A 56,420-nucleotide genomic window follows, 5' to 3' on the forward strand; every position below is an offset into this window, starting at 1 on the left:
TGATATAAACCACCCCCCCCCCCCCCCCCCCCTCCCCTCCCCCCCCCCCCCCCCCCCCCCCCCTCCCTTCCCCCCTCCCCCCCCCCCCCCTCCCCCCCCCCCCCCCCCCTCCCCCCCCCCCCCCCCCCCCTCCCCCCCCCCCTTCTTTTTTTGGTGTTTGGTTGCCTTTCCCCGGCCCGGGAGCGGTCAGCTCCGGTCGTGGTCCCCCGTCCCGCCGTCGATCAGCTCCCGCAGGATGTCCATGTGCCCGGCGTGCCGCGCCGTCTCGGTGGTCATGTGGATCAGCACCCAGCGCAGCGAGACCTCGTTGCCCGACCAGGAGGTGCCGCGGGCGTCCAGCGCCAGCTCCCGGATCGTCTCGTCGGCGGCCGCCCGGGCCCGTGCGTAGAACGCCAGGACGTCCGCCGTCGACTCGTGCGGCTCGACCCTCATGTCGGAGGATTCGTCGGCGTCGATGTCGAACGGCAACGGACCCATCTCATGACCGAACGTCTGCCGGAACCAGCCGAGTTCGGCACCGCCGAGGTGCTTCACCAGCCCCAGCAGGTTGGTCCCGGAGGGCGTCATCGGGCGCCGCAGCTGCTCGTCGTCCAGGCCTTCCAGCTTCCACAGCACCGCGTCGCGGTGCCGGTCCAGCGCGACCTGAAGGCTTTCCTTCTCCTCGCCCGTGTAGGGCACCGTTCTGCTCATGCGCGCGACCGTACCAGCCGGTGCCGACAGCCGGCCGGGGCCGCCGCCCCGGCCGGCCCGGGATCACGGGTGCGCGCCGCCCCGGTACACGCCGCCCGCCCGGTCGGTCAGGCCCTCCATGAACTCCGCGTGCGCCAGGTTCATGAACGGCAGCGGGCGCCACCGGGTCCAGTAGTCGGGGTGGTCGCTGAACTCCTCGGCCGTCCGGCACAGCCGCTCCCACCACAGCACGCAGTCCTGGCGCATCCGCTGGGTCCAGCCGGGCTCGTCGGCCCGGCCCTCCAGGATCGCGTCCTCCCAGGCCCCCAGGATGTCGGAGAGGAAGATGCAGTCCCGGGCGGTGATGGCCGCCAGCCGCTCGGCGGCGAACCGGGCACCGGTGCCCTCGGGTTGGGCCTCGGCCAGCTCCCGGAGACGGGCGGCGAGGAAGGCCGCGAGCGGGGTGACGTCCTCCAGGTGGAGGTCGTCGGAGTACTCCAGCAGTTCCACCGGCCTGCGTCGGCGTGCCATCGTGCGGTGTCCCCTCGGCTCGAAGGTGCGGACCGACATGTCCGTCCCGACCGACCCTAACGGTCGCTGCCGGACATCACGCCCGATTCCGAACTTTCCGTACCGGCCTACCCTGTGACCGTGCGGTCGTCATACCGTCATATGGACCCTCCCGCCCCAACACGCCTGCCGGACCTTGCCTTCACACCGGTGTGAAGGTCGATGATGCCCCCATGACCACCACACCATTCGACCCGTACGCGCTGCTCGCGAAGAGCCGCCTCGGCGTCCTCGCCACCATCAAGGCGGACGGCCGGCCCCAGCTCTCCCCCGTCCTCCCGTTCTACGACCGGGAGGCGAACACCATCCTGATCTCCACCCGGGACGGGCTGGCCAAGACCGCCAACCTCCGCCGGGACCCCAGGGTCAGCCTGGAGGTGACCGGACCGGACGGCCGCTCCTGGGCCACCGCCGAGGGCGTGGCCTCCCTCACCGGGCCGGGCACCGACCCGGAGGGGCCGGAGGTCGAGGCGCTGGTGGCCTACTACCGCCGCGCGGCCGGCGAACACCCCGACTGGGCGGACTACCGCCGGGTGATGGTCTCCGACCGCCGGGTGCTGCTCACCATCCCGGTGGACCACGTGTACGGCGCCCACCTCTGAGCGGACGCGGCCCGGACGCCGCCGGCCCGGCCACCGTCGCGGGGGAACGGTGGCCGGGCCGGCGGACTCGCGACTCGCCAATTCACCTTCGCAGCAAGGACGTTCAGCGCAGCGTCGCCGTGACCACGGTGGCGTCCAGGTCCTCCTCCCGGGTCACCACCGCCGTCAGCCCGGCCGCTCTGGTCACCGCGAGGGCCGTCGGCGCCTGCCGCTCACTGGTCTCGAACAGCAACGCCCCGCCCGGCGCCAGCCACCCCGGCGCCTCGGCCACCACCCGCCGCAGCACGTCCAGCCCGTCCGCACCCCCGTCCAGCGCCGGCCTGGCCTCGTGCAGCCGCGCCTCGGGCGGCAGCAGGCCGAGATCACCGGTCGGGACGTACGGGACGTTGGCGATCAGCACCTCGACGCGGCCGCGCAGCGAGGTGGGCACGGCCGTGAACAGGTCCCCCTCGAAGACCCGAGCCCCGGCCCCGCCCCCGACCTCGACCCCGGCCCCGTTCCCGGCCCCGACCCCCGCACCGGCCCCCGCCAGGTTGCGGCGGGCGCAGCGGACCGCGCCCGGATCGATGTCGGCCGCGTACAGCTCGACCGGGTGCGCCGCCGTGGCCGCGACCGCCGCGCCCAGTGCGCCGCTGCCGCAGCACAGGTCGAGCACCACCGCGCCCGGGGTCGTCAGCGCGGTCGCGGTGGCGGCCAGGAACTCGCTGCGCCGGCGCGGGACGAACACGCCCGGGTCGACGGCGATCCGCAGTCCGGCGAACTCGGCCCAGCCGACGACGTGTTCGAGCGGCCGCCCGTCGGCGCGGGAGCGGACCATGGCGGCCAGGTCGGCGGGCGAGGCGGCGGCGGAGAGCAGGATCCGCGCCTCCTCCTCGGCGAACACGCAACCGGCGGCGCGCAGCCGGGAGGCCACCGAGGAACGGAGGGAGACGGAGGAGAAGACCGGCAAGAGAACCCCTTGGGGAAGAACACGGAAGGAGGGCGAACCACTCCGTCAGGGCTCCCGCCGGTGCCGACACCGCGTCGGCGCACCTCCCGCGCCGTGCGCGGCTAGGCGCCCGCGCGGCCGCGCTCCGGGAGCACCCGCTCGGACAGTCCGGTAATGGGTCTCACCTCCCTGAGTCGCAGTCATGCTCGGCGTCGGTCACCCTACCGCATCGCCGAACAGGGGTGATTGGAATGATTCCGCCAGGCCATGCCACCCCTGCGTCGGGCCGCCCCTCATTGCCCAGGCACCACGGTCCCGACACTCGTTCATCCGGGCTATTCCATAGGCCCACTGACAGTACATGGCGATAACGGTCCGTAGTGTCCGCGCATATTAACCGACATGACGAGACACTCCCGCGGACCGTCACGCCTCCGATCCCGTACGGCCCGCTTCATCAGCGCCGCGGCCACCCTGGGCCTGCTCGGCGCCGGACTCACCGCCTCACTGGCCAACGCCGTGGAACCGCCCGCCCCTCACGTCGCCACGGCGCCGCCGGAGCGGGTCCGGGCGACCGGCACCCCGCTGCTCCAGGAGACCTTCACCGGCGCGACCGCCGACCCCCGGTTCATCGCCGTCGGCGCCGCCTGCCTCACCGGCGCCCCGGCCTCCGCGCTCGGGCCGGACGGCCGCCCACTGGGCGGCTGCCCGCTGCCCGAGACCGGCCCGGTGCCCCCGCTGGACTCCGCGCCCTACGGCTACCTGCGGATCACCGACTCCAGCAACGACCAGAGCGGCGCGGTCCTCTTCGACCAGGCCCTGCCGGCCGGCAACGGCCTGGACGTGACCTTCGACCAGTGGCAGTACGGCAGCACCACACCCGCCACCCCGGCCGACGGGATCTCCTTCTTCCTCGTCAACGGAGACGTCTCGCTCACCCACCCCGGCGCCTACGGCGGCAGCCTCGGCTACGCCCAGAAGCTGCCCGACGACGACCCGAACCTCACCTTCCTTCCCGGTGTCGACAGCGGGTACCTGGGCGTCGGGCTCGACGTCCTCGGCAACTACTTCGGCGACTGGGAGCACCGCGGCGACGGCTGCGCCCAGCGGTCCCCCGCCGGCACGGCCTTCCACGTCCCCGCGCCCGGCGCCAACATGGTCACGGTCCGCGGCCCCGGCAACGGCACCGTCGGCTACTGCTTCCTGACCGCGACGACCAGCAACTTCACCACCAACGGCCCGTGGCCCTCCACCCTGCCCGGGAGCCTCCAGGGCCCGCTCACCTTCCTGCCGCCCGGCGTGACGCCGCAGGAGGCGCAGGCCCTGCTGGAGCCCTCGCGCCGCCGGGTGCACGTGCACCTGACGCCCGCGCCCTCACCGGTGCTGACGGTCTCCATCGACTTCAACGACGGCGCCGGTTCCCAGCAGGTGCTCCAGACGCCCGCGCCCACGCCGGTGCCCTCGACGTACAAGTTCGGCTTCGCCGGGTCCACCGGCCTGTTCACCGACGTGCACCTGATCCGCAACCTGGTGATCTACACCGACCAGCCGCTGCCCGAGCTGAACCTGGTCAAGCAGGCGCACCAGCCGCTGCCCGGGCTGATCACGGTGGGCACCCCGATCCCGTACGACTTCGTCGTCACCAACTCCGGGAACGTGCCGATCACCGACCTGGCCGTCAACGACCCGAAGGTCGGGCCGGTCAGCTGCCCGGTGAGCACCCTGGCCCCCGGGGAGACGGTGACGTGTACGGCGACCTACCTGGTCACCGCCGCGGACGCCGCCGCGGGCCACGTCGCCAACACGGCCCAGGCCACCGGGACCACGGACCAAGGCCCGGTCACCTCGCCGCCGTCCTCGGAGGACGTGCCGGTGGTGGCACCTCCGGGGCTGGAGGTGATCAAGCATGTCGACGCCCCTGAGCCCTTCCAGGTCGGCGACGCCGTCCCGTACACCTACGTGGTCACCAACACCGGCGGGACCGAGATCACCGACCTCATGCTGACGGACGACAGGGTCACCGGGATCACCTGCGACACCACCGTCCTGGCCCCGAGGGGCAGCCCCGGCGACATGACCAAGTGTCACGGCACGTACCTCGTGACGCCGGAAGACGCCCTGAACGGGAAGGTCGTCAACCGCGTCTTCGCCTCCGGGACCTCCAACGGCGAGCCGGTCACCTCACCGGAGACCGAGGCCACGGTCACCGTGGTCGGCCCGTCGTCGATCAGCCTGGCCAAGCAGGCGGACACCGCGGGACCGGTCCACGTCGGGGACACCGTCCACTACACCTACACCGTCACCAACACCGGTTCGACGGTGCTCCACAACGTCTTCGTCACCGACGACCACGTCACTCCGGTGACCTGTGACGCGACCACCCTCAACCCGGGCGCGAGCACCCTCTGCCACTCCTCCTACGTGGTGACGGACGCCGACCTGGCGCTCGGCCACATCACCAACACGGCCGAGGCGGTCGGCACCAACCCGCAGGGGGAGACGGTGGTGAGCCCGCCCGCGGAGGTGACGCTGCCGGTGGCGGGCGTGGGCAGGCTGAGCCTGGCGAAGACCCCGGACAGCGTCGGGCCGTTCCACCTCGGCGACACCGTCACGTATACCTACACCGTCACCAACACCGGCACGGCGGTGGTGAACAACCTGGCTGTGACCGACGACCGCGTCACCGCGATCACCTGCGGCGCCACCACCCTCAACCCCGGCCAGAGCACCACCTGCCACGGCAGCTACGTCATCACGGCGGCCGACGTCACGGCCGGCCAGGTCACCAACACCGCCCACGCCACCGGCACCGGCCCGGAGGGCGAGACCGTCCAGAGCCCGCCGGCCGAAGCCACCGTCCCCGTCGCGGGCGTCGTGCAGCTGACCCTCGCCAAGACCCCGGACAGCATCGGGCCGTTCCACCTCGGCCAGACCGTCACCTACACCTACACGGTGACCAACACCGGCACCGCGCCCGTCACCAACCTGGCCGTGACCGACGACCACGTCTCCCCGGTCACCTGCGCCGCCACGACCCTCGCCCCGGGGCAGAGCACCACCTGCCACGGCAGCTACGTCATCACGGCGGCCGACGTCACGGCCGGCCAGGTCACCAACACCGCCCACGCCACCGGGACCAACCCCGAGGGCCAGACCGAGCAGAGCCCGCCCGCCGAGGCCACCGTCCCCGTCGTGGGGGAGGCCGAGCTGATCCTGTCGAAGAAGGCGGACAGCGCCGGCCCGTTCCACCTCGGCGACACCGTCCACTACACCTACACGGTGACCAACACCGGCACCGCGCCGGTCACCGGCCTCACCGTGACCGATGACCACGTCACCTCGGTGACCTGCGACGCCACCACCCTCAACCCCGGCCAGAGCACCACCTGCCACGGCACCTACACCGTCACCGTGGCCGATGTCGCGGCCGGGCACGTCACCAACACCGCCCACGCCAGTGGCACCGGCCCCGAGGGCCAACCGGTCCAGAGCCCGCCGGCCGAGGCCACCGTCCCCGTCGTCGGGGTCGCGCAGCTCAGCCTGGCGAAGACCCCGGACAGCGTCGGGCCGTTCCACCTCGGCGACACCGTCACGTACACCTACACCGTCACCAACACCGGCACGGGGGTGGTGAACAACCTGGCCGTGACCGACGACCGCGTCACCTCGATCACCTGCGGCGCCACGACCCTCAACCCCGGCCAGAGCACCACCTGCCACGGCACCTACGTGATCACGGCGGCCGACGTCACGGCCGGCCAGGTGACCAACACCGCCCACGCCACCGGCACCGGCCCGGGAGGCGAGACCGTCCAGAGCCCGCCGGCCGAGGCCACCGTCCCCGTCGCGGGCGTCGTGCAGCTGACCCTCGCCAAGACCCCGGACAGCATCGGGCCGTTCCACCTCGGCCAGACCGTCACCTACACCTACACCGTGACCAACACGGGCACGGCCCCGGTCACCAACCTGACCGTCACGGACGACCACGTCACCGCGGTCACCTGCGCCGCCACGACCCTCGCCCCGGGGCAGAGCACCACCTGCCACGGCAGCTACGTCATCACGGCGGCCGACGTCACGGCCGGCCAGGTCACCAACACCGCCCACGCCACCGGGACCAATCCCGAGGGCCAGACCGAGCAGAGCCCGCCCGCCGAAGCCACCGTCCCCGTCGTCGGCGTGGCCCAGCTGAGCATGACGAAGAAGGCGGACGGCACCGGCCCGTTCCACCTCGGCGAGACCGTCCACTACACCTACACCGTGACCAACACGGGCACGGCCCCGATCACCAACCTGACCGTCACGGACGACCACGTCACCTCGGTGACCTGCGACACCACCACCCTCGCCCCCGGCCAGAGCACCACCTGCCACGGCACGTACGTGATCACCGCCGCCGACGTCACAGCCGGGCACGTCACCAACACCGCCGTCGCCACCGGGACCAACCCCGAAGGCCAGACCGAGCAGAGCCCGCCGGTCGACGAGACGGTCACCGTCGTCGGTGCCGGACAGCTCAGCCTGGCGAAGAAGGCGGACAGCGCCGGCCCGTTCCACGTCGGTGACACCGTGCACTACACCTACACGGTGACCAACACCGGCACCGCGCCGGTCACCGGCCTCACCGTGACCGATGACCACGTCACCTCGGTGACCTGCGACACCACCACCCTCAACCCCGGCCAGAGCACCACCTGCCACGGCACCTACACCGTCACCGAGGCGGACGCCAAGGCCGGACACGTCACCAACACCGCCCACGCCAACGGCACCGGCCCCGACGGGCAACCGGTCCAGAGCCCGCCGGCCGAGGCGACGGTCGACGTCGTCTCGCCGGTGTCCGCGCTGACCATCACCAAGCGGGCCGATGTCACCGGGAACGCGCGGCCCGGCGACACCATCACCTACACCTACACCGTCACCAACACCGGCTCCACCACGGTGACCGAGCTGGCCGTCAACGACGACCACGTCCGGCAGGTGACCTGCGACGTGACGACCCTCGACCCGGGCCAGAGCACTACCTGCCACGGCACGTACACCGTGACCGAGGCGGACGCCAAGGCCGGACACGTCACCAACACCGCCACGGCCTCGGCCCGTGACCCTCAGGGTCAGCTGGTGCAGAGCCCGCCGGTCGACCTCTGCATCACCGTCGAGGCCTGCCCGCCGAAGGGAGGTGACCACAAGGGAGGCAAGGGCTGCCCCACGCACCCGGGCCACCCCGGTAAGCCCGGCCACCCCGGTAAGCCCGGCCACCCCGGTGAGCCCGGCCACCCCGGTGAGCCCGGCCAGCCGGGTCAGCCCGGTCACCCCGGCGAGTACCCGGCTCCGCCGCACGGCGGCTGGGGCCAGCTGCCGGAGGCCGGCTCGCCGGCCGGGGTCGCGGCCCTGGCCGGGGGCGGTCTGATGACCGTCGGCGGACTGCTGCTCTACCGGGCCAAGCGCCGCGCGAGCGCCAAGGAGCCCGTGGCGTAACACCTTCGATCCCGCCGTCCTCCAGCGGTCGGACCGCCTCCGGTGCCTTCGGGTACCGGGGGCGGTCCGCTGTCCGGCCGCTCCGCCGTCAGGCGGGCTGCGGGGCCAGAGGCCTGGTGCGGTAGTCCCCGGCCGCGCCCGGGGGCACCAGGCAGGGCAGCAGCCAGTCCCAGAGCGCGCCGACCCGGCGGACGCGTTCCTCGGCGGGGCAGCCGTCGGCGAAGACGACCTCCAGGCCGCAGGCGGCGGTCACCACCAGGGTCTCCGGGCCGAGGCCTCCCGACCGGTCCCGCAGCTCTCCCGCACGGCGGGCGCCCGCCAGCAGGTCCCGCACCGCCCCGGCCCAGACGCTGTGGAAGCCGCGCATGCCGGCGAAGGGCGGCTGCCCGGGCCCCGCCAGACCGGACCCGGCCTGCCAGCCGGTGTCCTCGCGGCCGAGGCGGAAGGCCGCCCGGATCACCGGGTCCGCGCCGAGCGCGTCGACCAGCCAGTACCCCGCGTCGATCAGCCCCTGGAGCGGTGAGGAGGAGGCGCGCAGGTCCGCGCAGACCAGCCGCAGCAAGCGCTCGGCCTGCACGCACACCGCTCTGGCCAGCTCCTCCTTGGAGGCGAAGTGGAAGTACAGCGCCCCCTTCGTCACCCCGGCGGCTGCGGCGATCTCACCGAGGGTGGCCCCGGCGTAGCCGCGGCGGTCGAACAGTGCCGCCCCCGCTTCCACCAGCCGCCCGCGCGTCCGCTCCGACCTCTCCTGGACCACCTGTCCCACAACCCCTCACGACGCCAAGCACGTTCCGACCAGACCCCGGCCGCCCCAGGACGGGTGCCGCGGCCTCCGACCGCCGTCCGCGGCCGGGTTCATCCGACCCGGCTGAACCGGGCCGCCCCGGCCCCCGTGCCCGCACCCGACCCGGCGGCCGCGGCGGCGGGCTCGCGCTCCGCGCGATCCGGTCCGGCGAGCAGGATGGAGCGCTGGAGCCGCCGCAGTCCGATCGACGGCTCCATGCCCAACTCCCGCACCAGGGTGTTCCGCAGGCGCTGATAGGCCTCCAGCGCCTCGCCCCGGCGGCCGGAGCGGTGCAGGGCGATCATGTACTGGCCGTGCAGGCTCTCGTGGGTGCGGTAGCGGTCGACCAGCACGGTGAGTTCGGCGAGCAGCACCCGGTGCCGGCCGAGCCGCAGATCGGCCTCGATCCGCTGGTCCAGCGCACAGAGCCGGGTCTCCTCCAACCGCCTGGCCTCGACGGCGAGTTGGCCGCCGACCGGGACGTCCGCGAAGGCCTGGCCACGCCACAGCGCGAGCGCCTCGCCCAGCAGCCGGGCCGCCGCCGGGTGGTCCTCGGCGTCCATCGCCCGGTACCCGGTGCCGGCCAGCCGTTCGAACTCCCGCAGGTCCGTCAGGCCGCCGCCGCTGTTGAGCATGTAGCCGCCGGGGGAGGTCACCAGGATGTCCTTGGCACAGGACATCCCGCCCGCCGCGCCGACGGTGGCGAGCGCCCGGTCGATGAGGTCGCGCAGCTGGAGCACGTACGTCTGCACGGTGGTGCGGGCGCTGCGCGGCGGACGGCCGGACCACAGCTCGTCGGCCAGCACTCCGGCCGCCACCACCTGGTCGGCCCGCAGCGCCAGCAGCCCCAGCACCTGCCGCGGCTTCGGCGCCGACGGCACCACCGACACTCCGCACACCCGGACGTCCAACGTCCCGAGCACCCGGATCTCCACGATGACCACCCCTCATCACACACGGAACGCCGCAGGCCCCTCCGCCGACGGCCGGCACCCGGGTCGACACCCCTGGGTCAACTGCCAACAGTCAAAAACAGGACGTGCGGTTTGTCAATACAAAACCGAACGTGCTGTTTGTTTTTGGCAGGGCGTCATCCCTCGCCGCACCGCCGGGGACGGCGGCCACCGACACTCCCGACCTCTCGTCCCTCCCGCCCTCCGCGGGGCCGGACCGGGGCACGCAAAAGGCGGCGCCGGACCCCCGTGGTCCCGCCGCCGCCAGTTCGTCTCTTCGGTTCGCCCGCCCGCCGCGTCCGGCGCCGTCCGATTGCCGACCGGTGCCGCCCGATCCGTCGGATTCCGATAGACGGAGAGGCCGGTGAACGGCCGTCAGCCGACGCCGGCCGCCGCCTTCACTTCGGCCCGCACGGCTTTGCTCTCCTCCGCCTCACCGGCCTCCTCGGCCGCGCGGGCCGCCGCCGCCTCCGCGACCACCTGGGCACCGCGGTTCGGCCCCATCTGCAACGAACCGAGCACCCCCGGCACCGCGACGCTCGGCATCAGGTGCTGGTACAGCGCGGACACCCGCAGCTCCAGGTCCGCCCGGCCGCAGAGCTTCTGCGACTGGATCTGCACTCCCGTCCACGCGGCGACGAGCAGCCACGCGGTGTCCGCCGGCACGACGTGCGGGAGCAGCTCGCCGCGCTCGCCGGCCGCGACCAGCAGCGCCTCGAACCGGTTGATCCAGCCGGGGATGGCCCCGCCGCCGAGATCCTCGAAGACGTCCTGCCCGAGCGAGAGCCGGGCACCCGCGCTGAGCAGCGGGTCACGCGGCATCAGGTGCGCCACCACCATTCCGGTGTCCACGAACTCCTGGAGCTTGCAGCTCCGTTCGGGAACTCCGTCCTGGACGAACTGCTCCTCCACCACGCCCTGCGCCAGATCCCGCTTGGAGGCGAAATGGAAATACACCGCGCCGCGCGTCACCCCGGCGCGGGAGACCACCTCGCCGATGGTCGCTCCCTCGTACCCGAACTCGTCGAAGACCGAGGCCGCCGCCTCCAGGATCAGCCGACGTGTCCGGAGCGCCCGTTCCTGTCGTACCACCGAAACCACCCCGCCATGAGCTCCCCGAAAACCAAACCAAACACCCCGTATCTTAGCTTCGCCTCACCCGCGACCGACAAGACGAACGCGGTGAATCCCCCCAACCCGCCTTCGCCACCGGCCCCGTGGTGATATCACGCCCCGGGGCCCTCAGGACCCCTTCCTGGGCGTCGGTCGGTTCGTCGGCACCCGAAACCGAACGAACGGTTTCTTCCGAATGGACGCTTCAGCACCCGGAGAGCGCCCCGTGCCGTCGTCGGCCCAGGGTCAGTTGCCGGGGGATCCGACGGGCTCACGGCCCGGGTCGTCGAGGGGCCAGGTGTCGCGGTCGCGGACGTGGTCGTAGACGGGGAGTTCGGCGGCCAGGACGTCGAAGTGGATCAGCGGGGCCCACAGCGCGCGGTCGCCGACCACGTAGAGGCGGCGTTTGGCCCGGCTGGCGGCCACGTTGAGGAGGTGGGGAGTGCCGGCCGCCCAGGCCCGGGCACCGGGGCGGCCGGCGCCGAGCAGGAGGATCACCACGTCGGCCTCCTTGCCCTGGGCCTTGTGCACGGTCGCGCAGCGCTCGTCGAGGTGCTCGGCGGTCCAGCCGGGCAGCGTGCGGCAGGTGTTGCGGGCTTCGGCGACGAGGGCGCGGAAGGGGGCGATGATGCGCATCCGTTCCACGCCGACGCCCTGGCGGTCGAGTCGGCGCAGCAGGAAGGTGAGGGCGCGGCGGTCGCGTTCGCCCCAGGGGGCGTCGGCGGGGCGGTCGGGGTCGGGGGTGTCGAGCCAGCGGCTGGGGAGCAGGCCGTCGTGCTCGGCGTCGGGGAAGGGCCGGGGGTGGGTGCCGTGCACCATGAGGCCGCCGTACGCGACTTCGTTGCTGACGGTGAACATGGGCTCCTCGCAGCGGCGGTGGACGCGCAGCGGCGAGCCGACCCAGACGGTGTCCTGCTCGGCGCCGGTGGGTGCGGGCAGGTAGGTGCCGTACCGGTTGACCCGGTCGGCGACGGCCTGGGCGGAGGTGGCGGAGGGCAGCCACTCCTCGTCGACGCCGTGGGCGAGCAGGAGCCGGCGCTGGAGCGCGGTGGGCATGGTGACGACTGGTTCGAGCTGGAGCGGGTCGCCGACGAGGACGGCCCTGCGGGCGCGCCACAGCGCGCCGACGGCGGCCTGCGGGGTGGCCTGGCCGGCTTCGTCGACGAGGACCCAGCCGATGGAGCCCCGGCCGAGGCGGGCGAACATGCTGCCGATGGAGGAGAAGGTGGTGGAGACGACGGGGACCAGGAGGAAGAGGGTCTGCCAGGCCTGGCGGACCTGCTCGTCGGGGACGGGGCCGGCGGTGCCGGCCATCAGCTCCACCAGGACCTGGAGGTTGCCGCGAACGCGCTGGGCGGTGTTGGCGACGAGGGCGCGGTGCAGGTCGAGGGCGCGCAGGAAGAGGTCACTGCGGGCGGTGCTCCAGGCCTCGTCGGACCACGGGGCGCCGAGTTCCTGCGCGTGGTCGTCGAGGTCGAGCCAGTCCAGGGGCAGCGAGGGCAGGTCGGCGGCGGCCGCGCGCAGGGTGCGGTGGGCGGCGTCGAGTTCGGCGGTGGCGCGTTCCAGGTCGTGCCGGGCGGAGCCGGCTTCGCGGCGGGCCCGCTCGGCGTCCGCGAGGGCGGCGGACCGCTCGGCGCGGGCCGCTTCCTCGCGTCCTCGGGCGCGGGTGACGGCCTCGGCGGCCTCCGTGACGGCGGTGACCGCGCGGGCGTGCAGGTCACCGGCGAGGTCCGCGGCCCTCGCGCGGTGGGCGATGTGCTCCTGGACCTCCTCCAGGGCGGTGCGCTGCTCGACGAGTCGGGTGAGGAGTTCGGCCCGGGTCTGTTCGCGGTGCTCCTCGGCGGCCTGGCGCTCGGCACCGCTCCGGAGCAGCCTGCGCAGCCCTGAGCGCAGGCCCGGCTGGTCGGCGGTGGGGGGCTCGGCGTGCAGGGCGGTCAGCACCTCGACCTGTCGGCGGTGGTCCTCGGCGCGTTCCCGGGCGACGGCGAGGTCGGCCCTGGCATTGGCGAGGGCCTCGCGGGCCAGGGGGACGTGCTCGGTCGCGGCCCGGTGGGCGTCCTCGGCGGTGCGGGTGGCGGTGCGGGCGCTCTCGACGGCCGGGCCGGCGGCGTCGTGGCGGGCCTCGGCGGCGGCGGCGCGCTCGTCGGCGCGGGCGACGGCGGCGCGCAGGGCGTCGAGGCGGGGGTGGACCCGGGCCGAGCGGGTCTGCGCCAGGGTGGCGGCGAGGCGGGTGCGTTCGGCGCGCAGGCGCTCGACCTCGGCCTGGGCGGACCGGAAGGCGGCGACGGCCTCCGGCCAGGAGGGGATCGGTTCGGCGGGGCCGGCCGGCGCCTGGGCCTCGGTGGCCGGGGCCGGGGTGGTGCCCGTGCGGCGGTCGCGTGAGGGGGCGGGCCTGGGCGCCCGGGGCGGGATCCAGTCGCCGAGGACGGCGTTCATCCCGCGCAGCGGCGGGAGCCCGCCGGCCTCACGGGCGGCGCTCTCGGCCTCGGGCAGGCGGCCCCACCAGAAGCGCTCGGTGAACTTCGTCCGGTTGCCCTTGTTGCCGAGCACCGCGGCGACCAGCCCCCAGGCGGGCGCGCCGCCCAGGAGCGCGGAGGCGAGGTCGGAGAAGTGGTCCGGGCCGTCGTGCCAGTACTCGTCGAGGGCGTCGGCGCCGGGCAGTTCGGCGGTGATGTTCTCCACGGCGCCGTTGTTGGAGGAGGTCACCACGATCTCGCGGCCGGTGAGCCTGGGGTCGAGGGCCGCGACGAAGCGGGCGTGGACGCCCTGGCGGTCCTTGCCGCGCCAGGCGCGGCCGACGAACGCCTCGTCGGGCCGACGGTAGTCAGCCAGCACGGCGGCGCGTTCGACCACGAGGGCGGCGACCAGGTCGCGCAGCATGGTGGTCTTGCCGGTGCCGGGTGGGCCGTTGACGGAGAACAGGCCGCCCGGGTCGGGGTCGGCGGTGCCGGTCGCGGCCTCGGCGCGGTCGGCGAGCATGCGGTTGACGGCGAACTGCTGGCTGAGGGCGAGCGGGTACCGTGCCTTGGCGGGCCAGCGGCCGGCGGGGACGAGGGCCGGGTCGACGCCTTCGAGGACGGTGAGGCGGTCCTCGCGCACATCGGTGCGGGCGCCGACGGATATGTCCCGCCGGTCGGTCAGGTAGGCCGCCAGGGCGGGGCCGAGGCCCTCTCCCCCGCCGTCGTCCAGCGCGGCCCGGACCCTGGCGAGGTCCGGTGGCAGCAGGCTGTTGAGGAACGGCTGGGCGGCGGCGGGCTTGGCGTTCTGGCCGCGCGGGCGGTGGACCAGCCGGCTCTGTACCCGGATCACGCGCGGGTCGAGGTGCTCCTCGACGCCGCAGAGGTGGGCGATCTGGGCCGTCAGGGCGACGAGGTCGGCGAGCGTGACCGGGCGCGGGCCGTCCTCGTCCTGCGGCTGCCCGGCGGGTGCGGGCGCCTCGGAGGCCGGTTCCGGCGCCGCGGGCGTGGTGCCCGGGTCCGCGTCGGGGTCCTGGTCGGTGGTGGAAGCCCGGTGCGCGCCGGGGTCCTGGTCGGCGGTGGAAGCCCGGTGCGCGACAGGTCCCTGGTCCGGCCGGCGGGCCGCCGCCCAGTCGGCGACCCGTCGCACCAGCGGCTCGGTCGCCCCCTGCGCGGCGGCCCCGGCGACCTCGCCGAACAGCGCGCCGACCGCGGCCACCGCCGCGCCGCCCAGGACCTCCGCGAGCAACTGCCGCCAGCCGCCGGTGGCCGCCGTCTGCGGTGCGGGCGCTCCTGCCCCGGGGCCGGAGGGCAGCGGGCCCGGCACGACGGCGCCGGGCCCGGGCGCGTACGGGATCGGCGTGGCGGTCAGCCGCCCCACCGCCACTTCGAAGGCCTCGCCCAACTCCTCGAAGCCGTCCAGCCATCCGGGGGCCGACGGCCCCGGGTCGAAGAGCCGGCCCGTCGCCCAGGCGCACGCGGAGACCACCGACGTGTCCTCCACCGGCCGCCCGTGCTCGTCCAGGACCAGCGCGAACATCGCGCTGCTGCCCGACAGCACCAGCTCCTCGTCCGGCACTCCCGGGTCCGGGTCGGTGCCGGCGGGCAGCACGGCGATCATCGCCCGGCGCAGCAGCTCCAGTTCGAAGACCCCGCCGTACACCTCGTGGCGCCACACCATGCCCCGCGGTGCCCGCCAGGCCGCCGTCTCCGGATGCTCCGGCGACCACGGCAGCACCGGTTCGGCCCGACCGGCGGCCGGCGTCACGTCGACGACGACCGGGTCCGACGCCCGGGGCCGCCCGGCGCGGCGCTTGCGCGGCAGCGCGGGGATCGCCGGCGGGCCGAACAGCTCGATCGCCCGCCAGCACTCCAGCAGATCCGCCACCCGCCGGTCCTGCCCGTTTCCGCCGCCCACCCCGTTGCCCCCCGCGTCGAAGCCGTGGCACCCAGCCGCTTCGTGTGCCCATCAACCGGGCGCAGAATCTACCGGACGAGCGGGTGCGCCGGGTGCCGGGGCGGATCCGGCGCGGGGTGGCACCGTCGTGCCCGGGGCCGCCCCGGGCCGAGCCCGGTCAGAGCGCGACCAGGGGGCCGAAGACCCGCTTGCCGAGCCCGTTCGGCGTCGGCGCGGCCGAGGGCGCGGCCCCTGCCCCGGGCTCGCTCGATCAGGCGGGCGCGTGCGCACCGGCGCGCCCGGCCGGGTGCGCGCCGTCTGATCGAGAAAGCCCGGTTACCGGCGGTATGTGCACGGCTACGGTTGGCATATGACGCACTCGCGAGTCCGCCGTCTCGTCGTCCGTACGGCCGGGGCCCTGGTGCTCCTGGTCGCTCCCCTCGGGGCGCAGGCCGCCTCCGCGCACAGCCCGGCCGGGGACCGCAGAGCCATCATCACCGCCCTGAGCGACGCCGACCGCGACGCGCTGCGGAAGGCGGTGGACGCCCAACTCGCCGCGGGCAGGGGCGGGAAGCAGACCGCCGCCAACGAGGTCAGCTATCCGGACGGGGCGGTGGTGGTGCTCCCGCTGCCCGGACAGGCGCAGGCACCGCCGTGGAGTGGCGACCACACGCGCCGCGGTGTCCCGGGCCGCGACTGGAAGCACTGCCCGACGCCGGCCACCGAGCCGTCGTACTACTGCTTCTACTCCGAGAAGAGCTGGGGCGGGCGCCGGATCCAGTTCAACCTGTTCCACGAGGACGCGGCCGTCTACTTCGCCGACTACGGGTTCCGCGACCAGGTCAGCAGCTGGGTGAACACCGCCCGCGGCCTGGAGGTGATCGTGGACAACGATCCGGGCGACGGCAACTGGCAGATGCTCTGGAAGGAACCCCCGGAGGCGCTGTCCGCGTCGGTCGGCTTCGATGACATGGCCGACCGGTTCTGGGCCGTCAGGCAGTAGCTACCGGCTCCGGCTACCGGCCCAGGCCGGCGGCGAGGCGGAACCGGTGGCGACCGGCTCCGGGGTGACCATGATGTAGGTCGGCGCCGGAGCGGTCTCCCGGGCGTCCGCCGCGTACCACCCGGCGCCGAACGCGACGATGCCGAGCAGGAGGCCGCCGAGGATCAGGGTCACGATGTGCTGCTTCATGGGCCCAGGGTAGGGGCGCGGTGTCCAACTACCTTGCCGCCACGGCCCGATGAGCACGTCGAGGGTCAAGTGACGTTGACGCGGCGTGAGGGCCGCCGGGCGTTCGGCCTCGCCGGGTTCGACGCCCGTTGTCCCGGGGCCGCCGCGACTCGCGGCGGCCCCGGGACGACGGTGCGGCAGGTGGGGGGTGTCAGTCGCTGTCGGCGCCGCCGGCCGGGTGGCCGCCTTCGAGCTCGGCGGCGTAGCGGACGACGGCCTCCGCGAGCCTGCGGGTCAGCCGCGCGGGTTCGCCGTCGAGGCGGGCGGAGACGGTGCGGTGGGCTTCTTCGAGGCTGACGCCGAGCAGTTCCCGGGTGACGACCAGGGTGTTCTCCGGGAGCATGTAGCGCCGGTCCATCCACCGCTGGACCTCGGTCATGCCGTCGACTTCCAGCACCTTCCGCAGGTCCTCGATCAGCGGGGCCAGCCACTGGGCGCGCAGGGCGTATTCGCCGCGACCGGCGAAGGTCGGGCGCAGGCGCGCCTCCAGCAGGGCCGGGTACTCCTCGACGGGCTCGGCGAACCGCGGGTAGTCCTTGGCGAATTCGTCCCAGTCGACCTCGATGCCGGCGAGGTGGCCCGGGAGGACCGGCCGGCGGAACCAGCTCTCGTCGGCCTGGGTGAAGACCTGCCGCAGCAGGTCGTAGGGCAGCTCGGCGGACTGCGAGAGCAGGACGGCGTCATAGAGGTCCTTGCCCTGCGGGTGGTTGTCCGAGATCAGCCAGAGGATCTTCCACGCGAAGGACAGCTGCGCGGTGGCCGTGAGCAGCGGACCGGCGACACCCGGAAGTCGGAAGGACTCGGGCGGGACGGGCAGGTGCTCGGTGAAGACGAAGTCCAGCTGGACCGTCCCGCCCGGGACGCCCGGGGCCGACCACGGCAGCACGAGCCTGCGCCCGGGTATCCGGCTGTACGTCCAGATCTCGTCGCCGAGCGCCTGGTCGGCGTGCAGCCGCACCGCGCCCGAGAGGCGCTCGGCGCCGGCGGCCAGCTCCTGGAGCATGCGGTCCGTACGGGCGTCCTCCAACTGCCAGTCCACCGGGCGGACCACGAAGTCCAGATCCCCCGGCTCCCGCGCCTGCTCGCCGTACCAGGCCCGCAGCAGGACGCTGCCGCGCAGCACCAGGTGCTCGGCCCACGGTGAGTCGGCGACGGCGGACAGGACGGTGTTCAGCGCCTCGCGGCGTGCGGCGAGCCAGCGTTCGGCGAGCCGCGGATCGGTGAAGGCCGGCTCGCTGGGGCGCAGGGCCCGGCTGTACTCGGCGAGCGCGGGGTCGAAGACCGGCTGCTGGCTGACCGCCTCGTCGTCGATCGGCCGCAGGCTCCTGGGCAGGCCCCGTTCCTCGCGCACCTCCTCCGACGGCGGCTGCTTGGGCAGCACGACGCCCTCCCACGGACCCCACCGGAGGCCTTCCCACGTCACCGGCGGCTGGGACCGGGACTGGTCCTTGGTCATCTCTGCTCTCCCTCTCCGTTCGGCTGGGCGCCGTGCCCGTGCCCGTGCTCGGTTATCCAGCCCGCGTCCAGCGCCTCGTCGCTGTCCACGACGACGAACTCGCGCTCCACCGACACCACCTCGCGGCCGTCGGCGGCCAGGGCCTCCAGCAGCGCCTCCAGACGGCGGGCCGCGGTGTCCAGGCCGACCAGGCGGCACCGCTGGGTCACGAACCACTCGCAGCGGCCGTCCTCGCGCACCCGGCGCGGATTGCGCGACAGGTGCGCACCGTGCCGGACGGCCAGTTCGGTGAGCGGGGCGAGGCGGGCGGGGGCCGCGGGCCGGGCCGGGCCCGCGGCGGGACCCCGGCCCGGGAGCAGCAACTTGACGTGGTGCTCGAAGTACCGGCCGCTCCCGTGCGGCACGGCGTCCTCGTCCGAGACGGGGACGCCCTGCGCCCAGGGGGTGGCCTCGATCTTGGCCCGCAGGACGGCGAACCCGGCCCGGGCCAGCCGCTCCGCCGTCCGGGACGTGGCAGCCGCGACCTCCTCCAGCGTGCCGCCGACCCGCAGGGTCAGCATCGGCTGCGAGGGCACCGCACCGCGCGCCAACAGGATCTGGGTGAACTTCAGGCCCTCGCCCCCGGCCCAGGCGGCCAGCGCGTCGGCGGCACCGGCCGCCACGGTCAGGTGCACCTCGAAGTCGCCCCGGACGTCGGGCGGAACGAGCCGGTCGTCACGGCTCCGGTCAGGACAGGTGTCGAGCATGGGCATCATCCTGCCAAGCCCCTCCGACAACGCCGTCGGCCCGGGCGGGCAGGACCGCGACGGCCTCCACCTCCACCAACTGGTCCTCGTACCCGAGCACCGCGACGCCGAGCAGCGTGCTCGGGGCGTCGTGCTCCCCCATCGCGGCCCGGTAGACGCTCCACACCTTCGCCAGGTCCGCCCGGCGGCTGGAGGCCACGTAGACCGTGGTCCGGACGATGTCGGTGAGCGCCGCACCGGCGTCCTCCAACGCGGTCGCCAGGTTCCGCATCACCTGGCGGGCCTGGGCCTCGTAGTCACCGACCGCGACCGTGCGGCCCTGCTCGTCCAGCGGGCAGGCGCCGGCCAGCCAGATCGAGCGGACCGGGGCGTCCACCTCCGCCGCGTAGGCGTACTCGACCGCCTTGGTCAGCCGCGTGTCACGGATCAACCTGACGGCGCCGCTCATGAAGTCCTCCGATGTCCAGACCGAACGTTCGCGCCCATCGTTGGCGCCTCCCGAACGACCGTCAAACCATTTACCGGCGAACCCCGTTCCGCATCGGGGACCGGGTGGCCGCGATTCACCGTTGTGGGTGATGGCGGCCCGGCCCGACCGGACGGAATCCTGGTGCGTACGCCCGCCCCCACACCCGCCCCCCACGCGCACACGTGCCAACCCGCCCTCGCCACCTGACCGGGAGTCACCGCCATGCAGCCCCAACCGTCCGGCCGCGACCAGACCTCCGGAGTCCACCGGCGCCGCGTGCTCGGCCTCGCCCTCGGCGCGGGCCTCGTCCCGGCCCTCGGCCCGGCCGCCCAGGCGGCCTCCGACGCCGCGCCCGGGACGCCCCGGTCACTGCCCGTCGCCGCGCTGGGCCGCCGGGTCGCCGAGGTGGCCACGAGCCAGCTCGGCGTGCCGTACGCCTGGGGCGGCGGCGACCGGCTGGGCGCCAGCCTGGGCTTCTGCGACGACCAGAACGGCTGGCTGAACGGCGTCTGCCTGGGCGAGAAGACGGTCGGCTACGACTGCAGCGGCCTGTCGCTCTACTGCTGGTACCGGGCCAGCCACGGCACCGTCGAACTGGGGCACTACACCGGCGCGCAGTTCAACCTGAGCGCCCCGGTGGCACGCGACGCGCTCGCCCCGGGCGACCTGTTGTTCTTCTCCCGCCCCGACGCGCCGCTCCACCACGTCGGGATCTACGTCGGCGAGGGCGCGATGATCCACGCCGAGCGCACCGGCACGCTGGTCGCCCGGGTCGAGAACGCGCTCGAAGTCCCGCGCTGGGCGGCCGAGTTCGCCGGCGCCCGCCGCCCGGGGCCCAGGGCCGACTGACCGGAGCCCCCGACCGGCCGGAGCCCGCGACCGCAGCTCCCGGCCGAGCGGCCCGGCCGCCTCACAGGCCGCCGCCCCGCTCCCCCATCCCGTGGTGGACCCGCACCAGCAGCTCCCGCAGTACCCGCCGCTCCTCCGCGTCCAACGGCGACAGCACCTCGTCCTGCACCGCCCGCGCCTGCGCGTCCAGTTCGGCGAGCAGCGCCCGCCCGGCCTCGGTGACCGACACCGAGACCCGCCGCCGGTCGGTCCGGTCCCTGGCGCGCTCGACGTAGCCGCCGGCGGCCAGCTGGTCCACGACCTTCGCCAGGTCGCTCGGGTCGATGGCGAGCCGCCGCACCAGGTCGCGCTGGGCCTGCGGACCGAAGTCGGCGAGCGCGGCCAGCACCGCCATGTCCCGGAGCCGCAGGCCGCGTTCGGCCAGCCGATCGGTGAGGCGGCCGCGCGCCGCCTTGCCGACCCGGGAGAGCAGGTAGGTGCTGAGGTCCAGCAGGGTCGGGGGGAGGTCGTCGGCGGGCTGCGGGTTCTCGGAAGCCATGGCGGCAGTCTAGGGTCCCTCCCTATAGTGGGTGCCGACCCATTAATTTCCCTCCCCTCCGGTTCATCCCGCCGTCAGGAGCCCGCCCGTGGACGCCCTGTACCCCCGCCTGCTGGTCACCCGCTTCGCCGAGTGCTTCGACTTCTACCGGGCGGTGCTGCCGCCGCTCACCGGCGCCGCCCTGGTCAAGGGCTCGCCCGAGGGTCCGTACGCCAACTGGGACGCCGCCGACCAGGCCGTCCTGGCGCTCTTCGACCGCTCCGCGATGGCCGCCGCGCTCGGCACCACCGGGCTGCCCGCCACCGCGCCCGCGCAGGACGACTCGATGCTGGTCCTCCGGGTGCCCGACGTGGACACCGCCCTCGCCCTCTGCCTGCGCCACGGCGGCTCCCCGGCCGCCCCGGCCACCGACCGCCCGGAATGGGGGCCGAAGCTGCGCACCGCCCATCTGCGCGACCCGGACGGCCGCCTGATCGAGCTCCAGTCCTACTGACCGGCACGCGCCGCGCGGCTCCCCTCGGGCGGCGCGGCCGGGCAGCGGGGCGTCCGCTACTCCATCGACACCACCGGGCGGTCGGCCGACTGCCCGGCGGCGTCGAAGCCGCCCTCCGCCCAGGCGAACCCGCTGGTCCGGAAGTCCGACGAACAGGCCCGCCCGAGGGCCGCCGAAGCGGTGTCGGCCCCCGGGACGTGCCCGAGCACGGCGGCGCAGTACTGGACGGCGTGAATGGGCAGCGGGCGCAGCTCGGCCGAGCCGGCCGGGGTGGCGGCCACGGCCCCGGCGAGCGCCAGACAGCCGGCCAGGGCGGGAGCGGCGAAGCCGCGGGGGAAGCGCATCGGGGTACCTCCGGTACGGGTGGGGCAGTCGGCCGCAGACTCGGCCGACCGGCCCATTCGACGGGCCGCCGCCGCCCCCGCCCCGGCCGACACACCGGATGACGCACTAGTCGTACGGACGCCACCGGCGCGCCGGCCGACGGGCCCTCAGCTCTCGGCGTCCTGCGCCCACAGCCGCGCCTCGCACGCCGCCACCAGCGCCCCGATCCGCGCCCACGCCTCCTCCGCCGGCAGCGGCGGCAGCCGGCGGCCGTCCCGCAGCCGCAGCGCCACCGAGCCGTCCACGGCCTCCCTGGCTCCGACCACCGCCTGGTACGGCGCCAGCCGGGCCGCACGGATCCGGGCGCCGAGGGTGCCGTGCTCGGGCCCGGCGACCTCGGCGCGCAGCCCGAGGTCGAGGCAGCGCTGCCGCAGCCGCCCGGCCTGCGGCAGCTCGGCCTCGGAGACGGGCAGCAGCACCACCTGGACGGGCGCGAGCCAGGCCGGGAAGGCGCCCCCGTACAGCTCGATCAGGTGGGCGACCACCCGCTCGACGCTGCCGATCACGCTGCGGTGCACCATCACCGGGCGGTGCTTGGCGCCGTCCGGGCCGATGTAGTGCAGGTCGAACCGCTCGGGCTGGTGGAAGTCGATCTGGACGGTGGAGAGGGTGAACTCGCGCCCGGCCCCGTCGGCGATCTGCACGTCGATCTTGGGCCCGTAGAACGCGGCCTCGCCCTCCGCCGCCTCGAACGGCACCCCGGAGCGCTCCAGCACCTCGGTGAGCAGGGCGACGGCGCGCTCCCACAGGGCCGGGTCCGCCACGTACTTGCCGCCCGCGCCGGGCAGCGAGAGGCGGTAGCGGACGGGGACGACGCCCAGCGCCCGGTGCGCCTCGCGGATCAACTCCAGTGCGGCCACGGCCTCGTCGGCCGCCTGCTCAGGGGTGCAGAAGATGTGGGCGTCGTTCAGCTGGATCGCCCGCACCCTGGTCAGGCCGCCCAGCACCCCGGACGGCTCCGAGCGGTACATGCCTCCCAACTCCGCCATGCGCAGCGGCAGCTCGCGGTAGCTGTGGGATCGGGAGCGGTAGATCAGCGCATGGTGGGGACAGAGGCTGGGGCGCAGCACCATCTCCTCGGAGCCCAGCTCCATGGGTGGGAACATGTCGTCGCGGTAGTGCGCCCAGTGCCCGGAGATCTCGTACAGTTCGCGTTTTCCGAGCACCGGGGAGTAGACGTGGCGGTAGCCGGCCCGGCGCTCGCGGCCTCGGATGAACTCCTCCAGGGAGTGCCGGATCGCGGCGCCGCCGGGCAGCCAGTAGGGCAGGCCGGAGCCCATCAGCGGGTCGGTGTCGAACAGGTCGAGTTCCCGGCCGAGCTTGCGGTGGTCGTGGGCGGGGCGGCCGTGGGCGGGGCGCTGGTCGGCGGCGTGGTCGTGCACGGGGTGGTCTCCACTCGGTCGGCGGGCGAGTGGTTCCGGGAACGGCGAAGCCCCGGGGCACTCGCCCCGGGGCTTCGGACTGGGTCAGCAGTCAGCGCGCCGGGACTCTCTCCGGCGTCGTCGTGGCGAGTGCAGCGCGCTTCATGCGTTCCACGGTAGCAGTTCCGCGCTCGCGGCGGTCGATCGTTTTCCGGGAGGCCGGTCGGCTCAGTACAGCGTGACGCACCCGCGCGCGGCCAGCGCCGCCGACAGCCCGGCCGACGGCCGTACGTCGTTCCACCGCAGGTCCAGCTTCTCCAGCGCGGGCAGCGCACCCGGTCGTGCCAGCCAGTCGGGCAGTTCGGTGATCCGGTTGCCGCGCAGGTCGAGGCGGCGCAGCAGCGGAAGACCGGCGAGAGCGGCGGGGACCTCCGTGAGGGCGTTCTCCCGCAGTTCCAGCTCGCGCAGTTCGGCGAGCCGGCTGACGGATTCCGGCAGGCCGGTCAACGCGTTGCCGCGCAGCCAGAGTTCGCGCAGCGCGCCGAGTTCACCGATCGACTCGGGCAGCGCGGTGATCCGGTTGTGTTGCGCGCGCAGTTCGATCAATGCGGACAACCCGCCGATCGTGGAAGGGAGTTCGGTGAGCCGGTTCTCGCCGATGTTGAGGTGGCGCAGCGCGGTGAGCCGCCCGAGCGCCTCGGGAAGCGCCGTGAGGGCGTTGTCGTGCAGGTAGAGGAAGTCGCGCAGCCCGGTGAGGTCGAAGAGCTCGGCGGGCAGCGCGGTGAGCCGGTTGTGCCCGAGGTCGAGGGTTCGCAGACCGGTCAACTGTCCGATTTCGGGAGGGAGTTCACTGATGCCGGTCTCGGCGAGGATGAGCACGGTCAGCTCGGTGCGGTCCCACACCTCGGCCGGCACCTCCGCGAGCGGCCGCCGCCAGAGGTCGAGCGTCACGTCCGTCGTTCCCGGCTCTCCGCGGTCCGGTCCCGGCTCTCCGTGGTCCGGACCGATCCGGAACTCCGCGAGCTGCCGACCGTACCACCGGTCGGTCAGCCCCGTGGCGGTCATCCCGAGGCGTCGGCAGACCGCCGCCGAGCGGGCGTTGTCCGGGGCCAGCACGGCGCGGATCTCGGTCAGGCCGTCGGCGAAGCCCTTGGCCAGGACGGCCCGGGCGGCCTCGGTGGCGATGCCCTGGCCCCAGCTGTCGGGGTGGAGGTGCCAGCCGATCTCGACCTCGCCGTCCCCGTCCGGCAGCGGCACCAGCAGCACCGTTCCGGCGACGGCGCCGGTGTCGCGGCGCTCGACGGCCCAGGCCCCGTAGCGCGGGTCGGCGGAGCGCTTCCGGCAGCGCTCGATGAAGGCCAGGGCCTCCTCGGGCTCCGTCATGGGGCGCGGGGTCCGGCCGAGCCAGCGGGCGACCTCCTCGCGGGAGTAGATGTCGAAGGCGCGCTCCTGGTCGGCCGGGGATGTCGTCCACTGACGCAGCACCAGCCGTTCGGTGGTCAGCACCGTCTCCGGACCGTCTGCCGTTCCCGCCATCGGGGCGCCCCTCTCGGATGCTCGGTTGGTGTGTGGATCACCGTACGCACCGGGGCCGCCCGGGGGAATGCCGCGGCCCGGGCGCCCGGGCGGGGCCGCCGCACGGGCGCATCGCGGTGGAGCCCCGTGAAGCCGCCCGGCGGCGGACGGTCGGCCCGGCTTCGACGCCCCGCAGCCTACCCCCGCGCCGCCTACCCCTGCGCCGCCGAGCCTTGCGCCGCCGGGACCTTCGCCGCCCCGGTGCCGCAGAAGGCCTGCTCCAGGAAGCGGACCTCCGCCTTCAGCTCCGCCGTGACCTGCGCGTCGTCGCCGCGCGGCGTCACCGACAGCGACACCTGCCGGTCGTTCGTGGCCGAGGTCCACGCCTGGGTGCTGTACCCGGGCACCGAGCCGTTGTGTCCGTAGATCGGACCGCAGGAGAGCTGCCAGCGGGCCAGTCCGAGCCCGTAGCCGAGCGCGCCCGGGACACCCTCGATCTCCATCGGGATGGTCCTGGTCATCTCGTTCAGCTGGGCGGGCGGCAGCAACCGCCCGCCCAGCAGTGCCTTGTCGAAGCGGTTCAGGTCGCCCGCCGTGGAGATCAGCGAGCCGGCCGAGTTCGCCCAGGTGGTGCTCTCCAGCGTCACGTCCCGGTCGCTCTGGCCGCCCGGGGCGGAGTCGTCGGGCACCGTCCAGTAGCCGTGCGCGTGTGGGCCCCGGATGCCGGTGGCCGCGCCCGGGAAGTAGGTGTCGTTCAGCCCGAGCGGGCGCAGGATGCGCGCGGTGATCTCCTCGGCGTAGCCGCGCCCGGTCACCTTCTCGATGATCATGCCGAGCAGGGTGAAGTTCACGTTGGAGTAGCCGAACCTGGCGCCCGGAGGGAAGTCGGGCGCGTGGGCGACCGAGGACGCCACCACCTGCGCCGGCGTGATGGGCCTGGTCAGGCCGCCCTGCTCCAGCCAGTCGGTGATGACCGCCGGGTCCGCCCAGTCCGGGAAGACCCCGCCCTTCTCGTTGGTGGAGTCCCAGAGGCCGGAGGTGTGGCTGAGCAGGTGGCGGACGGTGATCTGGCCGCCGTTCGGGACGAGCCCGGGCAGGTGGCGCTCGACCGGGTCGTCCAGGCCCAGCCGCCCCTCGCCGACCAGCTGGAGCACGGTGGTGGCGGTGAACATCTTGGTGACGCTGCCGGCCCGGAACCGTCCGTCCGCGCGGACCGGCGCGCCGGTGGCGAGGTCGGAGACCCCGGAGGCGCCGCGCCAGGTGCCGTTCCCGTCCCTGATCTCCGCGATCGCCCCGGCCGCGCCGGCGCCGGTCATCGCCCGGAGGGCCGCCGCCCGGGGGTCTCCGGTGCCCGGCCGGGCGTCGGCGGCCTCGGCGGCACCCGCCGCGGCCACCGGCCCGGCCAGCGCCAGACAGAGCGCCCCGATCAGCGCGGAATGCGTTCGACGTGCCATGCGACCCCACCTTCGCCGTCGGCGAGCAGGTCCTCGCCCTCGGTGCCCAGCCTCGCCGCCCATTTGACGGGCCGTCATCCTCCGCCGGGAGGAACCGGTCGTACACCCGCCAACGGAGGGCGTACGCCGGAAGGCGGAGGCCCTGCGGCCCGCGCGACTTGCCGGACTACCGGACCGCCGCCGGGCGGACCGGGTGCTTGCTCAGGATGGAAACCCGGTTGAACGCGTTGATGGCGATCGCCACCCAGACCACCGCGGAGATCTCCGCCTCGGTCAGCACTTCGCGCGCAACACCGTACGCGGCTTCCTGGAGCGCCGCATCCGCCGGAGCCGTGGTCGCCTCGGCCAGCCCGAGCGCGGCACGCTCGCGGTCGCTGAACACCTCGGTGTCGCGCCAGGCGGGGAGCACGCCCAGCCGCTGGGTGGTCTCGCCCTCGCGGATCGCGGCCCTGGTGTGCACGTGCAGGCAGTAGGCGCAGCCGTTGATCTGCGACACCCGGAGATTGACCAGCTCCACCAGCCGGCGGTCCAGCCCGGCCTCGGCGGCGACCTCGCGGGTCGCCTCGGCGGCGGCCAGCAGCGCCCGGTAGGCCTGGGGGCTCTGCTTGTCGATGAACACCCGCCGGTCCGTCGGGACCACCGTCACATCACTCACCTGGACTCCTTAGGCTGGTCGCGCTGTCGCCCGTCACTCTGCCATGCCATGATAGTTGAATCTAGAACTAATTGCACCTGGGAGGGACCCCACCCGTGAGCACCGCCGACACCGACCTCGCCACCACCCCCACCGCCGGCCCCCGCGTGGAGGTGCTGCCCGCCCGGGACGTCCCGCTCGGCGGCCCGCGCGCGATGACCGTGCGCCGCACCCTGCCCCAGCGCGCCCGCACCACGATCGGCGCCTGGTGCTTCGTCGACCACTACGGGCCCGACGACATCGCGAGCACCGGCGGCATGGACGTCGCCCCGCACCCCCACACCGGCCTCCAGACCGTGAGCTGGCTGTTCACCGGCGAGATCGAGCACCGCGACAGCCTCGGCGTGCACGCGTACGTCCGGCCGGGTGAGGTCAACCTGATGACCTCCGGCCACGGCATCGCCCACTCCGAGGTCTCCACCCCGGCCACCACCGTCCTGCACGGCGTCCAGCTCTGGGTCGCGCTGCCCGAGGAGCACCGCCACACCGGACGCGACTTCCACCACCACGCACCCGCCCCGGTCGCCCTCGACGGCGGCGAGGCCCGGGTCTTCCTCGGCACCCTCGCCGGCGACACCTCCCCCGTCCCCACCTTCACCCCGCTGCTCGGCGCCGAACTCGTCCTGCACCCGCACGCCACCGTCACCCTCGACGTCGACCCCTCCTTCGAACACGGCCTCCTGGTCGACACCGGCGACGTCCGCTTCGCTGGCACCCTGCTGCGCCGCGCCGAACTCGGCTACCTCGCCCCCGGCCACAGCACCCTCACCCTCACCAACACCACCGGGTCCGACGCCCGGGTGGTGCTGCTCGGCGGCACGCCCTTCGAGGAGCAGATCGTCATGTGGTGGAACTTCATCGGGCGCACCCACGACGACATCGCCCGGGCCCGCGAGGAGTGGCAGGCCGCCGCCGACCGCTTCGGCGCCGTCGAGGGCTACCCGGGCGACCGCCTCCCCGCCCCGGAGCTCCCGGGCATCCCCCTCAAGCCGCGCGGGAACAAGCGCTGACCTGCGCGTTCGACGGGCGAGGGAGCCGGCAGCGGGCCAGTCGGCTCCCCCGCCCCACGCGCACTCAGCCGGGCCTCGGGGAGCTCGCCGCGCCACCGCCCCCGCTCCGCGGCGCTCGGGCGGGCCGGTGCCGACTCGCGGCAGCGGCCCGCACCGGACCGGCCACCGGCCGGTGTGACGGTTCCTCAGGCCGTGCCGCCCGGCGGCACGGCGGTACGGGGTGTTCCGCGGGCCGGGTCAGCCCAGGCCGTTGATCCGCTTGTACTCGAGCGCGTAGGCGAGCTTGCCGGGCTTGGCGTCGGAGTACGGCTTGCTCAGCTTGTCGAACTCGCCCTTGGTGGCGGGCTTGCCGGCGTTCCACTGGTCGAGCGCGCCGAGGTCCGCGGCGGTGAAGCCGCTGTCGACGACGGAGGTCTTGGGCAGCGCGGCGATCGTCCGGGTCAGGCCCTGGACGGTGGCCAGGTAGCTGCCGAGGTCGTTGCGGTCCCAGCCGGAGAGGTCGACCGGCTTCGCGTCGCGGACCCAGCTGCCCCAGTAGAACTCCTGGAACGGCAGGGAGTTCTGCGCGTAGCCGATGTCGCGGCTGAAGTAGAGCAGGCTGCGGTACTTGTCGTCGCGGAAGTTGGCCAGGCCCACGCCGGTCGGCAGCTTGTTCACCTTGACCTGGTCGCCCTCCGGGCCGCGCAGGTAGACCCACTTGTTGGCCTGCATCCGGTCCCAGAAGTCCTGGCGGGTGAGGTTGCTGTAGTTGGCCAGTACCCGCAGCCGGACGTGCAGGTCCGCGCCGCCGTCCGGGGTCTCGTAGAAGGAGGTGAGGGTGTGGTGCCCGTCGGTGAGGAAGGGCTCGCCGTGCGGGCCGATGACGACCGTCTTCATGGCGGCGACGCTGTCGGCCGTCTCGGCGCCGACGGGGAGCTTGCAGGTGAAGGAGGACGGGTCGTCCAGGCGGGCGCCGGGCTGGACCGTCGCCGCGTCGACGCGGCCGTCGGCCTCGCACCAGTCGCCGAACTTCTTGTTGACCGCGTCCTTGCCGAGGGTGTAGCGGCCGAGCTTGTAGTACACCTCGTCATAACCCAGCGCGGGCTGAGTGGGGTGCACGTCGCCGATCCGGACGTCGAGCAGTTCGCCGGGCTCGGCGCACAGGTACCGGGCGAACGGCGTGGAGCGGTTGTCGTGCCCGCACTGCGGAGGCCGGGTGCCCGGCGCGCCGGGCGCCGCGTACGCGACCGGTGCCGACACGACCACCGCGACGACGGCGGCTCCCAGGGCGGCGGTACGACGGGACGGGGGGACGGAACGCATGGCACTCCTCGTTTCGGGAGGGGAGGCGGGGGCGGGGGTGGGGACGGGGACGGACAGGCCCGTGAGCGTGGCAGCGCCCGGCCAACACCGGCCCTCATCCCCGCGACATCCGGAAGAACCCGAAGTCAACGATCAGGCACCTTCTCCTGCGGAACCCCGGGGTAGCCGCCGCGATCCGGCGCGGCCTGACACATCCCCACCTCGTCCACCGGCCGTCGCGGTCGCCCGAGGAGATGGGGAGTCAGGGGCCCTCGCCGCTTCCGGCACCGCTCGGGCCCGGCCTTTCCGACAGGGTGTCGGCAACCCAGAAACTTAGGTTAGGCTAACCAAAGTTTCCGAGGTCGTTCCGACCCGTCCGCACCCGATCCCTGGAGGCCGCATGCCCGCGCCCGAGCCCGTCCCGTTCTCCACCCTGCTCCGCACCGCCAGCAGCGAGGAGCACGAGGCCGCGGAGCACTCCTCGTTCATGAGCCGCCTGCTGGGCGGACGGCTCGGGATCGAGGCCTACGCCGACCTCACCGGCCAGCTCTGGTACGTCTACCGGGCACTGGAGGACCGGGCCGGGCAGCTCGCGGAGCACCCGCTGGCGGGCCCGTTCATCGACCGGGCGCTGCTGCGCACCGACGCCATCGAGCGCGACCTGGCACACCTGCGCGGCCCCGGCTGGCGGGACGGGCTGGCGCCGCTGCCCGCCACCGCCGCGTACGTGGCACGGGTGGAGGAACTGGCCGCCGAGTGGCCCGCCGGATACCTCGCGCACCACTACACCCGCTACCTGGGCGACCTCTCCGGCGGTCAGATCATCCGGGGCGTGGCCGAGAAGGCCTGGGGCTTCGAGCGCAAGGGCGACGGCGTGCGGTTCTACGTCTTCGAGGAGGTCGCCAACCCCGCCGCTTTCAAGCGCGAGTACCGCGCCAAGCTGGACGCGGCCGGTGCGGCGATGGACGAGGTCGAGCGGCGCCGGGTGGTCGAGGAGTGCAAGCGGGCCTTCGTGCTCAACGGGGCGGTGTTCCGTGACCTGGACGGGCGCTACCCGCTGAGCGCCTGAGCGCCCCGACGGTCGACGGTCGACGGACCGGCCCCCGGCGAGCGGTTCCCGCCGGGGGCCGGTCCGCGTTCCGGCCGGGGCCGGGCCGGGTCAGGCCTGCGCACCGCCACGTCGGGTGCGCACCACGGCGGTGGCGCCGCCGCCGACCAGCAGCAGGCCGGCCGCGGTGGCCAGCAGCGGGACCACCGGGGTGTCCGCGCCGGTGGCGGCCAGCGAGCCGGTGTCCGGGCCGGCCAGGCCGGTGGTGGTGAGCGAGGGGCCGGCCGCGCCACCGACCGAACTCGGGCCGCCCGCAGCCGGGTTGGCGCCACCGCCGCCGGAGGTACCGGCGGCGGGCAGCTCGGCGTCCTTGTCGAAGGCCAGGGTGGCGCTGACCGGATCCAGGGCCGTACCGGCCGGGTAGTTGGAGAACACCGGGACGCCCTCGGCGGTGAGCGTGGCCGGGACGCCGGTGAGCGTGACCACGCCGTTGACCGGCTTGAGGGCGGCGGCGGGGACGTCGAGCTTGGCGATCCGGGCACCGCTGAGCGTGGTCGACGTGCCGTCCGGGGACTTGCCGTTGACGTCGGCGGTCAGGAAGGCGCCGTCCCGGTCGATGACCAGGCCCGGCTTGGAGAGCGTGGTGTCGAGCGCCCAGCCGTCCGTGCCCGGGTGGGCCAGGAAGCGGACCGAGCCGGTGAAGCCGGCGGTCAGGGTGTGATCGGCGGTGTCGTACTGGCCGGTGGCGCTGCCGAAGCGGTAGTCGGCCGCGCCGCCGCCGAACTCGACCTTGCCGGCGGCCATCGGGGATTCGAGGTACTTGCGGAAGCTCTCCTTGACCGTCCAGTTCAGGGTGCCGCCCAGCACGGGCAGGCGGTCGGGGACGGTGCCGGGGGTGCCTGGGGTGCCTGGGGTGCCGGACGGAACGGGCGTCCCGGGCGTCGAGGGCGTCGAGGAGGATGCAGGGGACGCGGGGGTCGACGGCGAGGAGGTCACCGAGGGGGTACCGGACGGGGTCTCGGTCGGGGTGGCGGTCGGCGAGGCGGAGGCGGTGGGCCGCGCGGTCGGCGAGGCGGAGGCGGTGGGCTGCGCGGTCGGCGAGGCGGTGACCGTCGGCGAGGCCGTGACGGTCGGCGAGGGCGAGGGCGTCGCCGGGCTCTGCTTGAGCAGCAGCGACAACGGGTCCATGTCCGCCCCCGCCTGGTAGAAGCCGGCGAAGGCCCGCGCGCCCTGCTCGGTCAGCTTGGCGGAGGTGGGCACCCCGGTGGTGGTGTCCCGTCCGACGGTGAAGGTCACCAGCGGCACGTCATCCCGTCGGGTGATCTCGGTGGCGCCCATCGACTCCTTGGAGGCGGTGTCGGCGGTGAGCGTGCCGGTGGTGCCCGAGGTGGTGACCTTCAGGTCGCTGAGCGCGATGTCCAACGCGCCGTGGTGGGCGGTGAAGTGCACCCCGCCGGTGAAGGAGGACCTGAGCGCGTGGCCGGCGAGGTCGTACGTGGCGCTCGCCAGGCCGAAGTGGAAGGTGCCGTCGGCGTTGCGGGTGGCGCCGCCGGTCGGCTCGACCGCGCCGCCCTGGGAGGCCGGGCTCTCGATGTAGGAGCGGAAGCTGCCCTTGACCCCCCAGTCCAGCGCGCCGGTGTCGTACGTGACGCTGCCCGGGGCCCCGGCGGCGACGGCCAGTGCGGGGGCACCGAGGGCGGTCAGGCCGAGGCCTGCGGTGGCGGCGGCCAGGGCGGCCAGGCGAGTGCGGTTGCGGTTGCGGGACATGGTGGTTGTACTCCGTTCGGATGGGGGTAATGCGGGACGGCCGGGGGGTCAGGCCGTGTGGTCGGGGCCCTGGGCGGTGGCCGCGCGGCGGCGCCGCACCAGCAGCCCGCTGGTCGCGGCGAGCGCCGCCACCAGCACCGCGCCACCGGCCACCGCGGCCGTCGGGAGGCCCTTCGAGGACGAACCCGCGGAGGACGCGACGGGCGAGGCGGCGGGGGTGGCCGGATCGGCCGAGGCGGCCGGGCCCGGCGGGGTGGCCGGGGCGCTGCCGAGGTCGGGCAGCGGGGGCAGTGCGGCGGCCGGGTCGAGGGCGACGGCGAAGCTCAGCGGGTCCATCTCGGTGCCGGCCGGGTAGAGGCCGCCGAAGGCCCTGGCGCCGCCCTCGGCGAGCTTCAGCGGCAGCTCGGCGGCCTTCAGCAGACCACCGCCGGACGTGAGGCCGGTGGGGTCGAAGGTCGCCAGCTCGATGCCGGTCAGCCGCTGGGTGGCGCCGTCCGGGGTCCGGCCGGAGACGTCCGCGACCAGCCGGCCCTGACCGCCCGCCACGGTGACGCCCGGGTTGGCCAGGGTGAGGTCCAGCCCGTGACTCTCGCCGCTGCGCAGGCCGGTGAAGCGGACGGTGCCCGTGAAGGAGGCGGTGAGGTCACCGGTCACGGGGTCGTACGTGCCCTTGGCCGGGGTCCAGCGGAAGAAGGCGCCGCCGTCGGCCGCGCCGTCGCCGAGCTCCCAACGGCCTTGGGCGATGGGGCCGGTGACGTAGTCGCGGAAGGTGCGTCGCACGCCCCAGTCGAGGGCTCCATTGCCGAACTCGGACGTCGCAGGCGCCTGGGCGGCGGCCTCAGCCGTAGCGGCGGCCCCGGCCCCGGCCCCGGCCCCGGCCTCCGCCGACGGGGAGGGCCCGGCGGAGGGCACCGCCGCGGGCGCGGCGGTCGGCGACGGCGCCGCCGAAGTCGCCTGTACGGAAGGCAGGTTGACGGAGAGGCTGAGCGGGTCGAGGGCCGTTCCGGCCTGGTAGAAGCCGCCGAAGGCCTTCGCCCCGGCCTCGGTGAGGGTGGCCGGGACGTTGCCGAGGCTCAGGGTGCCGGCCGCCCCGCGCAGGTCGACGCCGGTCATCGAGAGGTCGGCCAGCTTGGCCTGACTCGCCTCGCTGACCTGCCCGGTCTCCTTGGACTTGCTCCTGACGTCGGCGTACAGCCCGGCCGCGCCACCGGGCACCGCCCGGAAGGTGAGCCGCCCGAGGCTCAGGTCGAGCGCGTTGGCGCCGCCCTCCTGGTGCCCGGTGAAGCGGACGCCGCCGGAGAAGCCCGCGGTCAGCGCGCCGGTCACCGGGTCGTACGTGCCGTTCGCGGAGTGGAAGCGGAAGGTGCTGCCGCCGACCGTGGCCGCGCCGCCGGTGAGCGCCCAACTCCCCTTGGCGATGGGCCCGGTGACGTAGGTCAGGAAGGATTGTTTGATCCCCCAGTCCAGCCGCCCGCCGGAGACCTTGCCCTCGGCGGCCACCGCCCCGGCCGGCGACAGACCCACCGCCGACAGGGCGGCGAGAACGGCCACCAGGGAGGCGGCCGGACGACGGAGCCGACTGGGCAGGGACACGCGGATCACTCCTCGAAGGGGCATGGGGGCGCGACAGGGGGAGGGACCGGAAGCCACCGACCCTCTTGCGAAATTTAGGTAAGGCTAACCTAATATACGAACCGAGAGCCCATTCCCCGTCCGGCGGGAGGAGGCGACAACCCCCGACGAAGGGAAGCACGTTGAGCAGCAGTACGATCCGACCCCGGGCGGCCCGCGGACCGGCCCTCCTCCTGCTGCTCCTCGGCCTCCTACTCCCCCTCACCGCCTGCGGCTCCGTCACCGGGACGGCCGGGGCCACCGCCACCCGCGCCCCCGACGCGGTCGAGCCGCTGCCCGTGGAACCCGTCCCGCGGCTCCCGGCCACCACCCTCTCCGCCGACGGCCGCCAGGTCACGGTCACCAGCGCCGAGCGGATCATCCCGCTCAACGGCAGCCTCGCCGAGCTGGTGTTCAGCCTCGGTCTCGGCCCCAAGGTGGTCGCCCGCGACGTCTCCACCACCTTCCGGCAGGCCGCCGCGCTGCCGGTGATCACCCAGGCCCACGACGTGTCCGCCGAGGGCGTCCTCTCGCTGCACCCGACCGTCGTCCTCGCCGACCGCTCCACCGGCCCGGCCGAGGCCGTCGCGCAGATCCGCGCGGCCGGCGTGCCGCTGCTCCTGCTGGACGACGCCAAGAAGCTCGCCGACGTCGGCCCGCGCATCGACACCGTCGCCTCCGCCCTCGGCGTACCGGACGCCGGGCGGCAGCTGAGGGAACGCACCGGACAGCGGATCGCCGCCGCCGAGGCCGCCGTTCCGGCCACCGGCCGCCGGCCCAAGGTGGCCTTCCTCTACCTGCGCGGCAGCGCCTCCGTCTACCTCCTCGGCGGACCCGCCTCCGGCGCCGGCTCGCTGATCGAGGCCGTCGGTGGTGAGGACGCCGGCACCGCCGCCGGGCTCACCGGCGACTTCACCCCGCTCACCAGCGAGGCCCTGGTCAAGGCCGCGCCGGACGCGATCCTGGTGATGAGCAAGGGCCTCGACTCGGTGGGCGGCGTCGACGGCCTGCTCAAGCTCCCCGGCGTCGCCCAGACCCCGGCCGGGCTCGACCGCCGGATCGTCTCCATCGAGGACGGCCAGCTCCTCAGCTATGGTCCCCGCACCCCCCAGGTGCTCCGGGAGATCACCGCCCAGCTCCATCCGGAGGGCGCCAAGTGACCACCGCCGTACGGGAGAAGAGCCTCCCCGGGCCGTCCAGGACCACCCTGGTCACCGCCGTGCTCGCCACCGCCCTGGTGCTCTTCGCCCTGCTCGCGGCCGGCACCGGCGCCTACCGCATCCCACCGGGAGACGTCCTCGCCTCCGCCGCCCACCGCCTCGGCCTGGGCGGGCACGCCCTGGACCGGGTCGCCGAATCGGTGCTGTGGAACGTCCGGCTGCCCCGGGTGGTGCTCGCCCTGCTGGTCGGCGGCTCGCTCGGCTGCGCCGGGGCGCTGATGCAGGGCGTCTTCGGCAATCCGCTCGCCGAACCCGCCGTCATCGGCGTCTCCTCCGGCGGCGCGGTCGGCGCGGTGGCCTGCATCGTGCTCGGCCTGGACGCCCTCGGCAACTGGACGGTCACCGTCTTCGCCTTCGCCGGCGGGCTGTTGACCGCCTTCGCGGTGTACGTCATGGCCCGCTCCGGCGGCCGCACCGAGGTGGTCACGCTGATCCTCACCGGCGTCGCCGTGAACGCCTTCTGCGGCGCGCTGATCGGCGTCCTCCTGTTCACCGCCGACTCCGCCGCGATCAGCCAGGTCACCTTCTGGCAGCTCGGCTCGCTCGCCCAGGCCACCTGGGGCAGGGTGCTCGCCGTCCTGCCCTTCGCCGCCGTCGGGCTCACCGTCGCCCCGCTCTACGCCCGCAGGCTGGACCTGCTGGCCCTCGGCGAGCGCCCCGCCCGCCACCTCGGCGTCGACGTCGAGCGGATGCGGCTGACACTGATCACCGTGGTCGCGCTGCTCACCGCCGCGGCCGTCGCGGTCAGCGGCATCATCGGCTTCGTCGGCCTGGTCGTGCCCCACCTGCTGCGGATGTCGGCCGGGCCCGGCCACCGCTTCCTGCTGCCCGCCTCGGCACTCGGCGGCGCCCTGGTCCTGGTGGCCGCCGACCTCGCCGCCCGCACCCTCGCCGAACCGGCCGAACTGCCGCTCGGGGTGCTCACCGCACTGATCGGCAGCCCGTTCTTCTTCTGGCTGCTGCGCCGGACCAGGACCCGGCAGGGAGGCTGGGCATGAGACCGCACCGACACCGGGCGATCCCCGAACGGCCCCTGCCCGGAAGCGAGTTGCTCACCGCCGAAGCCGTCCGGCTGACCGCCGGCGGCCGCACGCTGCTGGCCGGCGCCTCCGTACGGGTCGCCGCCGGCGAGGTGGTCGCACTGCTCGGGCCGAACGGCGCGGGCAAGTCCACCCTGCTGTCCGTCCTCGCCGGGGACGTCGTGCCGCACGGCGGTGCGGTCACCCTGCGCGGCCGGCCCCTGGGCTCCTACGGGCCCGCCGAACTCGCCCTGCACCGTGCGCTGTTGCCGCAGGCCGCCGCGCTGTCCTTCCCGTTCCCCGCCGACGAGGTGGTCCGGATGGGCCGCGCGCCCTGGGCCGGCACGGCGGCCGCCGCCGAGGACGAGGCCGTGGTCGCCGAGGCGATGGCGGCCACCGAGTGCGCCGCCTTCGCCGGGCGCCCGTTCACCGCCCTGTCCGGCGGAGAGCGGGCCCGGGTGGCGCTGGCCCGGGTGCTGGCCCAGCGCACCCCGCTGCTGCTCCTGGACGAGCCGACCGCGGCCCTCGACCTGCGCCACCAGGAACTGGTGCTACGGGTGGCCCGGGAGCGCGCCGCCGCCGGGGACGGCGTGGTCGTGGTGCTGCACGACCTGTCCCTCGCGGCGGCCTACGCGGACCGGCTGGTGCTGCTGGCGGCCGGGGCGACGATCGCCGACGGACCGGTCGCCGAGGTGCTGCGGGCACCGTTGCTCAGCGAGGTCTACGGCCACCCCGTCGAGGTGCTGGCGCACCCGCGCACGGGGGTGCCGCTGGTGCTGCCCGAACGGCGCTGAGCCGAGGATCCGGCCCGCCCACCGGAACCCGACCCGCCATCCGCACCCGACAGTGCTCGACCCCGACGCGGCGCCCCAGGGGCCGAACGTGCACGGCGGCCGGGAGTCACCCTCCGACGCCGAGGAGCGGCTCCCCCGAGACCAGGCCGCGATCCACCGGCTGGTGGTGCCCGGGGACGGCGCTCGGTGACCGTTCGCCCACCGCCGCGCCCGGACCGCGCGCCTGCGCCACGCCGGCGTCGTCGGCCAACCGGTCGCGCAGGGCGGCGAGCCGGGCGAGGTGCGCGTCGAGGGTGGCGGCCACGTCGGCCCCCAGGACGCGGACCCGTGTTTCGAGGTCCGCGATCCGTTCCAGGATGGGCCCCCACCGGTCGTGGGCGGCGGTGGGGGCGTCAGGCGCGCCGTTGGTCGCTGTCATCGCGGAGCCGGTCGGTCTGGCGGGCGAGGTCGTCGAGGCGGGCGGCGAGGTCGCGGTGGGCGGTGGTGAGGTGCGGGCCCATGTCGGTCAGGGGCGCCACGAGGTCGGCCGGATCGGTGGCGCCGAGGGCGGCGGTGAGCGCGGCCAGCGCGGGCCCCGCGGCCGGGCCGTGATCGGAGGCGGCGGTGATCTGGGCGGCCAGGACGCGCAGTTCGGCCGCGTGGTCACGGGCCCAGGCGCTGACGGCGCGGTCCGCGGCCCGGCGGTCGCGAACGGCCTTGACCCGTTCGGCTCCGGTCCCTCCGGACACCGGGCTGTCGGCGGGGCGCAGGCGCAGGTAGCGGTTCTCGGCGGCCTGGCGGCTGGCGACGCCCATCGGGCGGGCGAGGTCGGCCCAGGTGGCGCCGCCGGCGCGGGCGGCCTCCACCAGGGGCGCCTCCCAGTCCGCGAGCTGGGCGCGCAGTTCGCGCAGCAGGACCAGGGCGGCCAGCGCCTGCTCGGCGCCGCCCTCCTCCTGCGCGGCCCGGGGCTCGGTGGCCTCCTGGGTGCGGGCGCCGTGGACGAGGTCGTCGATGGCGGAGAGGGCCGCCGCGGCGGCGAGGAAGGAGACCGGCCCCGAGCCGGCTCGACTGTCGGTCTTCGGCGGTTTCGTGCTCATGGCGTCATTCTACGGATGACGCGGGACATTTGTCATCGGATGGACGACGTGCTACAACGAATGTCAGGTGAAGCGCACTGGCACCCATCGATCAGTGGAGGTGTTTCGCGATGCTGATGCGCACCGACCCGTTCCGCGAGCTGGACCGGCTGACCCAGCAGTTCCTCAACGCGACCGGCACCTGGTCGCGGCCGAACCCGATGCCGCTGGACGCCTACCGGACCGGCGACGAGTACGTCATCTGCTTCGACCTGCCCGGGGTGGACCCGGAGGCGATCGACATCGACGTCGAGCGGAACATGCTGACCGTCAAGGCCGAGCGCCGGCCGCGCCACGAGGGCGAGGGCGTGAAGTGGGAGCTGTCCGAGCGCCCGCTCGGGGTCTTCTCCCGGCAGGTCATGCTCTCCGACACCCTCGACCCCGAGGGGATCACCGCCGACTACGACGCCGGCGTGCTGACCCTGAAGATCCCGGTCGCCGAGAAGGCCAAGCCCCGCAAGGTCGCGATCAGCCACAGCGGAGGCCGCAAGCAGATCCAGGCCTGATCCTCCGCCGGGCGTCCCCTGCCGCCCCCGCCCACCTCCCGTGCCGTCCCACCCACCCGGGCGGCACGGGAACCACGACGGCCTCGTCGGCCGTCACGCACCTCGCCGGACCGACCGACGCCACCTCGCAGTGAACCGGCGGCCCGGCGAGTCGGACGCCGGTGAGTCGGACGCCGGCGGGTCAGACGCTGGTGAGCAGCTGGGGCGACAGGGTCTTGATCATGGTGTTCGTCCACCGCATCTGGCGCAGCGTCCGGGGATGGCAGTCGGTGGCGAGCGCCAGGAGCCGCTGGTCGCGGGTGGCTTGTGCCGCCTGGGCGAGCATCTCCCAGTTGAGGGAGTTCTCGGTGGCGGTCAGGTGGAGGTCGCGCAGGTCGCGCAGGAGCAGCGGGCCGGTTTCCGGGCGTCGGCCCAGGGCCTCGGCGGTCTTCTCCCGGACGGTGGCCCACAGCCCGCTGCCCGGGTCCGGGTCCGCGTCCGGGTCGTCGTCGGGCCCGGACAGGTCGAGACCGTGGTGCCGCGCGCCATCGGCGAGCCGTTCGACGTGTTCGCGTGACCAACGGGCGACGTCGACGGCGACGTGGTGGACCTCGTGGTCGGTGCGGTGGCGCTGCGCGGCCGCGAGCAGCTCGCGTTCCATCCGGCGTTCACCCGCGTGCAGGTCCCGCAGGACGACGGAGATACCGGTCATGGCCGGTCTCCTTCCGGTCGTGGGATGTCGGTGGTGGCCAGGGCCGCGGGCCCGCCGGTGGTCTCCGGGACGGAGCGGGAGCCGACCGGGGCCGAGGCGGTGGTCGTCGGGGCCGGGGAGGCGGCGCCGTCCCCGCGCTCGATCAGCGTCAGACGGGCGGCGGCCGTCTTGAACAGCGGCTGCTTGGAGACCGGGTCCCAGTCGCTGATGGTCGCCTCGTTCGCGGCGCGCCCGCCCGCCGCACCCGGCCGGTGGCCTCCGGCGGTGTCCCAGTAGCCGTAGTGGAAGGGCAGGAACACCATCCCGTCGCGGATGGCGGTGACCCTCAGCCGCCCGCGCACCGAGCCGCGCGGGCTGGTGACCTCGACCAGGTCCCCCTCGGCGGCGCCGTGGCGCGCGGCTTCGGCGGCGGACAGCTCGACCCACACGTCGGGGGCGGCGGCGCTCAGCTGCGGGACGCGGCCGGTCTTGGTGCGGGTGTGGAAGTGGTAGAGGGTGCGGCCGGTGGTCAGTTGCAGCGGGTACTCCTCGCCGGTGTCCTCGTGCGGCGGCAGGTACTCGGCCGCCTTCAGCACCGCCTTCCCGTCCGGGTTCAGGGCCCGGTACTCGGTCTCGGAGACGGACGCCCCCGTCACCAGGTCCTTGCCGTAGGTCTCGCAGGTGTCGGGCGCGGCCCAGCTGATGCCGTCCGAGTAGAGCCGTTCGGTGCCGTCCGGCGCCTCGGCGGTGCACGGCCACTGGATGCCGCTCGCGCCGCGCAGCCTCTCGTAGTCGAGCCCGGTGTAGTCGCACGGCCGGCCGCGGCTGCACTCCTTCCACGCCTCGAAGGCGGACCGGGCGTCGTGCCAGCCGATCAGCGGGCGGCCGTCCTTGTCCCGCAGGTCCATGCGGTGCGCGTAGTCGAGGAAGACGTCCAGGTCGGCGCGGGCCCGGCCGGGCGGGTCCACGGCCTTCTCGGACAGGTGGACGGTGCGGTCGGCATTGGTGAACGTACCGGTCTTCTCGCCCCAGGTGGCGGCCGGCAGGACCACGTCCGCGAGCTGGGCGGTCTCGGTCGGGTAGAGGTCCTGGACGACGGTGAACAGCCGCTCCTGGCCCAGGATCGAGCGGATCCGGCCGAGCTCGGGCAGGGAGACGGCGGGGTTGGTGCCGGAGATCCAGAGCATCCGGATCGAGCCCTGCTCGGCGTAGCGGAACATCCGCATCGCCGGGGTGGGCGGGGCGTAGTGCGGGATCCGTTCGGGCTCGACGTTCCACAGCCGTGCGAGTTCGGCGACGTGCTCGTCGTTCTCCCAGTTGCGGAAGCCCGGCAGGTCGCCGTCGGCGCCGCACTCCCGGGTGTTCTCGGCGGTGGGCTGGCCGTTCATCTGCAGCACTCCGCAGCCGGGACGGCCCAGCATGCCGCGGATCAGCTGGAGGTTGTTGACCTGGACGGCGGCGGCGGTGGCCTGGTGGGACTGGTAGACGCCCTGGAGCACGGTGGACAGCAACTTCCGTGCGCCGCCGAGGAGTTCGGCGGCGTGCCCGATGTCGCGGGCCGGGACGTCGCAGATCGCCGCCGCCCACGCCGGGGTGCGGTCGGCGACGCGCTCGGCGAGTTCGTCGAAGCCGACCGTGTGCCGTTCGATGAAGGCGCGGTCGATCCGGTCGGTGCGGATGATCTCGTGCAGCAGGGCGTTCAGCAGGGCCACGTTGGTGCCGGCCCTCGGGGCGAGGTGGACGGCGGCGCGCCGGGCGGCCTGGGTGGGCCTGGGGTCGACGCACACCAGTTGCGGCGGCCGGGGGCCTTCCAGCCGGTCCAGGACCCGCATCCACAGCACGGGCTGGGTCTCGGGCATGTTGTGGCCGAACAGGGCGATCACGTCGGCGTGGTCGACGTCGGCGTAGGAGGCGGGCTGGCCGTCGCAGCCGAAGGTCTCCTTGAGCGCCGCGGCGGCGGTCGCGGTGCACAGCCGGGTGTTGCCGTCCAGGTGGTTGGTGCCGATCCCGGCCCGGGCGATCACCGCCAGGGTGTAGTACTCCTCCAGGAAGAGCTGGCCGCTGGTGTAGAAGCCGATCGCCCCCGGGCCGCTCTCGCGCAGCAGTCGCTTGGAGGTGGCGACCACCGCCGCCATGGCGGTGTCCCAGTCGCGCGCCACCAGTCGGCCGTCCTGGCGGATGAGGGGGGTGGTCAGCCGGTCGGCAGCGTGGTTGGCCTGCCACGCGAAGAGGTCCTTGGGGCCCAGCCGGCCCCGGTTGACGCGGTCGCCGGGCCGGCCCCGCACCCCGACGATCCTGCCGTCACGGACGGCGATGTCCATCGCGTCGCCGTTGGAGTGCAGCAGCGACGCGCTCCGCACCCACCGGTCCACCTGCTCCGCGGCGGTGCCGGGCTCCAGGAAGCCGTCGACCCGTACCGGCCAGTCCTCGCCCGGGCCGTACGGGGTGCGCGCGCCCCACGGCTGCGCGATCCGATCCGTCTCGTGCCGCATCGACAGCCTCCCGCGGGGTGCCGCCCGGCGCCGGCGCCGATCGCCTGGCCCGGGCGTTTCTCGGGACGCGCACCGGGTGGCCTCGCGCCGTGGTGCTCGCCCCGCCCCATCCTGGGCGCCGGTCGGTGATGTCGCGAGCGCTGGAGCCGCGTTCGGCGGTACTCCTGCCACCACGAGGGATCCGCCGCGCTCCGCGTTTCCCGTCGCCGTCGCCGGGCACACGCGGCGCCATGGACCAGCTCCCGACACCGGCACTCGAAGCCGCCGAGGCCTTCCCCGTCGGCTCCCCCGCCCACGGTCGCCCCGACCGGCCACCAGCGGGGACGCGGCCGCGGCCCGGGCCCGGCCGCGGTGCCCGTCGCGATCGACACCCGAACGGGCGAAGCCCATGACACCCCGGCCCCGCCCCGGACGACAGTCCGACTCCCCTGGCCCGGACTCTCCGGACCGCCTCCCGGACGGACTCCCTGACGGCCGCCCCGGCCTCGATCCGGCCGACACGATGGCGCGGCACATCACGGCGGCCCTGGCGGCGGCCGGCCACACGGTCGCGGTCGCCGAATCGCTCACCGCGGGCCGCCTGGCCACCGTCCTGGCCGACGCCCCCGGAGCCGGGCAGACCTTCCTCGGCGGCGTCGTCGCCTACGCCACCGGGACCAAGTCCGCGCTGCTGCACGTCGACGCCTCGCTGCTGGCCTCGACCGGCGCGGTCCACCCCGAGGTCGCCGCCCAGATGGCCCGAGGGGTCCGCGACATCACCGGCGCCACCTACGGCCTCGCCACCACGGGTGTCGCCGGCCCCGCCCGGCAGGACGGCCGTCCCGTGGGAACCGTCTTCGTCGCCCTCGCCGCCGACCGGACCACCGCCACCGTCGAACCCGACCCACCCGGTGACCAGCGCGAGGACATCCAGCACGCGAGCGTGCTCGCCGCCCTGCGGCTCCTCCACGACCACCTGCGTCCCCCGCCGTAGCCCCTCCGGTACCCGAAGCCCCGCCGCGGCGACGGCCTCGCGGGACGGCCGTGCCTCCCGCCTGCCCGCGCCGGTGGTCGCCGGCGCCGGGCAGGCGGGAGGGCGAGCGATCAGCGCGTCGCCGCGGGGAAGCGCTCCCAGACGCGGTGCGTGGCGAGCTGCTCCACCAGCGCCGAGACGGCCCGCTCACCGTCCGTCTCGGTGAACACGCCCGGCGCGTGGGGGTCGACGCCCGCCGCGGCCCACAGGGCGCGGGCGTCCGCGAGACCGGCGATCGGCTTGGCGTGCCGGTAGGCCTCGTTCACCAGCAGGACGACCCGGGAGTCGAGCGCGGGCTGCCCGCCCGCGACCGCGCCGGACTTGGCGTCCCGCGCACCGCGGTCATCGGCGCCCGGCTCGGGGGCGTGGGCCACCAGGAGCGCGTCGAACTCCACGGAACGGGCGGCGGCGAAGGTCCGCTGCACGGCGAGGCCGTCGGCCAACGGCGCTCCGGTGGGGCCGATGACCAGCGGCAGCAGGCCCGCGGCCCGTGCGGCGTCACGCGCCGCGCGGACGGCGGCCGGGTCACCGCCGGTGCCGGCGATGATGCCGACCACCCGGCCGGTCGCGGGCCACCGCCGCCCGAGCTGGGAGAGGGCCGGGCTGGGGGTGACGTCGGCGAGCCCGGCGGCGGTCGGCGCCGGCAGCCCCAGGCCGGCGGCGACCTCCCGGCAGAGCTCGTCGTCGATCCGGGCCAGGACGGTCAGCACGCGTTCCCTGATCGCCGGCTCGTAGACCTTGGACAGCTCGAAGGTGTAGGCGGCGATCACGTGCTCGCGCTCCACCGGGCTCAGGCTCGCCCAGAACAGCCGGGGCTGGCTGAAGTGGTCGTCGAACGAGGCGGGCGCCTCGCGCACCTTGGCGCCGGCCGCGATCGGCGTGGGGTGCTCCACGAAGGCGTGGTCGGCGGCACCGGCGAAGAAGGGGCAGCCGCCGTCGAGCGAGTTCGGCTTGTACGGGGCGACACCGGTGTGGACGGCGTCCTGGTGGAAGCCGTCGCGGAGCATGTCGTTGACCGGGGCGTGGGTGCGGTTGATCGGGATCTGGGCGAAGTTCGGGCCGCCGAGCCGCGTGATCTGGGTGTCGAGGTAGGAGAAGAGACGGCCGGAGAGCAGCGGGTCGTCGGTGATGTCGATGCCGGGGACGAGGTGGCCGGGGTGGAAGGCGACCTGCTCGGTCTCGGCGAAGAAGTTGGTGGGGTTGGCGTTGAGCGTCATCAGGCCGATCGGCTGGACCGGGGCCAGCTCCTCGGGGACGATCTTGGTCGGGTCGAGCAGGTCGATGCCCTCGAAGGTCTGCTCCGGCGAGTCCGGGAACGTCTGGATGCCGAGCTCCCACTGGGGGAACGCCCCGGCCTCGATCGCGTCCGCCAGGTCCCGGCGGTGGAAGTCGGGGTCCGTGCCGCCGATCAGCTGCGCCTCCTCCCACACCAGCGAGTGCACACCGGCCTTCGGCTTCCAGTGGAACTTCACCAGCGTGGTCGCGCCCTCGGCGTCGACCAGGCGGAAGGTGTGGACCCCGAAGCCCTCCATCATCCGGTAGGAACGCGGGATGCCGCGGTCGGACATGTTCCACAGGGTGTGGTGGGTGGCCTCGGTGTGCAGGGAGACGAAGTCCCAGAAGGTGTCGTGGGCGCTCTGCGCCTGCGGGATCTCCCGGTCCGGATGCGGCTTGCCGGCGTGGATGATGTCCGGGAACTTGATCGCGTCCTGGATGAAGAACACCGGGATGTTGTTGCCGACCAGGTCGAAGACGCCCTGGCCGGTGTAGAACTTGGTGGCGAAACCACGGGTGTCGCGGACCGTGTCCGCCGAGCCGCGCGACCCCAGCACGGTGGAGAACCTCACGAACACCGGCGTCTCGACGCCCTCGGCCAGGAACGCCGCCTTGGTCACCCGCGCCGCCGTGCCGTAGGCCCGGAAGACGCCGTGCGCCGCGGCGCCGCGGGCGTGCACCACCCGCTCCGGGATCCGCTCGTGGTCGAAGTGCATGATCTTCTCGCGCAGGTGGTGGTCCTGCAGCAGCACGGGGCCACGGGGTCCGGCCTTGAGCGAGTGGTCGCTGTCCGGCAGGCGGACGCCCTGCGCCGTGGTCAGGAAGCCGCCGTTCTGCGCCCGCACGTCCTCGGTACCGGCGGCACGACCGGTCGCCGACACGGCCGCGGGCGCTTCCTGGTCGGGCTTCGGCGGCAGCGGCGCACGCGGCTCGGTCGGTTCCGCCACGGAGGGCGCCTCCGGGCCGGGGGCACCGGGTGCCTGTTCGGTCACCTCGCGCAGGGGGTTGGGCTTGTCCATCAGTACTCCGATCGGATTCTCGGCCCGCCGGATCGGCGGGGTGCCGGACTCGTGCCGGACACACGGTTCGCCGCCGCGGCGCCGGGCACCGCGGCGGCCGGGCTGGTCCGCCCGTCGTCTGCCCCGCCTTCGGCGGAGCACGCGACCCGACTTCCGAAAGGGGGGCCACCAGTCGCCCGTCGAGCGTCCCCCGGACGCGGCACTCCGTCCCGCGCCGGGTCCGCAGTTCACCCGGGCGCTGCTCCGCCTCCTGCCCCGGGGCGGCCGACGGTGCCCGCCTCCTCCGTGCCACCGGGCGGGGCGGCACCGCACGTGTCCGCCGCACCCTCCGGGCGGCCGTGGGCGGGACCGGGCGGACGCGCGGTGGCGGGTTCGCCCCCACGTCCCCGGGCGAGGCCCGCACGGCCCTCGGTGCGGCCCTTCAGGCCCGCAGGGCGGCGAGGCGGCGTCGGGCCGGGGCGAGGGACCGGCCGCGCGGGGCGTCCCGCCAGGGGTTGTCCTCCAGGAGCCCGTCGACGGTGGTGAGGGTCCAGCGGCGGGCGGTGAGGTCCGGGTCGTCCAGGTCGGCCCAGGCGATGGGCGCGGCGACCGGGGCGCCGGGCAGGGCCCGTACGGCGTAGGGGGCGACGGCGGTCTGCGCGTAGGCGTTGCGCTGGACGTCCAGGTAGAGGCGGCCTCGGCGGGACCGCTTCCTGACCTCGGTCGTGAGGGTGTCCGGGTGCCGGGCGGCCAGGAGGCCGGCCGCCTCGCGGGCGAAGGCGCGCACGTCGTCGAACCCGGCGCGGCGGTCCAGCGGGACCAGCACGTGCAGGCCGCGCGATCCGGTGGTCATGACCAGGGACGGCAGTCGGAGCTCGTCGAGGAGTTCGCGGAGCAGACGGGCGGCCTCGCGGACCGGGGCGAAGTCGCCGGCGGGCGGGTCGAGGTCGAAGACCAGCCGGTCGGGGTGGTGCGGGCGGTCGGCACGGGAGAGGAACCGGTGCGGGGTGGTGCACGCCTGGTCGGCCAGGTAGAGCAGGGTGGCGGTGTCGTCGCAGACCACGTACGTCACCGTGCCGTCCTCCTTGGGCAGTTCGGCCCGGTGCACCCACGGCGGGAAGTGCTCGGGGACGTCCTTCTGCATGAAGCCGTGGTCGTCGATGCCGTCCGGGTGCCGCTCCAGCATCAGCGGGCGGCCGCGCAGCTGGGGCAGCATCCGGCGGGCCACCGTCCGGTAGTAGTGGGCGAGTTGGGCCTTGGTGATGCCGTCGCCGTTCGGGAACAGCACCTTGTCGGGGCGGCTCGGCCCGGCGCTGCGACGGCCGGCGCGCGGCGCCCCGGGGGTCATGCCGCGCCCCGGGTCTGCTTCAGCGTGTGCCCGGTGCGCACCGAGCGCGCCCTGGTCGGGTCGGTGGCGCCGTCGGCCGAGGCGCTCGCGTCCGCGTGCTTCACCAGGAGCCAGGCCTCCCGGTCCCCGGGGCGGGTCGTGCGGATGCGGGTCAGGGAGTAGCCGCCGTGCAGCTTGTGCCCGCTCAGGCGGAAGGAGGCGTGCCCGCGCTCCAGCGCCTCGGCGAGCGGGATCTCCTCTCCCGCCCGGTTCGTGGAGAGGTTGCGGTAGGAGCCCTCGTCCCACACGATCACCGTGCCCGCGCCGTACTCGCCCTCGGCGATGACTCCCTCGAACTCCCGGTACTCCAGCGGGTGGTCCTCGGTGGGCATCGCGAGGCGCTTGTCGTGCGGATCGCGGGACGGTCCCTTGGGGACGGCCCAGGACTTGAGGACGCCGTCGACCTCCAGGCGGAAGTCGAAGTGCATGGCGGTGGCGTCGTGGATCTGCACGACGAACGACGGCCGCTCCCCCGGTCTGTCGCGGCCGCCCTCCGGCTCGGCGGTCTTCGCGAAATCCCGGCGCCGGTGGTATTCGGTGAGGGTGCCGTTCACGGTGCGTGCCTCCGGCTCTCGTTCCGCCGCGCCGCCAGGACCCTGGCGAGGGCCGTGCGCAGCAGGCGTTCGACCTGCGGGATCAGTGGGGGCGCCGCCAGGGCGACGGCGATGGAGGCGGCGACGCCCGCCCAGGCGACCGGGCCGAGCGGGGTGCAGCCGAAGAAACGGCTCACACCCGGGGTCTGCACCACGACGGCGAGGGCGGCGGCCGAGCCCAGCACCGTGGCGAGGACCAGCGGGCTGCGCCGCCGCCCGGTCAGCGTCTGGGCGAGCTGGGCCCCGACGACTCCGCACAGGGCCATCGTGCTGGTGCGCCGGGCGGAGCCGGGGGTGGCGGTGCCGATGAGCCAGGCGGTGGTGGCGCCCAGGGCGGTGACGATGCCCCGGTGCCGGATTCCGCGCGCGAGGGGCGCGTCGAGGGCGGTGCCGCCCGTCGGCGGGGCGTGCCCGTCGGCCGGCGGGCCGTGCCGGGCCGAGGGGTCCTCGGAGGCCGGGGGCCCGGCCGGCGGGTCGTCCCTCGGGGTGACCGCGACGGCCATGGCCGGGAACATGTCGGTCAGCAGGTTGACCAGCATGATCTGACGGGTGGACATCGGGGCCCGGCCGGAGAGCGCGGTGCCGAGCAGGGAGAAGCCGATCTCGCCCGCGTTGCCGCCGATCAGGATGGTGATGGCGTCCGCGACGCTGCGCCACAGGGCCCGGCCCTCGGCCACGGCACCGTTCAGGACGGTCAGTTCGTCGTCGGTGACCACGAGGTCGGCGGCGTTGCGGGCGGCCGCCGAGCCGCGGGCCGCGATGCCGATCCCGACGTCGGCGGAGCGGATGGCGGCGGCGTCGTTGGCCCCGTCGCCGACCATGGCCACGACGCGTCCGGCTTCCCGCAGCGCCTCCACGACCAGCACCTTCTGCTCCGGCGCGACGCGGGCCACCACGCCGCAGTCGCGCAGCCGGGCGGCGCGGCCGGTCCGGTCCAGGCCCGCCAGGTCGTCGCCGGTGGCCAGTTCGACGTCCTCGGGCCAGCCGAGGGCGACGGCCACCGCGCGGGCCGTGGCCGGGTGGTCTCCGGTGAGCATGACCGGCCGCACCCCGGCGCCGCGCAGGCCGGCGACGAGTTCCGCGGACCCGGCGCGCGGGGTGTCCGCGAGGGCGACGAAGCCGACCAGTTCGAGGCGTTCCAGCGGACGGTCCACGGGTTCGCCGGCGGTGTCGAGGGGCCGGGCGGCGACGGCCAGGACCCGCAGGCCCTCGGCGCCGAGCGAGCCCACGGTCGCGGCCTGCCGGTCGCCCGCGGCCGGGCAGGCCGGCAGGACGCTCTCGGGGGCGCCCTTGACCACGAGCAGGTCGCGGCCGTCGTCGTCGGTCCCGGTCGCGGCGGCGTAGCCGCGGGCGGCCTCGAAGGCCAGCGTCTGGGCGGGCGTCCAGGCGAGGTCCTGCGGGGCCGCGGCGAGCACCGCCTCGTCGGTGGAGTGCGCGTGGACGGCCGTGTCGTCGGCGGCCGGCGGGCAGGCCCGGGCGGCGGCCCGCAGGACGGGCACCACGGCGGGGTCGTCGGCGGGGCTCGGAGCGCCGTCGGCCGTGGCGACGCGCACCACCCGTAGGCGGTTCTCGGTCAGGGTGCCGGTCTTGTCGAAGCAGACGGTGTCCATCCGGCCGAGTGCCTCCAGGGCCCGCGGGGTGCGGACCAGGACGCCGTGCCGGCTGAGCCGGCGGGCCGCCGCCAGCTGCGCGACGGTGGCGACGAGCGGCAGGCCCTCCGGCACGGCGGCGACCGCGACCGCGAGCCCGCCCCGCACGGCCTCGCGCACCGGTCGCCCGCGCAGCACCGCGAGGAGCGCGACGGCCGCACCGCCGGCGAGGGTGAACGGCAGGCTGCGGTCGGTCAGTTCACGCAGCCGCGCCTGGACACCGGCCGGTGGCGGGGTGCGGGCGGCGAGGTAAGCGGCCCGCCCGGCCTCGGTGTCGTCCCCGGTGCCGACGACGGCGGCCCGCGCGTGACCGGCCACGACGGTGGTGCCTTCGAAGACCATGCACCGGCGGTCCGCGACGGGTGCCTCCGGGGTGGCGTCCCGCTGCTTCGCGGCGGGCAGGGACTCGCCGGTCAGCGCGGACTCGTCGACCTCCAGGTCGTCGACGTCGAGCAGCCGGCCGTCGGCGGGGACGACGTCACCGGTGGTCAGCTCGATCACCTGGCCGGGCGTCAGTTCGGTGGAGTCGACCGTCCCGGTCCGCTCCCCCGCCACCACGCGGGCGGTCCGGTGCTGCGTCATCTCCAGTGCGGCCAGGGCCTGTTCGGCGCGCATCCGCTGCACCCCGCCGATCAGCGCGTTCATCGTCAGCGCGCCGATGACCAGCAGGGCGTCCACGGTCGAGCCCAGGAGCGCCGCCGCGGCCGCGCCGACCAGCAGGACCGGCGTCAGGGGGTCGTCCAGTTCCGAGCGCGTCGCGGCGATCAGCCGGCCCGACGCGCGCACGGGTGCGAGGGCGGGCCGCCGGAGGATCCGCCGCGCACCCTCGGCGGCGGCGCGCAGGCCGGTCGGGGGCGCCGGGCGGCGGACGGCCCGCAGCCGGGCGAGCGCCGTCTGGGGTGCGAGGGCGTGCCACGGTACGCGCGGCGGCGGACGCGGCACGCTCCGGGCGCTCACGCGCAGGGCGGCCCGCCAGCCCGAGCCCAGCGCAAGGGCCGTGGCGAGGTTGACGGGCGAGAGCCGGACCGCCACGGGGAGGGTGCCGTGCCCGCGCCGGCCCCGGGTGAGGACCAGCAGCCCGGACAGCGCGGCCCCGGCCTCGGCGAGGATCACGGAGTGCCGCGCGACGGTCCGGGCGGCGGGGATCGCCGCCAGCAGGCGCCAGGCCGGCGCGAGCCCGGTCAGCAGCAGGAGGTCCGCGCCCCACACCACCGCGCTGCGGTCGTCGACGACGGCGGCGGCGAGGTCGCTGCGGAGCAGCCCGGCGAGGACCTCCCGCCCGTCGTCCGTCAACTCGCCTGTGCCGTCGGCCGGTACCCGGGCGATGGTGAGCACCACCTTTCCCTGCCGCTGGAGTTGACGGACGATGTCCTCCAACGGCCGCTCCGCGCCTATGAGTTGATCGGCGAGCACGCCGAAGTCTCCGAGCGTCCCGTCGTCGGCCACGACGACGTGGAGTCCCGCCCGGCGGGCGGCGTCCAGCGCGGCCTCGGCGAGCGGGTCGATCTCCCGGCCGACCAGGACGGTGCCGACGTCGCTCCCGTCGGCAGCGGCGATCATCAGGCCGGTGTCGTCCTTTGGCCGGCCGGGCACCGGGCGCAGTTCGAGCGCGGGGCCGGCTCGCGGCGGTGCCAGCGCGGCCTCGGCGGCCTGCCAGAGCCGGTCGTGGTCCCAGCCGTCGGCGTTGGGGTGGACCTCCAGGACGGTCCGGCCCGCGCCGCGCAGCGAGTCCGGGTGCAGGACGACGGTGTCGACGAGTTCCAGCCGGCGCAGCCGGTCCGGGGAACGGACCAGGACGCCTTCGCGGGCGAGTTCGGTGCCGAGGGCGGCGGTGAACGCGGCCGGGCCGTAGCGCGCGGCCTTCGGGTTGCCCGCCACCAGCCCTTCGGCCGCCTCCGCGGCGTTCCGGGTGAACAGCAGGGCCGCGGCGGACCCCAGGAGCGTGTTGCCCACCGCCTGGTCCTCGAAGCGTTCGCTCGGCGGGTGGCGCAACGCCGGCCGGGCGAGGCCCTCGCCCGAGAGGCTCAGCCGCCCGGGCGCGCAGACGGTGTCGTGCGCGGTGTCGAACGCGGCGGCGCCGGCGATCGTCTCCATCAGACGGCCGGTCCGCAGCACCGCGTCCAGGGCCAGCGCGGCGGGCGACTGCCCGATGCCGTACGCCACCGCCCCGCCCGCCGCCAGGACGAAGTCGCCGGCGGCGTCGCCCAGCCGGCGGCGGAGCAGGGTGCGGACCATCGGGTCCTCGCGGAGCAGCGAGGCCGTGGCGGTGGCGAGCCGGGGAGCGGTGCGCAGCCGGACGGTCCGCGCCCCCACGGCGGTCGCGAGGCCGACGGCGTCGCAGCCGAGGGCGATCGCCTGCGCGCGCACGCTGTCGGTCCGGCCGGGGTGGGCGGTCTGGGGGACCTCCGCGTCCGCCCGTTCCAGGTGCTGGTCGGCCGCGAGTTCGGTGGCCCGGTCGACGACGTGCTCGGCGACGGCGTCCTCGGTGAGCTGGACGACGAGCCGGGCCAGCCCGCCGTCCCAGTAGGCGGCGACCACGTCCGGTCGGGTGGCCAGGGCGAGCGCCACCTTCCGGGCCGAGGCCTCCACGCTCCGCACCCGGTCGGCGGCGGTCCGGCTCGGGCGCAGCGGCACCTGGACCCGGGTGCCCGCCTGCCAGTAGCCCCGGCCGGCTTCGATCGCGTTGTGCGTCACCCGGCCCACGCGCCGGGCGGTGGCGGCGGCCGCTCCGGTGGTGTGCGCCGTGGTCCGGACACCGGCCCCGGCGGCCTCGGTGGCGATCCGGGCGGCGGTGCGGGCCGCGGGCAGCGCGGTGCGCGCGAGGGCGACCGGCGCGGCGACGGTCAGTCCGAGGCCGGCGGCCGAAAGGCGGGTCACGAGGCGGAGGACCATGGTTCCCTGTGCTCCCGGTCAGGCCGTTCTCCGTCCGGCCCCGGCGGAGGCGCTCGTGCGGCGCTGGGTGCTGGTCTTGCGGGTGGTCGTCCGGCCGGGCCCGGCGGCCTTCTTCGTCTTCGCGGCGCCCGGCCCCGCCTTGGGTGCGCTCGGCGTCGCCTTCGGCTTGCCCGCCCCTGCCTTGGGTGCGCTCGGCCTCGCCTGGCTCGCCCGGCGTTCCTGGCGCGCGGGAGCCGCCTCGGCCGGAGCGCCGGCGCGGGCGGGCCGCGCCTGGGTCAGCCATACGGCGGCCGCGCCGGCCGCCGCCACCGGCCAGTCGACGGCTCCGAAGGCTCCGAGCAGTCCGGCACCGGTGTACGCGGCGAGGCGCCTGGCGCGCGGCGACACCAGTCCGACGGCGTCGAGCATGCCGTCGACCATCCCGCCGACGGCCCCGACGCCCGGGGCGTGCCGCACGGCCGACACGACGGCGTCGACCGGCCGGGTCGAACTCGCCCCTGCCGACGGGGGCGTGGATGCGGTGGCTGCGTGCTCGTTCATGGTCGATTCCGATCAGGCGTCCTACGGGTGCGTATGCCCGGTCCTGCGCGGACAAACAGGACCACGGCCGCCGCGTGGCGGCCCGCGAACGGCGGACCCGCTCAGCCGACGAAGATCATGGCGGCGAGCATGACCGACACGGCCAGGGCCAGCACCACGATCACGACCGCGGGCCAGATGCCCCAGGCCGTGCGCAGTTCCTCGGGTTCGGGGTGGGAGATGCCCGAGATGCCGCCCTCCGCCGGCGGAGTGTCCCCGCCGGGCAGGGTGCCGTGCTCGTCGAGCGCCGGTGTGCGCTCCGGGTCGGGGTCAGGTGTGGTCATGATGTGTCCCAGGGAAGTTGGGCTCCGTTGCCGGGCGGCTTCCCAGGGCCGGGGGCCGGAAACGTCGCGGGCCCGGCGGACCTCCGCTTCTCCTCGGTTCGAGGCCGGCGCCCTCCTCGGTTCGAGGTCGGCGCCTTCCTCGGTCCCGGGTCGGCGGGCTCCTGTCAGCGGGCACGACACCGCCGGGCGCCGGCACTCGTTCCGACGTGCCGGCGCCCGGAGGGTCGGTGCTCAGCTCCGGGCGCCCGCCTCGGCCCGGGTGCGCAGCGCGGCGTCGATGCCGCGCAGGAACTGTTCGAGGTCGCCGGGGTTGCGCGAGGTCACCAGCCGCCAGTCGTTGGCGTCGTCCGTGACCAGCGGCTCGTCCGTCCAGGTGGCACCGGCGTTGGCCAGATCGGTGCGCAGGGACGGGTAGGAGGTGAGCCGCTTGCCGTAGGCGACCCCGGCTTCGGCCAGCAGCCACGGGCCGTGGCAGATCGCGGCGACGGGCCGCCCCGAGGTGGTGAAGGCGAGCACCGTGTCCACGGCGGGCTGCTGGAGCCTGAGGGTGTCCGCGTTGATGGTGCCGCCCGGGATGAGCAGCAGGTCGTAGCCGGTGGCGTCGACCTCCTCCAGGGTGAGGGTCGGGCTCACCGTCTCGCCGGGGTCCTTGTCCCCGACCAGGGTGCGGATCCCGTCCCGTTCGGGTGCCGCGATGTCGACGTGGACGCCGTTCTCGCGCAGATGCCGTACGGGGACGAGCAGTTCGTCCTGTTCGACGCCGTAGTTCGTCACGATCGCCAGGACCTTGCCGTGCTGGGTCATGTCTCCTCCTGGTGCGTGGACCTCCCGAGGGTGTGCGTGCGCCGGATCAGCCCGGGTTGATCCGCCCCCGCCAGCCGCCCTCCGCGTGCCCGCGCTCCTCGATGAACTCCTTGAACCGCCGCAGGTCCCCCTTCACCCGGCGGTCGACGACGCCGGTGACGTCGGCGGCCTTCTCCGCCATGCCCTCGGGCTGGAAGTCGATCGACATGGAGACGCGGGTGTTCCCGTCGTCCAGCTCCCGGAAGCTCACCATGCCCTTCTGGTCCACCTCGCCGCCCACCGTCCGCCAGGCGATCCGCTCGTCGGGCTTCTGGTCGACGATCTCGGTGTCGAACTCGCGGGTGACGCCGCCGATGCTGGTGCGCCAGTGGTTGTGACGGTCGTCCAGCTGGGTCACCGAGTCGACGCCCTCCATGAAGCGCGGGAACTCCTCGAACTGGGTCCACTGGTTGTAGGCGGTGTGCAGGGGCACCGCCACGTCCACGGATTCCTTCACCATGCTCATCGGGTTCTCCTCCTCCGGTGCGGCCGGGGCGTTCCCGGCCGACCGTGCGCCTGCCCCGCTCTCCCCGGCGCAACCGTCCGGATCGCGATTCGGGCTGAAGGAGCTGGAGGAGCCGGAGGAGCCGGAGGAGCCGGAGGACGAGGGCCGGATCGTCGTCAGCGGCTACAGCCCGGGCGCGTAGGGGGCGATGCCGACGATCAGGATGTCGCGCCGCCCCTCCTCGCCCCCGTCGCCGAGCCGGACCGGGCCGACGTAGTGGCTGACGCGGCAGTCGTGCACGCCGTAGCCGTCCAGCGGCTCGGTCAGGACGAACCGGTCGTGGACGGCCTCCGCCGGCAGCGAGTCCGGCTGCCGCCCCGCGCTCTCCGGCGTGGCGATGACGTTCTCGCCGCCCTCGACGTTCCGCCGCCCGACGAGGTGGGCGAAGGTGAAGGTGGCCGGTGAACCCCCGTCCTGGTGGAGGCAGTTGGGCGAGGAGACGGCGACCTCCTCGCGGCCGCGCACGCCGAGCGAGATCAGGTGGACGCCGACGTAGACCGGGGCGCGGTGGAGGTCCTCCAGCCACAGGGCATGGCCCAGGTCGGCGTGGATCAGCGCGTCGAGCAGCCGGTTGCGGTGCAGGGCGGTCGGGATGTCGGGCAGCCTGCGGAGCACCCGGGGGTACTCCGGGTTGTGCTCGTCCTGCCAGTACTCGGTGACGGTGCCGAACTCCTCGTCGGGCGCGCCGGGGATGTAGGACAGTTCGCCGGTCCACGGCAGGTACACGGCGTGCGAGTAGCGGCGGAACCGGTTGGTCGCCCGCGCGTACGGATCCCGGGGCAGGTCCCGGTAGGCGGCGGCCAGCTCGGCGAAGTCCGCGGCGAGGGCACCGGCGTCGATGCCGAGGTCCGCGGCGCCCAGCCGGGCGTAGCCGTCCCGGCGGACCCGCTCGGCCCGCCCGTCCGGCGCGGCGCCGCCCGCCCGGCCGGGGGGCGTTTCAGAGGTCTCGTCCATCGGCTGCTCCCAGGGCTCCCGGCCGGTCCCCGGCACGGGTCCGTTTCCCCGCGCGTGTCCGGCCGTGTCCCTCCACGCTGGCACGCCCCGGGCGGCCGCACCCCCGTGGCGTCCGCCGTGCGGATGAGCGCGGCCCGGCCGGGCCGCCGCCGCGCCGCCCGGGGCGGGGCGCTCCGGCGGGAGCATGCAGCCGGCGAGGTCGTCCACGACGGCGCGCAGGCCGCCCGCCCGGTGCGCGGCGCGCTGGCGGTGGGCACCGCTGCCCCGGGTGGCCAGCCGGTCGACGAAGGCGGTGACCCGCTCCAGGTCCCCCAGCTCCTCCAGCGCGGCGCCGATGTGCTCGACCAGTCGCCCGGCGCGTTCCGGGGCCGGCAGCATCCGCCCGCTCAGCGCGTCCGCGCCCGGGCCCGGCCAGCCGTCGCGGGTGCCGTACCAGTAGGCGCCCCGCAGCAGCTCGCCGCGCAGGCCGGGGCCCGGGTCGCCGCCTTCCACCAGGCGGGCGGAGGTGAGCACCAGGGCCCGCACGACGGCGGCGAGGGCGACCGAGTCGCCGGTCTCGGCGGGGACGTCCATGCACCGCACCTCCAGCGTCGGCAGGCGCGGGTGGGGCCGGGTGTCCCAGAACGGCAGCTCGGCGAACGAACTGCCGCCGACCTCCGCCATCGCCGCCGCGACGCGCCGGTAGTCCTCGAAGGAGTCGACCCGCGGGGGCGGCCCGAGGGAGGGGAAGCGCAGCCGCAGCACCGAGCGCCAGCTCGCGTACCCGGTGTCCCGCCCGGCGTGGAACGGCGAGTTGGCGCTCATCTCCACCAGCAGCGGCAGCCACGGCCGCAGGTGGTTGCCGACCAGCGCCGCCACCTCGCGGTCGGGCAGGCACACGTGGACGTGCAGGGCGCAGAGGGCGAGGTCGTCCACCATCGTCCGAAACAGCTCCACCCCGTCGCGGTACCGGGGGTGGTCGCCCACCGGCGCCGCGCCGGCGCCCCCGATCACGGGCGTCGCGCTGGGGCACAGTCCCAGGCCCTCGGCCCCGGCGCGGTCGGCGAGCTCCCCGCGCAGCCGGGTCAGCCACCCGGAGAGCTCGTCCATCGTGGCGCACGGCGGCGTCCGGGCCTCGACCTGGAGGTCCGTGAACTCCCCGGACACCAGCTCGCCCAGCGTGCGGGCGGCGCGGGCGGCCAGCCGCGGGCCTGCCGGCACCACGGCGCGGGTGAGCGCGTCCACGAGGAAGTACTCCTCCTCCACACCGACGGTTGGCGTGGGCCCGCGCCCGGTAGCGTCGTCCACCCCACCAGGGTCGCCCCCTCGGAGCGCGCCGTCATCCGGTACCCGTCGGCCAGGCCCGATCGCGATGCCGGTGTGGCAGGTGTGAACGCCGCCGGAGCGGGCAGCCGCCCGGCATGCTGCTGCTTCGACCGCCCGGGGTCTACTCCCCCCAGGGCGACACGGAACTGCTGAGCGCCTGTGTCCGCCGGGAGGCACTGGACGGCTCCAGCCGGGTGCTCGACCTGTGCACCGGGACCGGAGCCGTGGCGCTCACGGCCGCGCGCAGCGGCGCGCGGGTCACGGCGGTCGACCTGTCCGCCCGTGCGGTGGCCACCGCCTGGTGCAACACCCGCCTCCACCGCGGCCGGATCCGGCTGCGCCGGGGCGACCTGCTGGCCCCCGTCCCGGACGGGCGCTTCGACCTGGTGACCGCCAACCCCCCGTACGTCCCCACCGGCCCCGGCCGGGTGGCTCCCGGCCGGGGCCCGGCCCTGGCCTGGGACGCCGGACCGGACGGCCGGCTGGTCCTGGACCGGATCTGCCGGACGGTGCCCAGGGTCCTGGACGGCGGCGGTGTGCTGCTGATCGTGCAGTCCGCCCTGGCGGACGTCCCGACGACGGTGGCGCTGCTGCGCGCGGCCGGGCTGCGCACCTCGGTGGCGGCGCGGCGGCGCCAGCCCTTCGGCCCGGTGATGACGGCCCGCGCCGGCCTGTTCGAGCGGCTCGGGCTGATCGGGCCCGGTGAGCGTGACGAGGAACTGGTGGTGGTGCGCGGTGTCCGCGAGCACTGACCGGCCGGCGACGCGGGTCGTCGTCGTCCCGAACGGCCCGCTGCTGGTCGAGGGGCCGGTCGAGGTGGTCCTCCCGGACGGCGTCCGGCGGCTCTCCGAGCGTCCCGTGGTGGCCCTGTGCGCGTGCCGGCGAAGCCGCACCTACCCGTTCTGCGACACCAGCCACCGACGGCGCGGCCGGGCCCGCCGCCGGGCGCCGGAGCGCGACCGCGCGTCAGA

The 56,420-nt window shown here is 74.9% G+C and carries 49 protein-coding genes (2 of these 49 only partly in view); 15 read left to right on the forward strand and 34 right to left on the reverse strand.

Features of this window, described 5'->3' with window-relative positions:
• Positions 1-186: 186 nt before the first annotated feature.
• A complete protein-coding gene (locus ACZ55U_RS30200; RefSeq protein WP_465531080.1) occupies positions 187-690 on the reverse strand; it encodes a DinB family protein in 504 nt (167 codons plus the stop codon).
• A gap of 63 nt (positions 691-753) precedes the next feature.
• Positions 754-1,200 (reverse strand): hypothetical protein, encoded by a 447-nt coding sequence (locus ACZ55U_RS30205; protein WP_465531082.1) that lies wholly within the window; start codon positions 1,198-1,200, stop codon positions 754-756.
• Positions 1,201-1,412: 212 nt separating this feature from the next.
• Here ACZ55U_RS30205 and ACZ55U_RS30210 point away from each other — a divergent pair, with 212 nt between their 5' ends.
• Positions 1,413-1,841 (forward strand): PPOX class F420-dependent oxidoreductase, encoded by a 429-nt coding sequence (locus ACZ55U_RS30210; RefSeq protein WP_465531084.1) that lies wholly within the window; start codon positions 1,413-1,415, stop codon positions 1,839-1,841.
• A gap of 103 nt (positions 1,842-1,944) precedes the next feature.
• Here the strand turns inward: ACZ55U_RS30210 and ACZ55U_RS30215 are convergent, their stop codons facing one another.
• Positions 1,945-2,790, reverse strand: a complete 846-nt coding sequence (locus tag ACZ55U_RS30215; RefSeq protein WP_465531086.1) for a methyltransferase — start codon at positions 2,788-2,790, stop codon at positions 1,945-1,947.
• Between the two features lie 381 nt (positions 2,791-3,171).
• Between ACZ55U_RS30215 and ACZ55U_RS30220 the strand changes: the two genes are divergently transcribed.
• On the forward strand, positions 3,172-8,247 hold the full coding sequence (locus tag ACZ55U_RS30220) for a DUF7507 domain-containing protein (protein ID WP_465531088.1): 5,076 nt from the start codon (positions 3,172-3,174) through the stop codon (positions 8,245-8,247).
• Between the two features lie 88 nt (positions 8,248-8,335).
• On the opposite strand, the gene ACZ55U_RS30225 is transcribed toward ACZ55U_RS30220, so the two are convergent.
• The 4 genes from ACZ55U_RS30225 to ACZ55U_RS30240 form a co-directional block, all read right to left on the reverse strand.
• The gene (locus ACZ55U_RS30225) at positions 8,336-9,004 is read right to left on the reverse strand and encodes a ScbR family autoregulator-binding transcription factor (protein ID WP_465531090.1); all 669 of its coding nucleotides are present in this window, start codon (positions 9,002-9,004) and stop codon (positions 8,336-8,338) included.
• A 98-nt stretch (positions 9,005-9,102) separates the two neighbouring features.
• Positions 9,103-9,966 carry an AfsR/SARP family transcriptional regulator gene (locus ACZ55U_RS30230; RefSeq protein ID WP_465531092.1) on the reverse strand — a complete coding sequence of 288 codons (864 nt, stop codon included), beginning with the start codon at positions 9,964-9,966 and terminating at the stop codon, positions 9,103-9,105.
• Positions 9,967-10,359: 393 nt separating this feature from the next.
• Positions 10,360-11,076: a ScbR family autoregulator-binding transcription factor gene (locus tag ACZ55U_RS30235; protein WP_465531094.1), complete on the reverse strand. Its 717-nt coding sequence runs from the start codon at positions 11,074-11,076 to the stop codon at positions 10,360-10,362.
• Positions 11,077-11,343: 267 nt separating this feature from the next.
• Positions 11,344-15,441: an AAA domain-containing protein gene (locus tag ACZ55U_RS30240; RefSeq protein ID WP_465531096.1), complete on the reverse strand. Its 4,098-nt coding sequence runs from the start codon at positions 15,439-15,441 to the stop codon at positions 11,344-11,346.
• Positions 15,442-15,820: 379 nt separating this feature from the next.
• Between ACZ55U_RS30240 and ACZ55U_RS30245 the strand changes: the two genes are divergently transcribed.
• Entirely contained in the window at positions 15,821-16,453 is a 633-nt protein-coding gene (locus ACZ55U_RS30245; protein ID WP_465531098.1) for a hypothetical protein, read from the forward strand.
• Here ACZ55U_RS30245 and ACZ55U_RS30250 read toward each other — a convergent pair whose 3' ends face one another.
• From ACZ55U_RS30250 to ACZ55U_RS30265, 4 genes are all read right to left on the reverse strand, one after another.
• The gene (locus ACZ55U_RS30250) at positions 16,454-16,642 is read right to left on the reverse strand and encodes a hypothetical protein (protein WP_465531100.1); all 189 of its coding nucleotides are present in this window, start codon (positions 16,640-16,642) and stop codon (positions 16,454-16,456) included.
• A 190-nt stretch (positions 16,643-16,832) separates the two neighbouring features.
• Positions 16,833-18,137, reverse strand: coding sequence for a nucleotidyl transferase AbiEii/AbiGii toxin family protein (locus tag ACZ55U_RS30255; protein WP_465531102.1), 1,305 nt, complete (start codon positions 18,135-18,137; stop codon positions 16,833-16,835).
• On the reverse strand, positions 18,134-18,883 hold the full coding sequence (locus ACZ55U_RS30260; protein WP_465531104.1) for a hypothetical protein: 750 nt from the start codon (positions 18,881-18,883) through the stop codon (positions 18,134-18,136). Before ACZ55U_RS30260 ends, ACZ55U_RS30255 begins: the two co-directional genes overlap by 4 nt.
• Positions 18,864-19,331, reverse strand: coding sequence for a RidA family protein (locus tag ACZ55U_RS30265; protein WP_465531106.1), 468 nt, complete (start codon positions 19,329-19,331; stop codon positions 18,864-18,866). Before ACZ55U_RS30265 ends, ACZ55U_RS30260 begins: the two co-directional genes overlap by 20 nt.
• A gap of 243 nt (positions 19,332-19,574) precedes the next feature.
• On the opposite strand from ACZ55U_RS30265, the gene ACZ55U_RS30270 reads away from it, so the two are divergent.
• The gene (locus ACZ55U_RS30270) at positions 19,575-20,201 is read left to right on the forward strand and encodes a C40 family peptidase (protein WP_465531108.1); all 627 of its coding nucleotides are present in this window, start codon (positions 19,575-19,577) and stop codon (positions 20,199-20,201) included.
• Positions 20,202-20,262: 61 nt separating this feature from the next.
• Here the strand turns inward: ACZ55U_RS30270 and ACZ55U_RS30275 are convergent, their stop codons facing one another.
• Positions 20,263-20,739: a MarR family winged helix-turn-helix transcriptional regulator gene (locus tag ACZ55U_RS30275; RefSeq protein ID WP_465531110.1), complete on the reverse strand. Its 477-nt coding sequence runs from the start codon at positions 20,737-20,739 to the stop codon at positions 20,263-20,265.
• 88 nt (positions 20,740-20,827) lie between these two features.
• Here ACZ55U_RS30275 and ACZ55U_RS30280 point away from each other — a divergent pair, with 88 nt between their 5' ends.
• Positions 20,828-21,232, forward strand: coding sequence for a VOC family protein (locus ACZ55U_RS30280; RefSeq protein WP_465531112.1), 405 nt, complete (start codon positions 20,828-20,830; stop codon positions 21,230-21,232).
• 56 nt (positions 21,233-21,288) lie between these two features.
• Here the strand turns inward: ACZ55U_RS30280 and ACZ55U_RS30285 are convergent, their stop codons facing one another.
• The 5 genes from ACZ55U_RS30285 to ACZ55U_RS30305 form a co-directional block, all read right to left on the reverse strand.
• Positions 21,289-21,576, reverse strand: coding sequence for a hypothetical protein (locus ACZ55U_RS30285; RefSeq protein WP_465531114.1), 288 nt, complete (start codon positions 21,574-21,576; stop codon positions 21,289-21,291).
• A 147-nt stretch (positions 21,577-21,723) separates the two neighbouring features.
• A complete protein-coding gene (gene thrS, locus ACZ55U_RS30290; RefSeq protein ID WP_465531116.1) occupies positions 21,724-22,998 on the reverse strand; it encodes a threonine--tRNA ligase in 1,275 nt (424 codons plus the stop codon).
• Positions 22,999-23,205: 207 nt separating this feature from the next.
• Positions 23,206-24,513 carry a GNAT family N-acetyltransferase gene (locus ACZ55U_RS30295; protein WP_465531118.1) on the reverse strand — a complete coding sequence of 436 codons (1,308 nt, stop codon included), beginning with the start codon at positions 24,511-24,513 and terminating at the stop codon, positions 23,206-23,208.
• Between the two features lie 191 nt (positions 24,514-24,704).
• On the reverse strand, positions 24,705-25,946 hold the full coding sequence (locus tag ACZ55U_RS30300; RefSeq protein WP_465531120.1) for a serine hydrolase domain-containing protein: 1,242 nt from the start codon (positions 25,944-25,946) through the stop codon (positions 24,705-24,707).
• A 166-nt stretch (positions 25,947-26,112) separates the two neighbouring features.
• Positions 26,113-26,601, reverse strand: a complete 489-nt coding sequence (locus ACZ55U_RS30305; RefSeq protein WP_465531122.1) for a carboxymuconolactone decarboxylase family protein — start codon at positions 26,599-26,601, stop codon at positions 26,113-26,115.
• A gap of 95 nt (positions 26,602-26,696) precedes the next feature.
• On the opposite strand from ACZ55U_RS30305, the gene ACZ55U_RS30310 reads away from it, so the two are divergent.
• A complete protein-coding gene (locus ACZ55U_RS30310; protein WP_465531124.1) occupies positions 26,697-27,650 on the forward strand; it encodes a pirin family protein in 954 nt (317 codons plus the stop codon).
• A gap of 237 nt (positions 27,651-27,887) precedes the next feature.
• Here the strand turns inward: ACZ55U_RS30310 and ACZ55U_RS30315 are convergent, their stop codons facing one another.
• The gene (locus ACZ55U_RS30315; protein WP_465531126.1) at positions 27,888-28,952 is read right to left on the reverse strand and encodes a ParB/Srx family N-terminal domain-containing protein; all 1,065 of its coding nucleotides are present in this window, start codon (positions 28,950-28,952) and stop codon (positions 27,888-27,890) included.
• A 379-nt stretch (positions 28,953-29,331) separates the two neighbouring features.
• Here ACZ55U_RS30315 and ACZ55U_RS30320 point away from each other — a divergent pair, with 379 nt between their 5' ends.
• The gene (locus ACZ55U_RS30320; protein ID WP_465531128.1) at positions 29,332-30,000 is read left to right on the forward strand and encodes a biliverdin-producing heme oxygenase; all 669 of its coding nucleotides are present in this window, start codon (positions 29,332-29,334) and stop codon (positions 29,998-30,000) included.
• A gap of 90 nt (positions 30,001-30,090) precedes the next feature.
• Here the strand turns inward: ACZ55U_RS30320 and ACZ55U_RS30325 are convergent, their stop codons facing one another.
• Both ACZ55U_RS30325 and ACZ55U_RS30330 read right to left on the reverse strand, forming a co-directional pair.
• Positions 30,091-31,746 (reverse strand): HtaA domain-containing protein, encoded by a 1,656-nt coding sequence (locus ACZ55U_RS30325; protein ID WP_465531130.1) that lies wholly within the window; start codon positions 31,744-31,746, stop codon positions 30,091-30,093.
• A gap of 48 nt (positions 31,747-31,794) precedes the next feature.
• Entirely contained in the window at positions 31,795-33,339 is a 1,545-nt protein-coding gene (locus ACZ55U_RS30330) for an HtaA domain-containing protein (RefSeq protein WP_465531132.1), read from the reverse strand.
• A 161-nt stretch (positions 33,340-33,500) separates the two neighbouring features.
• Here ACZ55U_RS30330 and ACZ55U_RS30335 point away from each other — a divergent pair, with 161 nt between their 5' ends.
• From ACZ55U_RS30335 to ACZ55U_RS30345, 3 genes are read left to right on the forward strand one after another with little or no spacing between them, the layout of a single operon-like run.
• Positions 33,501-34,517, forward strand: a complete 1,017-nt coding sequence (locus ACZ55U_RS30335; protein ID WP_465531134.1) for a heme/hemin ABC transporter substrate-binding protein — start codon at positions 33,501-33,503, stop codon at positions 34,515-34,517.
• Positions 34,514-35,575, forward strand: coding sequence for a FecCD family ABC transporter permease (locus tag ACZ55U_RS30340; protein ID WP_465531136.1), 1,062 nt, complete (start codon positions 34,514-34,516; stop codon positions 35,573-35,575). Before ACZ55U_RS30335 ends, ACZ55U_RS30340 begins: the two co-directional genes overlap by 4 nt.
• Complete coding sequence (locus tag ACZ55U_RS30345; RefSeq protein WP_465531138.1) at positions 35,572-36,390, forward strand: heme ABC transporter ATP-binding protein; 819 nt, start codon at positions 35,572-35,574, stop codon at positions 36,388-36,390. The genes ACZ55U_RS30340 and ACZ55U_RS30345 overlap by 4 nt, the downstream gene beginning before the upstream one ends.
• A 106-nt stretch (positions 36,391-36,496) precedes the next feature.
• Here ACZ55U_RS30345 and ACZ55U_RS30350 read toward each other — a convergent pair whose 3' ends face one another.
• Complete coding sequence (locus tag ACZ55U_RS30350) at positions 36,497-36,808, reverse strand: hypothetical protein (RefSeq protein ID WP_465531140.1); 312 nt, start codon at positions 36,806-36,808, stop codon at positions 36,497-36,499.
• Entirely contained in the window at positions 36,783-37,466 is a 684-nt protein-coding gene (locus ACZ55U_RS30355) for a type III effector protein (protein WP_465531142.1), read from the reverse strand. The genes ACZ55U_RS30350 and ACZ55U_RS30355 overlap by 26 nt, the downstream gene beginning before the upstream one ends.
• A gap of 110 nt (positions 37,467-37,576) precedes the next feature.
• On the opposite strand from ACZ55U_RS30355, the gene ACZ55U_RS30360 reads away from it, so the two are divergent.
• Positions 37,577-38,011, forward strand: a complete 435-nt coding sequence (locus ACZ55U_RS30360) for an Hsp20/alpha crystallin family protein (RefSeq protein ID WP_465531144.1) — start codon at positions 37,577-37,579, stop codon at positions 38,009-38,011.
• Positions 38,012-38,192: 181 nt separating this feature from the next.
• Here the strand turns inward: ACZ55U_RS30360 and ACZ55U_RS30365 are convergent, their stop codons facing one another.
• Together ACZ55U_RS30365 and ACZ55U_RS30370 are read right to left on the reverse strand one after the other, a co-directional pair.
• Positions 38,193-38,702, reverse strand: coding sequence for a hypothetical protein (locus tag ACZ55U_RS30365; RefSeq protein ID WP_465531146.1), 510 nt, complete (start codon positions 38,700-38,702; stop codon positions 38,193-38,195).
• The gene (locus tag ACZ55U_RS30370; RefSeq protein WP_465531148.1) at positions 38,699-41,173 is read right to left on the reverse strand and encodes a molybdopterin oxidoreductase family protein; all 2,475 of its coding nucleotides are present in this window, start codon (positions 41,171-41,173) and stop codon (positions 38,699-38,701) included. The genes ACZ55U_RS30365 and ACZ55U_RS30370 overlap by 4 nt, the downstream gene beginning before the upstream one ends.
• Positions 41,174-41,675: 502 nt before the next feature.
• On the opposite strand from ACZ55U_RS30370, the gene ACZ55U_RS30375 reads away from it, so the two are divergent.
• Positions 41,676-42,146 (forward strand): CinA family protein, encoded by a 471-nt coding sequence (locus tag ACZ55U_RS30375; protein ID WP_465531150.1) that lies wholly within the window; start codon positions 41,676-41,678, stop codon positions 42,144-42,146.
• Positions 42,147-42,256: 110 nt separating this feature from the next.
• On the opposite strand, the gene ACZ55U_RS30380 is transcribed toward ACZ55U_RS30375, so the two are convergent.
• The 8 genes from ACZ55U_RS30380 to ACZ55U_RS30415 all read right to left on the reverse strand — a co-directional run bounded on the left by ACZ55U_RS30380 (position 42,257) and on the right by ACZ55U_RS30415 (position 53,151).
• Positions 42,257-44,479, reverse strand: a complete 2,223-nt coding sequence (locus ACZ55U_RS30380; RefSeq protein ID WP_465531152.1) for a catalase — start codon at positions 44,477-44,479, stop codon at positions 42,257-42,259.
• A gap of 421 nt (positions 44,480-44,900) precedes the next feature.
• Entirely contained in the window at positions 44,901-45,806 is a 906-nt protein-coding gene (gene ligD, locus ACZ55U_RS30385) for a non-homologous end-joining DNA ligase (RefSeq protein ID WP_465531154.1), read from the reverse strand.
• Complete coding sequence (locus ACZ55U_RS30390) at positions 45,803-46,399, reverse strand: DNA polymerase ligase N-terminal domain-containing protein (protein ID WP_465531156.1); 597 nt, start codon at positions 46,397-46,399, stop codon at positions 45,803-45,805. Before ACZ55U_RS30390 ends, ligD begins: the two co-directional genes overlap by 4 nt.
• The gene (locus tag ACZ55U_RS30395; protein ID WP_465531158.1) at positions 46,396-50,979 is read right to left on the reverse strand and encodes an HAD-IC family P-type ATPase; all 4,584 of its coding nucleotides are present in this window, start codon (positions 50,977-50,979) and stop codon (positions 46,396-46,398) included. Before ACZ55U_RS30395 ends, ACZ55U_RS30390 begins: the two co-directional genes overlap by 4 nt.
• Before the next feature lie 18 nt (positions 50,980-50,997).
• A complete protein-coding gene (locus tag ACZ55U_RS30400) occupies positions 50,998-51,519 on the reverse strand; it encodes a hypothetical protein (protein ID WP_465531160.1) in 522 nt (173 codons plus the stop codon).
• A gap of 101 nt (positions 51,520-51,620) precedes the next feature.
• A complete protein-coding gene (locus tag ACZ55U_RS30405; RefSeq protein ID WP_465531162.1) occupies positions 51,621-51,842 on the reverse strand; it encodes a DUF6480 family protein in 222 nt (73 codons plus the stop codon).
• A 231-nt stretch (positions 51,843-52,073) separates the two neighbouring features.
• Entirely contained in the window at positions 52,074-52,646 is a 573-nt protein-coding gene (locus ACZ55U_RS30410; RefSeq protein ID WP_465531164.1) for a type 1 glutamine amidotransferase domain-containing protein, read from the reverse strand.
• Positions 52,647-52,692: 46 nt separating this feature from the next.
• A complete protein-coding gene (locus tag ACZ55U_RS30415) occupies positions 52,693-53,151 on the reverse strand; it encodes an SRPBCC family protein (RefSeq protein WP_465531166.1) in 459 nt (152 codons plus the stop codon).
• Here ACZ55U_RS30415 and ACZ55U_RS30420 point away from each other — a divergent pair.
• Complete coding sequence (locus ACZ55U_RS30420; protein WP_465531168.1) at positions 53,144-53,332, forward strand: hypothetical protein; 189 nt, start codon at positions 53,144-53,146, stop codon at positions 53,330-53,332. The two genes, ACZ55U_RS30415 and ACZ55U_RS30420, sit on opposite strands and share 8 nt — an antisense overlap.
• Here ACZ55U_RS30420 and ACZ55U_RS30425 read toward each other — a convergent pair.
• Positions 53,314-55,431, reverse strand: a complete 2,118-nt coding sequence (locus ACZ55U_RS30425; RefSeq protein WP_465531170.1) for a YbdK family carboxylate-amine ligase — start codon at positions 55,429-55,431, stop codon at positions 53,314-53,316. The two genes, ACZ55U_RS30420 and ACZ55U_RS30425, sit on opposite strands and share 19 nt — an antisense overlap.
• A gap of 113 nt (positions 55,432-55,544) precedes the next feature.
• Here ACZ55U_RS30425 and ACZ55U_RS30430 point away from each other — a divergent pair, with 113 nt between their 5' ends.
• Entirely contained in the window at positions 55,545-56,201 is a 657-nt protein-coding gene (locus ACZ55U_RS30430; protein ID WP_465531172.1) for a HemK2/MTQ2 family protein methyltransferase, read from the forward strand.
• Positions 56,185-56,420, forward strand: the 5' portion of a protein-coding gene (locus ACZ55U_RS30435; protein ID WP_465531174.1) for a CDGSH iron-sulfur domain-containing protein. It continues 22 nt past the right edge of the window; the window shows 236 of its 258 coding nt (coding positions 1-236); it begins with the start codon at positions 56,185-56,187; the stop codon falls past the right edge of the window. The genes ACZ55U_RS30430 and ACZ55U_RS30435 overlap by 17 nt, the downstream gene beginning before the upstream one ends.
• The coding region annotated (locus tag ACZ55U_RS30440) for an iron-containing redox enzyme family protein (protein ID WP_465531176.1) crosses the window boundary (this coding region is incomplete at its 5' end): on the reverse strand, positions 56,416-56,420 show 5 of its 1,000 nt. 995 nt of the annotated region lie beyond the right edge of the window. The two genes, ACZ55U_RS30435 and ACZ55U_RS30440, sit on opposite strands and share 27 nt — an antisense overlap.

The sequence above is a fragment of the Kitasatospora sp. NPDC034533 genome (assembly GCF_055575155.1).

Bases quoted from the DNA above. Each gene is read 5' to 3' on its own strand.
- ACZ55U_RS30200 (WP_465531080.1), bottom strand. From the start codon at position 690: ATGAGCAGAACGGTGCCCTACACGGGCGAGGAGAAGGAAAGCCTTCAG.
- ACZ55U_RS30205 (WP_465531082.1), bottom strand. From the start codon at position 1,200: ATGGCACGCCGACGCAGGCCGGTGGAACTGCTGGAGTACTCCGACGAC.
- ACZ55U_RS30210 (WP_465531084.1), top strand. From the start codon at position 1,413: ATGACCACCACACCATTCGACCCGTACGCGCTGCTCGCGAAGAGCCGC.
- ACZ55U_RS30220 (WP_465531088.1), top strand. From the start codon at position 3,172: ATGACGAGACACTCCCGCGGACCGTCACGCCTCCGATCCCGTACGGCC.
- ACZ55U_RS30245 (WP_465531098.1), top strand. From the start codon at position 15,821: ATGACGCACTCGCGAGTCCGCCGTCTCGTCGTCCGTACGGCCGGGGCC.
- ACZ55U_RS30250 (WP_465531100.1), bottom strand. From the start codon at position 16,642: ATGAAGCAGCACATCGTGACCCTGATCCTCGGCGGCCTCCTGCTCGGC.
- ACZ55U_RS30255 (WP_465531102.1), bottom strand. From the start codon at position 18,137: ATGACCAAGGACCAGTCCCGGTCCCAGCCGCCGGTGACGTGGGAAGGC.
- ACZ55U_RS30260 (WP_465531104.1), bottom strand. From the start codon at position 18,883: ATGCTCGACACCTGTCCTGACCGGAGCCGTGACGACCGGCTCGTTCCG.
- ACZ55U_RS30265 (WP_465531106.1), bottom strand. From the start codon at position 19,331: ATGAGCGGCGCCGTCAGGTTGATCCGTGACACGCGGCTGACCAAGGCG.
- ACZ55U_RS30270 (WP_465531108.1), top strand. From the start codon at position 19,575: ATGCAGCCCCAACCGTCCGGCCGCGACCAGACCTCCGGAGTCCACCGG.
- ACZ55U_RS30275 (WP_465531110.1), bottom strand. From the start codon at position 20,739: ATGGCTTCCGAGAACCCGCAGCCCGCCGACGACCTCCCCCCGACCCTG.
- ACZ55U_RS30285 (WP_465531114.1), bottom strand. From the start codon at position 21,576: ATGCGCTTCCCCCGCGGCTTCGCCGCTCCCGCCCTGGCCGGCTGTCTG.
- ACZ55U_RS30295 (WP_465531118.1), bottom strand. From the start codon at position 24,513: ATGGCGGGAACGGCAGACGGTCCGGAGACGGTGCTGACCACCGAACGG.
- ACZ55U_RS30300 (WP_465531120.1), bottom strand. From the start codon at position 25,946: ATGGCACGTCGAACGCATTCCGCGCTGATCGGGGCGCTCTGTCTGGCG.
- ACZ55U_RS30315 (WP_465531126.1), bottom strand. From the start codon at position 28,952: ATGCGTTCCGTCCCCCCGTCCCGTCGTACCGCCGCCCTGGGAGCCGCC.
- ACZ55U_RS30320 (WP_465531128.1), top strand. From the start codon at position 29,332: ATGCCCGCGCCCGAGCCCGTCCCGTTCTCCACCCTGCTCCGCACCGCC.
- ACZ55U_RS30325 (WP_465531130.1), bottom strand. From the start codon at position 31,746: ATGTCCCGCAACCGCAACCGCACTCGCCTGGCCGCCCTGGCCGCCGCC.
- ACZ55U_RS30345 (WP_465531138.1), top strand. From the start codon at position 35,572: ATGAGACCGCACCGACACCGGGCGATCCCCGAACGGCCCCTGCCCGGA.
- ACZ55U_RS30350 (WP_465531140.1), bottom strand. From the start codon at position 36,808: ATGACAGCGACCAACGGCGCGCCTGACGCCCCCACCGCCGCCCACGAC.
- ACZ55U_RS30355 (WP_465531142.1), bottom strand. From the start codon at position 37,466: ATGAGCACGAAACCGCCGAAGACCGACAGTCGAGCCGGCTCGGGGCCG.
- ACZ55U_RS30360 (WP_465531144.1), top strand. From the start codon at position 37,577: ATGCTGATGCGCACCGACCCGTTCCGCGAGCTGGACCGGCTGACCCAG.
- ACZ55U_RS30365 (WP_465531146.1), bottom strand. From the start codon at position 38,702: ATGACCGGTATCTCCGTCGTCCTGCGGGACCTGCACGCGGGTGAACGC.
- ACZ55U_RS30370 (WP_465531148.1), bottom strand. From the start codon at position 41,173: ATGCGGCACGAGACGGATCGGATCGCGCAGCCGTGGGGCGCGCGCACC.
- ACZ55U_RS30375 (WP_465531150.1), top strand. From the start codon at position 41,676: ATGGCGCGGCACATCACGGCGGCCCTGGCGGCGGCCGGCCACACGGTC.
- ACZ55U_RS30380 (WP_465531152.1), bottom strand. From the start codon at position 44,479: ATGGACAAGCCCAACCCCCTGCGCGAGGTGACCGAACAGGCACCCGGT.
- ligD (WP_465531154.1), bottom strand. From the start codon at position 45,806: ATGACCCCCGGGGCGCCGCGCGCCGGCCGTCGCAGCGCCGGGCCGAGC.
- ACZ55U_RS30395 (WP_465531158.1), bottom strand. From the start codon at position 50,979: ATGGTCCTCCGCCTCGTGACCCGCCTTTCGGCCGCCGGCCTCGGACTG.
- ACZ55U_RS30400 (WP_465531160.1), bottom strand. From the start codon at position 51,519: ATGAACGAGCACGCAGCCACCGCATCCACGCCCCCGTCGGCAGGGGCG.
- ACZ55U_RS30405 (WP_465531162.1), bottom strand. From the start codon at position 51,842: ATGACCACACCTGACCCCGACCCGGAGCGCACACCGGCGCTCGACGAG.
- ACZ55U_RS30410 (WP_465531164.1), bottom strand. From the start codon at position 52,646: ATGACCCAGCACGGCAAGGTCCTGGCGATCGTGACGAACTACGGCGTC.
- ACZ55U_RS30420 (WP_465531168.1), top strand. From the start codon at position 53,144: ATGCTCATCGGGTTCTCCTCCTCCGGTGCGGCCGGGGCGTTCCCGGCC.
- ACZ55U_RS30415 (WP_465531166.1), bottom strand. From the start codon at position 53,151: ATGAGCATGGTGAAGGAATCCGTGGACGTGGCGGTGCCCCTGCACACC.
- ACZ55U_RS30430 (WP_465531172.1), top strand. From the start codon at position 55,545: ATGCTGCTGCTTCGACCGCCCGGGGTCTACTCCCCCCAGGGCGACACG.